Below are 55068 nucleotides of genomic sequence, written 5' to 3'. Positions count from 1 at the left end.
GTTCCCAGTTCTCGATGATCTCGACTGCCTCTTGCGCAGTGTCGACAAAGCGGAACAGGTCAAGATCCTCGTCCGAGATCGTGCCCGCATCGGCTAGCGCTTCCCAGTTGATAACCTTTTCCCAGAACTCACGCCCGAACAGCAGGAAAGGGACGCGGTCCATGCGGCCGGTCTGGATCAAAGTCAGGGATTCGAAGAGCTCATCCATGGTGCCGAAGCCGCCGGGGAAGATGGTGATGGCGCGAGCGCGCATAAGGAAGTGCATCTTACGGATGGCGAAGTAGTGGAAATTGAAGCTGAGATCAGGCGTCACGTATAGGTTCGGAGCCTGCTCGTGCGGAAGCACGATGTTCAGGCCGATCGAACACCCGCCCGCATCCTGTGCACCACGGTTACCCGCCTCCATCACGCCGGGGCCGCCACCGGTGACGATCACATTTTCGCGGCAGCCTGTCTGATTTGACTTCTCGGTCATCAGCCGCGCAAACTCACGCGCTTCATCGTAGTATTTCGACAGCCCGGCCAAGGTCTCGGTCCGCGCCGTGTGTTTCTGAGCGGGTTCCGGAATGCGCGCGCCACCGAACATGACGATGGTCGAGGTGATCTCACGCTCTGTCATGATCATCTCGGGCTTCAGCAGCTCCAGCTGCAGTCGTACGGGGCGCAGCTCATCCCGGCACAGGAAGTCATCATCAGCGAAGGCAAGGCGATAGGCCGAAGACCGCGTCTGCGGGGTATCTGGTACCTCGCTTGCGGTCGAGCGGTCGGTCTGTGCGTCGCGAAAGGGGCTGAGGCGATCTTCTCTCATATGCGGGGTTCCCTGCTTGCGTGTTTCCAAAACAGCTATAGGGTTCGCGGGCAGAGTGCCAGTCACGGAAAGACAAGAATGGATTGGAAAAGTGAAATATTGGCAGCGCGGGACCGCATTGCCGGACACGCACATGTCACGCCAGTGATGGAAAGCCAAATTCCGGGCTATCCGGTTGAAATGAAACTTGAACATATGCAGCACACCGGCAGCTTCAAAGCGCGCGGAGCGTTCAATACCCTGCTCAGCATGGATGTGCCTGCGGCAGGCGTCGTGGCGGCTTCCGGTGGCAACCACGGTGCGGCAGCGGCTTATGCCGCGCAATCACTGAGCTACCCAGCGAAGATTTTTGTGCCCGAACTTGCAGGTCCCTCCAAGATTGCGCTGATCAAGCGGATCGGGGCTGATCTGAGTGTTGTTTCGGGTGAATACGCCAATGCACTGACCATGGCGAAGGCGCATGAGGAAAGCACCGGCGCCATGCAAATCCACGCCTATGATGCGCCAGCGACGGTGGCAGGGCAAGGGACATGTTTTGCTGAATGGGACGCGCAGGGCTTGCAGGCGGACACAGTATTGGTGGCCGTGGGCGGCGGTGGGCTGATTGCCGGAGCTTTGGCATGGTTTCAGGGTGCGCGCAAAGTCGTGGCGGTCGAACCGGAAACCTCTTGCGCGCTGAATGCGGCGTTGGCTGCGGGCGAACCGGTTGATGTTTCCGTTTCGGGCATTGCAGCGAACGCACTGGGCGCACGGAGAATTGGTGAGATTTGCTTTGGGCTGGCCCAAGGTATGAGTTCGGTTCTGGTTTCTGATGATGCGATAGCGCAAGCCCAGAATACTCTGTGGCAGACGCATCGAATACTGGTTGAACCAGCAGGGGCTGCTGCGCTTGCCGCACTGATTTCGGGCGCTTACCAGCCGGAGCCGGGTGAGCGTGTCGCAGTGCTGATTTGCGGCGGGAACATCGCGCCAGATCCGCTAACGGGTTGAGAATACGGCTTGTAGATGTTGTTCATGGATTTTATCTATAATTCATGACCGCAACCATTGCCGACACAATCTATAATGCCCTGAGCCAGAAAATCATCACCGGCGATCTTCCTGCCGGTGAAAAGCTGCGTCAGGACCATATCGCGCGCGACTTTGAGACCAGCCATGTGCCGGTGCGCGAAGCACTGCTGCGGCTTGAGGCGCATGGATTGGCCAAAAGCGAACCGCGAAAGGGCATGCGCGTCACCGCGTTGGACCCTGCCGAAGTGCGTGAAGTGATCGAAATGCGTGTCGCGCTGGAAACGCTGGCGATGCAGCATTCCGTGCAAAATATGACGCCAGCTGCTCTGAAAGTGGCTGATGATGCGCGAAAGGCATGTGATCAGGCTGAAAACATGCCTCAATGGGAGGCGCGGAACAGGGTCTTTCATCGTGCCATCCTGACACCTTGCGGGTTGCCCCGTCTTTTGCATGCTGTCGATGACCTGCACATTGCCAGTGCCAGGCACTTGTTTGCACATTGGCGGCCCAAATGGGTGCAGCGCGTCGATACGGATCACGCTGCGATCATTCAGGCGCTTAAGAGTAAAGACGTTTCCGCCGCAACTTCGATACTTGTGCGCCATGTCCGTCGTGCAAGCTGATACTTTCTGCCTTTGAAACGACAATCTGTGCCTCCTCAGAAGATTTGGCTTGATTTATAATAGATAAAAATGATGATCACTTTCGAATCTATCAAATATTATCTATAAAAAGAGAAAGACGATGAAAGCCACTCTGCAATCCACCCTTCCGGCCGCCGGAGCAATAACCCCAGCGGGTCAGATCCTTCGTATCGTGATGGGTATTCTTCTTTTGACCGCCAGTGCAAAAGTCCAGGTGCCATTTTGGCCTGTGCCCATGACCCTTCAAGTCGCCGCTGTCATGGCTATCGCCGCGGCATTTGGGCTGCGTCTCGGTTCTGCAACCGTGATCGGTTACATGGTTGCCGGGGCAGTGGGTTTGCCGGTGTTTGCCGGAACGCCCGAAAAAGGCATCGGGCTGGCCTATATGATGGGCGGAACCGGAGGTTATTTGCTGGGTTTCGTGGTCGCCTCGGTCATGGTTGGATGGGCCGCGGACAATCTGCGCAAGCTGTTTCTGGTTCCGGCGATGCTGGCTGGACTTGCAGCGATCTATGCGCTGGGTCTGGGTTGGTTGGCTCAGTTCGTGCCTGCAGACAAGGTTCTGGTTTACGGTTTCAGCCCTTTCATTCTGGGTGATCTCGTGAAGATTGCATTGGCATCCGTTCTCGTGATTGGCCTGCCGACGGGTCTGATGCAGAAAATCCGTGGGCCGCAGCCAGATGCTTGATACCGGGCAAGATATCCGCAGCGATTGGACCGTGGATGAAGTGGAGGCGCTGATGCGCCTCCCACTGTTGGATCTGGTAGGTCGCGCAAATGTAGTTCACCGGACATATCACGATCCAAACGACATCCAAAAAGCCAGCCTGCTGTCGATAAAAACCGGAAGCTGTCCCGAGGATTGCGCCTATTGCCCGCAATCCGCTCATCATCGCGAGGTCGAGCTGACCAAGGAAAAGCTCATGAACCCTGCGCATGTCATCTCGCTTGCCAAACGGGCGCGCGATGCGGGGGCTGAACGGTTTTGCATGGGTGCTGCATGGCGTCAGGTGCGCGACGGCGAAGAATTCGACAATGTGCTGGACATGGTGCGGGGCGTGCGTGATCTGGGCATGGAGGCTTGCGTCACCCTGGGCATGCTCAAGCCACATCAGGCCAAACGATTGGCCGAGGCGGGACTTACCGCGTACAATCATAACCTGGATACTTCGCCGGAATTCTATGGCGAGATTATTGGAACTCGTACCTATCAGGATCGTTTGGAGACCCTCAGCTATTGCCGGGACGAAGGTATTGATCTGTGCTGCGGCGGCATTATCGGTATGGGTGAAAGCCTGCGGGATCGTGCCTCGCTGTTGCAGGTCCTTGCGAATTTTGACCCGCATCCCGAAAGCGTACCGATAAACGCGCTGATCCCGATCAAAGGCACGCCGCTGGCGCATCTAGAAAAAGTAGGCATTTTTGATCTGGTGCGCATGGTTGCGACCGCGCGGATCGCCATGCCGCAAACACGGGTGCGCTTGTCGGCAGGACGGTCGGACTTTTCAACTGCCGAGCAGGCTTTGTGCTTTCTGGCTGGCGCAAATTCGGTTTTCTACGGCGATGTGTTGCTGACTGCACCCAATGCCGGAACCCAAAATGACCGGGATATGTTTGCCGCACTCAGCGCACTTACCGAAGATTGACGCAAACCGAGGTATCCGCGTCGCATTGCGCCATGGGTCTCGCTTGCGTATAGGCCACATCAACGTGAACAGATTCTCTAGGGAGACGCCCCATGTCCAATGCGCAACTGGAAGCCGCCATCGAAGCCGCCTGGGAAGTACGTGACACAATCACCCCTGCGACCACCGGCGAGCAACGAGAAGCAATCGAAGACACGCTGAGCGCGCTGGACAGCGGTTCGCTGCGGGTGGCTGAAAAGCTCGACAGTGGTGATTGGCACGTGAACCAGTGGGCGAAAAAAGCAGTTCTGCTGGGGTTTCGCATCAAGGACATGGAAATCCAGACCGGAGGCCCGCAAGACGGCGGCTGGTGGGATAAGGTCGACAGCAAGTTCGCCGGCTGGGGAGAGAACCAGTGGCGCGCGGCAGGGTTCCGCGCCGTGCCAAACTGTGTGGTCCGCAAGTCGGCCTATGTCGCACCTGGTGTGGTGCTGATGCCCTCGTTCGTGAACCTTGGCGCTTATGTCGATGAAGGCACGATGGTTGATACCTGGGCCACCGTTGGTTCCTGCGCGCAGATCGGCAAGAACGTGCACTTGTCGGGCGGCGTCGGCATTGGAGGCGTACTGGAGCCGATGCAGGCCGGTCCGACCATTATCGAGGACAACTGCTTTATCGGTGCGCGTTCGGAAGTGGTCGAAGGCTGCATCGTCCGCGAGGGTTCGGTTCTGGGCATGGGCGTATTCATCGGTAAATCCACCAAGATCGTGGACCGCGAAACCGGTGAAGTCATGTATGGCGAGGTTCCGCCCTATTCGGTGGTTGTTGCGGGCTCGATGCCGTCCAAGAACAATGTAAGCCTGTATTGCGCGGTCATCGTGAAACGCGTCGATGAAAAGACCCGTTCGAAAACTGGGATCAATGAGCTACTGCGCGACTGATCCCCTCGTTTCAGTTTGAATAGGCCGCAGAGTGCATGCTCTGCGGCCTTTCTTATTTTGGCATGAACTCCAGCACTGTTTGCTGAAAGAAATCAATCGCCGCCTCACCTCCGGCCCCTTTGGCCAGAGGGCCGACTTGATATCGGGGCGATTGAAGGGCGCGCTGCATCTTTTCGCACACCCAGACATCCTCGGTCTGAAAATCCCCCGTCTCCAGTGGGTGCAGGGTCCAGTGAGAGGATTTGATCCGACCGGATTCCGGGTCGTATCCGGGTATGTCCGCCGCGCGATGCGTATAGGTGAACCAGCCTTTAGGCGACCAGTTTCTGACCCGCAGCAGAGTTGTGTTGGCGTCGACCGGTTCCATGGTCGATATCGAAAACCCCCAGGGGTTTGGCGTCAGGATCGTGGTCGGAAACAGCATGTAGACCCCACCATAGCCCGGCGTTTCGGCATTCCGTACCGTTTTCAGGCCGGACCCTTTGGCCGAGTTTTCAACAAACTGAGGGATACGATGTTTGACGCCTTCGCGCTCGGTCGACCACCAGACCATGTTGTGGCCAAAAACCTCCCAAAGATTCTTGTCATGGGTTGGCCCGCCCAACGTGTCTTTGTGCAGATAGGCCAGATGATAGCCGTCGATTGCATTTTCAAAGAAGACCTTCCAATTGCAGTTGATCTCATAGACCACGTCGTCGGGGTTCTCTTGTAGCTCGCTTGATGCCAGATCATGAGGCCAAGGTATTTGAGCCAGATCGCCAAGCCACGCGTCAAAGCTTTGATCCGGTTCTGGGTGAACAAAAACAAGGTTGCGGAAGACACCGACTGAGGCACCGAACAACGCGGTTGCCTTCTTGTCCAGATCCGGAAAGCACTCGCGCTGGGCTGGTACTCCGCGCAATGCGCCATCCAGATTGTAGACCCAGTTGTGATAAGGGCAGACAATGGTCTTGCCTGCGTTGCCGCAACCTTCCAACAACTCGGTTCCGCGATGGCGGCATTGGTTGTGGAAGGCGCGCAAGTCGCCATTTGCGTCCCGTATGACGATCAGAGCGTAGGCCCCGGCCTGAATCGTCCTGAAATCGCCGGGTTCGGTGAAATCCATAGTCACGCCGGCAAAACTCCAGCACTTGCTGAACAGGGTTTTCTGTTCGGCCTCATACCAACTGTCCGAGACATATGCCTCACGCGGCAGTTGTTGCTTGGGTTGATCCGGAAGTGCGTCAGGCGGCATTGTTGAGTCCGTTTATTGTCAAAAATGATAATCATCAATATTGACAATAAACCTTCGAATGTCCAGATTTCACCTTAAGATTTTTCTGAACCCGCTTGGAGGCAGGATGACTTTTATTCAAACCCTGAGGAATCAAAGGTGGATGACACTGCTAATTCTGGCGGCGCTTCTTGTCTCGACCTTCGCCGGGTATTACGGCCTTTGGGGTCTGTTGTTCATATTTTGGGGGCTCTTGGCGGTGCGCTCGGGGCAGGCCTTCTTGATCGAACCGATAAACCGCGCGACAGATCCGGCACTGTTCTGGTCGCTGACGGGTTTGTGGATCGTTTTGGGCGTTCTCTACGTTCTGGCGGATGTTTTTCCACCAGTTGCGAACGGATTCTGATGCCCCGTCCCAGTATGAAAGACGCCAGATCCGAGCAAATCCTGAACGCATTTATGCGTTGTGTCGCGCGGTACGGGCTGGATGGCTCGACCCTGGCGCGCATATCAGAAGAGGCAGGCGTCGGGCGGCCATTGCTGCGCCACTATCTGGGCAACCGGGATGAGATGGTTCGCAAGCTGCTGGATCACGTCCTGAAAGTCTTCGCGGATCAGGTTGAGGCGCTCTTCGACACTCTGCCGTGCGCTAGTCGGGTTGCAGCGATGCTGGACGCTTTGTTCGGACGCGGCACCTATTCTTCGGAAAGTGCTGCGGTTTTTGCCGCTTTGGTCGCAGCCTCAGAAAGACACGCGGATTTGCGAGAACCCTTGCTTGGGTTTGTCTATGACTTCGAGGCAAGGATCGCTGCTGAAATCATGAACGAACTGCCTGCTGCCAATATGCAAGGGGTCCAAGCCGTGGCAGCGGGTATGTCCGCAATTTATTTCAATACGGATGCTGTGATGCCATTGCGACCCCGGGCGGAATGGCGCGACACGCAGCGCGTGGCAGCGCAGATGCTGTTGGACCACCTACACGACAGCACCTGCGACTGAGTTGACCGTGCCATCGGGCCAGCGTATTGCGGGCACTATGGAAAAGCAGAAAAAACCTTCGCGCCAGCAAGTCTATACGTTGTTGGTTCAGATCGGTCGCAAAGATGGCGACGGCCTGCCCGAAGGCGCGACCGGGGCGGCGTTGATGTGTTTTGCCAGCGGCGTGGACGAGGCCGAAGCCGTGCGCGAGACAGTAGCGATCCTGAAGCAGGCCGATACTGCACCGCTGGATGTCACCGGCTATGGCACCCTGGCCGAGCGTGAGGCGCAAGGACATGATATCGATCCGGATGAGCGGGCATTGATGCAACGGGCGCTGGATGAAAACGCGGTTATCGTGGCACAGATGACGCCATTCTTCGGCGACGAGGAAACTGCTTAGTTTCTTACCCCGAACCACTTGCGATAGATTTCGTCATAGGTGCCGTCTTCGCGCAGGGACAGCAGCGCCTGATTGACGTCTTCGACCAATGGCGATCCGGTTGGAAATGCGATCCCATAGTTTTCACGCAGGAAGATGCCCCCGGTCATTGTCGCCATTCTGCGCCCTTCGTGGCTTGCATAATAGGACAGGATCGGAGCGTCGAAAACGACCGCATCCAAATCCTTATTCTCAAACGCGTTCAACATGTCCTGCAGATCGCCATAGCCGGTATAGTCGATCTCGCGCCGGTTCAGAAAACTGGCGGCGGTTGAATCGGAAATCGTCCCGACCTGTTTGCCGTAAAGGTCGTTGACCGAATTGACGCTGCCGGTGATTGCGTCCACCGTCATCACCGAGGTGATCCGGGCCGTGAAAACGGAGACGATGAATAGGGATGACACCACCAGTACTACACCCAACAGGCGGCCAAACGGGGTGCGCGGCATCCGCTCTTCAAAGCCACCGTTCACCACCAGGTTGAGGGCCCACCAGAACGACGGGAACCACGCCTCATTCAATTTGCGATCAAAGTAGGGCTGCGCGCGTTTCTCAAAACTCCACATCAGCATGCCGCCACCAAGCAGGATCGCAAAGGCCAGCCCGATGGCGATGAACAATTCCCGAGACAGCAAAGCGTGCAACAGCGATGGCTGGCGAGCGGCCTCTGACGGGACCATGATCTGTAATCCGGCCTCAAATATCGGTTGTGTGAAATCCATTCGGGTTTCGCGCAAGGCGGTGATCGATATATTAGCGATCGCCAGATCGGCAGAGCCATCCTGAACCGCGCCCAACATTTCTCCAAATGTCTCGACGCGGTTGATCGAGTATTTCCAGCCTAGCGATTCAGACAGTGCCGCCAGAAGATCCATCGAGAAACCGGTCTGGGCACCGTCCTCGACAAATGAGAACGGAGGACGGGTTACCGTTGTAACCGTAAGAGACTGGGCCTGGCTTTGCTGCGCAAGAGTCGCGAAAGTCAGGCAGATCAATGCGAAGAAGACACGCTTCATGTGGAATCACCTGTTTCGCGGCCCTCTAACTCACTTAAGGGCAGCGCGGCAAGGCAGCCGCTGGGTCAACGCTCATGTTTTGTTGGGGTGCAAAATCAAGCCGCTTGGGCATTCGGTCTCGGAATTCGACTATTCGGGGTTGGCAATCCGGGCAATTCGTTGAATCTGTGCACGAACACAGGCACCCCTAAGGACAAGAGGCCCAATATGACCGATCCAGTTGAGCTGACAGCAAATCTGATCCGTTGCCCATCGGTCACACCCGATGAAGGCGGGGCTTTGGTCTTGCTGCAGCAAGTGCTGGAGGAGGTCGGATTTTATTGCACTCGCGTAGATCGTGGTGGAATCTGCAACCTCTTCGCCCGATGGGGGCAGAAGGGTCATGCATGCAGCTTTGGCTTTAACGGGCATACGGATGTAGTTCCGGTAGGGGATGAGGCGGCCTGGACCATGCCCCCTTTCGGCGCTGAGGTCCGGGACGGGGTGATGTACGGCAGGGGCGCGACGGATATGAAATCGGGCGTGGCAGCATTTGCGGCAGCGGCTATCGATTTTGTGCGTGACACGCCCCCGGATGGGGCGGTGATCCTGACGATCACAGGTGATGAAGAAGGCGACGCACTGGATGGCACTGTTGCTTTACTGGATCACATGGCCGCAACGGATGAGCGGATGTCGGTTTGTCTGGTGGGCGAACCCACCTGTCCGAACACGATGGGCGAAATGATGAAGATCGGTCGGCGCGGCTCGATGACCGCGTGGTTCACTGTGACCGGAGTGCAGGGGCATTCGGCCTATCCGCATCGGGCAAAGAACCCGGTGCCCGCGATGGCGCGGCTGATGGATCGGCTGGCCAGCCACGAACTGGATCTGGGGACAGACCACTTTGACGCCTCGACCTTGGCGGTTGTCACGATCGACACCGGTAATCCGGCGACAAATGTGATACCGGCGCAATGTTCTGGGACAGTGAACATCCGGTTCAATGACCTGCATTCCGGGGCCAGTTTGAGCGATTGGTTGCAATCCGAGGCAGCCGCCGTTGCCGAGGCGTTCGGCGTCGATGTCGAGACCCGGATCAAGATTTCGGGTGAAAGCTTTCTGACCCCTCCGGGGGCATTGTCTGATCTGGTAGCTTGCGCTGTCGAAGCAGAAACAAATATCCGCCCCGAGCTTTCGACCACCGGCGGGACCTCGGATGCCCGCTTCATCAAAGATCATTGCCCGGTGGTCGAGTTTGGTCTGGTCGGGCACACCATGCATCAGGTCGATGAATGTGTCGAAGTGGCGCAAATTCATCAACTCAAGGCGATCTACACCCGTATTCTGACGGATTACTTCGCCTGATCCATGCAGAAAACGCTGGTCATCATGGTGAAAGAGCCACGTCCAGGGCGGGTCAAGACCCGTTTGGGGCGCAATATCGGCATGGTTGGGGCTGCTTGGTGGTTTCGGCATCAAACGCGATCTCTGATCCGGCGTCTGCGTGATCCGCGCTGGCAGATTGTACTGGCGGTCTCTCCGGATAGGGAGGGAATGAACAGTCGGGTCTGGCCTGTTGATTTACCCCGGAAGCCTCAGGGGCGCGGAGATCTGGGCGACCGCATGGGGCGGATGTTGCGCGGTGCTCCCGATGGCCCGGTGTGCCTGATCGGTGCGGATATTCCGGGCATCACACGGGGTCACATTGCGCGGGCTTTTCGCGCGTTGGGCCGGGCTGAGATGGTGTTCGGGCCCGCCCCGGATGGCGGCTATTGGCTGGTCGGTGCGCAGCGCTATGGGGCGCTGCCCTCAGGGTTATTCCGCGATGTGCGCTGGTCAACGGAACACGCGTTGGAAGACACACTGAATTCGGTTCGCGGGTGCCGAGTAGCGTTGCTGGATAATCTGCGCGATGTGGATACCGTGGCCGATCTGCACGGCTGACATGAGGCACCGCTTTTTGACCATGACGCGGTCGCATGCCCGTGCTAGGCCAAACTCATGACACGCATTCCGACCAAGCAAGAGGTCCTCGACTGGATCTCGGCGAACCCTACCCTGACCTCGAAACGTGATATCGCCAAGGCTTTTGGCATCAAAGGCGCGGATCGGATCGATCTGAAGCGTATCCTGAAAGAACTTGAGGCCGACGGCCATCTGGAAAAACGCAACCGCAGCTATCGCGATCCGGATCGTCTGCCGCCGGTCAGCGTGTTGCAGGTGAAGGCCCCGAACGTAGATGGCGACCTGTTTGCGCGCCCGTTGGAATGGCACGGAGAGGGGGTCGAGCCCATCGTTCTGCTCGTAACGCGTGCCAGCGATCCGGCGCTGGGTGAGGGTGACCGCATTCTGGCCCGCCTGACCGTGGTGCATGAGGAAGATCACAATTACGAAGCCCGCTTGATCCGCCGCATCGGCACCAACCCGCGCAAGATCGTCGGCATTTTCCGCAAAGGGGCCGAAGGCGGGCGGATCGTGCCCATCGACAAGGCTGGTCAGACAGAATGGCTGGTCGCGGACGGGGCCGTTCTGGGGGCCAAGGACGGTGAGCTGGTCGAGGCCGAGCAGGCCGGACCCAAGAACCGCATGGGCCTGCCACGCGCGCGCATTGTTGAAAGGCTCGGCGATCCGACCGCGCCCAAGGCTGTCTCGTTGATCGCCATCCACCAACACGGTATTCCCGACGATTTCCCGGACAAGGTAATCGAAGAAGCCGACAAGGCCAAACCCGTTGGACTGAAAGGGCGTGAAGACCTGCGGGATATGCCGTTGCTGACCATCGATCCTGCGGATGCACGGGACCACGACGACGCCTGCTATGCCCATGCCGATGACGATCCCAAGAACCCGGGTGGCCATGTGATCTGGGTCGCCATCGCTGACGTCGCCGCCTATGTGAAACCCGGTACGGCGCTGGATCGCGAGGCACGCAAGCGGGGCAACTCCAGTTACTTCCCGGACCGCGTAGTGCCGATGCTGCCGGATCGCCTGTCCGGCGATCTGTGTTCCCTGCACGAAGGCGTACCGCGCGCTTGTATTGCCGTGCGGATGCAGATTGATGCCGAAGGCAACAAGATCGGCCACCGGTTCGTGCGCGGCCTGATGCGCTCTGCCGCCTCGCTGAATTATAACGAGGTGCAGGAGGCGATCGACGGCAACCCGAACGACCGCACCGGGCCGCTGTTGGATACGGTGCTGAATCCGCTTTATGCCGCGTATGCTGCGCTGAAAAAGGCACGTACCATGCGGCAGCCGTTGGAACTGGACCTGCCTGAGCGCAAAATCGTACTCAGCGATGCGGGTGAGGTGACCAGCGTCGCGTTCCGTGACCGGCTGGATGCGCATAAGCTGATCGAGGAATTCATGATCCTCGCCAATGTCGCCGCTGCCGAGACCCTGATCACCAAACGCCGCCCGCTGCTGTTCCGCGTCCACGAAGAGCCCGCGCCCGAAAAGCTGGAAAGCCTGAGAGAGACGGCGCAGGCGGCGGGATTAAACCTCGCCAAAGGGCAGGTATTGCAGACCCGACATCTGAACGCGCTGCTGAACGCCGCCGCTGGTACCGAGGATGCAGAGCTGATCAACCTGACGACCCTGCGGTCGATGGCGCAGGCCTATTACAACCCCGAAAATTTCGGCCATTTTGGGCTGGCTCTGCGGAACTATGCGCATTTCACTTCTCCCATCCGGCGCTATGCTGATCTGATCGTGCATCGCGCGCTGATCTCAGCCCATGGCTGGGGCAAGGACGGTTTGACCGAGGATGAGATTGCACGGTTGGAAGAAACGGCGACCCATATCTCGGATACCGAGCGCCGCTCGATGATGGCCGAGCGCGATACGACTGATCGCTATCTGGCGGCCTATCTCAGCGAGCGGGTCGGCAATGAGTTTTCTGGCCGGATCAGCGGTATTGCCCGGTTCGGTGCCTTCGTGAAGATGGACGAGACCGGAGCGGACGGTCTGGTTCCAGTGCGTTCGCTGGGGCGAGAGTTTTTCCATTTCGACCGAGAGGCCGGGACGCTGATGGGCTCGGACACCGGGCTGATCATCGCCATTGGCCAGCGTGTCACGGTGCGGTTGACCGAGGCGACGCCGGTGACGGGCGGATTGGAATTGGAGTTGTTGTCCATCGATGATCAAGCGCTGCCGCGCGGCCGTGGCCCCGCCAAGCGCGGAACGCGGCGCAAGGCCGCCAGCACCAAGCGCAAGAAGGACAAGATCAAGCGCAAGGTCGAACGCAAACGCCGTCAGAGATGATAAGTAAGCGCGCGCGCAATCAGCCAGCCATGGCGCGTAGGATCAATCTGATCGGGCCGGTCGAACAGAATCGCGCGATTGCCGTCGATCCGATCCTCTCCAGGAAAGGCGGAAGTAAAATCCCCCATCAGTCGGCTTTGGCAGTGTACGAACAACGCAAAGCAAGCCGCCTTGTGTCCGCCCAAACGAATCGTCGAGCCTTTGGGCGCCAGATAGGCGGGCTGGCCCCACCGCAACGCTTCTTCCAGAGGCTGAGCGCGTGGCAGCGAGGCCGCAGTTTCGAAGATCAACTCGCGCAGCGCTAGTGCCCCATTGCGCGTCTCTTCCGGAAGCGCCTCATAGGCTGCAGCGACTTTTTTGTCCTCAAAGGCTGTCATGATAGCGGGATCGCCTGCTCCATTCGGTCGATATATCTGTTGAGCAGCTTATCTTGTTTAATCCGACGGGTCAGGGGGGTGTCTGATGGTGTCGCGCGCATCGCCGCCAGCATTGGACCGACGCTCATGTCCGCCGAGGTAGGTTTCTCTCCCATCAGATAAGGCGATTGCCAAAGATAGGCCGAGATCGCCTCAAAGTCGCGCTCCAGCCGGTCTTGTCGTTCGACGGGCGAAAAGCGGGATACACCTTGAAACGCGAGCCCCTTGAGAACGGATTTCCGGATCGAATTCGAAACCGGCTTGCGGATCAGTGCGGGAATGACGGTAAAGAATGTATCGCGCAGGATTGGCCAAACCTCATCATTGGCCCAACGGTCCTGCACGACATGAAAGTAAAGGTGTTCCTCGGCCATGCGGACCAGTGCGCGGGACTGGGCCTTTTGCAGGTCAGTCAGGCCAGCATCGAAATCGGCCCCCTGAGCCTCAAGCCAGTCGCGGATCAGGTCGCTGTCAGGAATCAGACGTTCAGGCGTGCGCAGAACCGGCAGCTTCTGGTGTGGCATATTGCGCGGGTCCAGCAGATCGGACCGTTGCCAGCGCAGGCCCGCGTTTTGAAGCATCAGGGCCGTTTTCACGCAGAATGGGCTGGCGCTGAACAGGCCAAAGGCAGAGGGGAAGGTGAGAAGGGTCAGCATCATCAGCTCCATAGTTGGGACGCCTGATGGATACGCCGGACTGATGACAGATTCTGACATTAGGCTTAGAGTAGACTATACTATGTCCCGCACCGCCCGTCTTTTTCAGTTGATGCAGGCCCTACGATCTGGCCCCTCGCCCAGAACGTCGGTTCAATTGGCGCAGGATTTAGGCGTTTCGCCGCGCACAGTGCACCGGGATATCGATGCATTGCGTGGTCTCGGGGCGATAATCGACGGAGAGGCCGGGTTCGGGTTCACCCTAATCGAGGATGCGACCCTACCGCCGCTGGGTTTTACCAATGATGAGCTTGAAGCGTTGGTTCTGGGCTTGCGCGAGGTGCAGCTGATTGGTGACCCGGCGCTGTCGGATGCCGCAAGCGCGGCCCTACGCAAGCTGCAGGGCCGGTTGCCGCAGCGCCAGTCGCATCGGCTGAGCCATGCTGTTCTGACCGCCACGCGATTTGACAGGCCAGCCGTGCCAACAATTGACGTTGCCATTTTACGCCAAGCCGCGTGGGATGAACGCGTGATCGAGTTCGCCTATACCGATGTCAAAGGCGCAGACACCCGTCGTCGGGTCAATCCGCTGAGCATCGTCTATATGGACCGTGCCAGCGTATTGCTGAGTTGGTGCCACCTGCGACAGGATTTCCGAGTGTTTCGGCTGGATCGTATGCAGGGCATGGATGTGACCGAGGATAGCTTCCGACCCAATCGCGTATCGCTGTTGCGTGATGCCATTGCGCGTATTCGCGCGGAACGTGAGGAACAGGATCAGGAAACCTGACGTTCTGCGTTTTGAGAAATCCCGATTGTGCGCTATCATCGGCTCTGAGCAGTAATCAGGATAAAACGGAATGCGTAAGTGTGTAGGTGGCGTTATGACCGCCGCATTATGGGCATCCATCGTGCAGGCGGATACAACAGAAAATTCGATACGGCCTCTGGCCCGACCTATGGTCGACAATGTGCAACTGGCCTCGGCGGATGTGACGGTCTCGGTACGGCCCGTGCTGCGGCCTAAGGTCGAGGTGCAACGTGTATCGGCAGACGGGAATGCCCGATTTCAGGCTTGGCTGGGGGCATTTCGCAAGCGGGCGCAAGAGCAGGGCATCTCGGTCAATACGCTGGATCGGGCGTTGGCTGGGGTGACCTATGACAGTGACATCATCAAACGCGATCGCAATCAGGCGGAGTTTTCCAAACCGATCTGGGAATATCTGGACGGAGCGGTTTCAAAAACGCGGATTTCCAACGGTCGCGTTGGACTAGACAAGCACCGCGAGACTTTGACCCGGATCGAAGCCCAGTACGGCGTCGAAAAAGAGGTCGTGACCGCGATCTGGGGTCTTGAGACTTCGTTCGGCACCTACCGAGGAAGCAAGCAAACCATTCGGTCGCTGGCGACTTTGGCCTTTGATGCTCGACGAGCAAGCTTTTTTGAGGAACAGCTGATCGCCGCGTTGCAGATACTGCAGGCAGGGGATGTCGACCCTGAGAATATGGTAGGCAGTTGGGCTGGGGCGATGGGGCATACACAGTTCATGCCGACCTCGTTTCTTGATTTCGCGGTTGATTTCGATGGAGATGGGCGTCGCGAGATCTGGTCGGATAATCCAACTGATGCCTTAGCATCAGCCGCTTCTTATTTGGCAAAACATGGATGGACCAAAGGCCAACCTTGGGGGGTCGAAGTGCAACTACCATCCGACTTTGACTACGCCAACGCGCGGCGAGATTTCACTCTGATGCCGTCGGAATGGGCGGCCCGTGGGGTTCTTGCTTACTCGGGCAAGGCAGTGCCCGATCACGGTCAAGCGGCAATTCTGTTACCGGCTGGTGGTCGGGGTGTCGCCCTGATGATCTTCAATAATTTCAAAGTGATCGAGGCCTACAACGGCGCCGATGCCTATGTGATCGGCATCGGGCATCTGTCCGACCGGCTTGCAGGAGGCTCTCCGTTTGAGGCCGATTGGCCGCGTGGCGATCGCGTATTGAGCTTTACTGAAAAGAAAGAACTACAGCGTCGGCTGACTCAGGCGGGCTTCGATACACAAGGGATCGATGGGCGCACCGGGCCAAATACGATTAACGCGGTGCGCGCGTTTCAGGTTGCTCAGGGGTTGATCCCGGATGGATACCCGTCGCTCGGCCTGCTGGAAAGGATGCGCTGATAATCAGGGCGACCCAATTGGGTCGCCCATGATCTAATGATCAGGACGCAGGCTTCATCAGACCTTTTTCGTTGATTTCAACCAACGCATCATCCAACGATTTTTGAATGCGCACGAACATCTCGTCGATTTCGGCCGGGGTAATGACCAGCGGCGGAGAGATGACCAAGCGGTCGTCCACATGACGCATGATCAGATTGTTTTTGAAGCAATGTTCGCGGCAGATATATCCGATCGTGCCGGGATCTGATGCGAACTTGGCTCGGCTTGCCTTTTCAGGCGTTAATGCGATGGACCCCATCAAGCCTGCGATCTTTGCCTCTCCGACCAGCGGATGCTCGACCAATGCGTCCCATTTCTTTTTCATATAGGGCGCGGCCACGTTGCGCACATGATCGACGACGTTTTCTTCTTCGAGGATGCGCAGATTTTCGAGCGCAACTGCTGCGGCAACCGGGTGGCCGGAATAGGTGTAGCCATGGTTGAACTCGGTGGCGCTGATGACACGGGCGACTTCGTCGCAGACGATCGATCCGCCAATAGGTGCATAGCCTGAGCTAAGGCCCTTGGCGATTGTCATGATATGCGGTTTGATCCCGACGGTTTGCGAGCCAAACCAGTTGCCGGTTCGGCCAAACCCGCAGATCACCTCATCCGCGATCAGCAGTATATCGTACTTGTCGCAGATGCGCTTAATTTCAGGCCAATATGTGTCGGGTGCGATGATCACGCCGCCTGCGCCCTGCACAGGTTCGGCGATGAAAGCAGCGACGCGATCTTCGCCCAGTTCCTGAATGGCTTCTTCCAGCTCGCGCGCGCGCGCAAGGCCGAATTCCTCGGGGCTCATATCGCCGCCTTCCACCCACCAGTTCGGCTGGTTGATATGGTGGACATTCGGGATTGGAATGCCGCCCTGCGCATGCATTCCTGCCATGCCACCCAACGACGCCGATCCAACAGAAGAACCGTGATAGGCATTCTTGCGGCTGATGATGATTTTCTTGTCCGGCTGACCTTTTTCGGCCCAATAGGTGCGCACTAGACGGATGTTGGTGTCGTTGGCCTCGGACCCGCTTCCGGCAAAGAAGACATGGTTCAGATCACCTGGCGCAAGCTCAGCCAGTTTTGCAGCCAGTGCAATGGCGGGCGTATGAGTCGTCTTGAAGAAAGTATTATAATACGGCAGCTCGCGCATTTGACGTGCGGCTGCATCGGCCAGTTCGTTGCGGCCATATCCGATATTTACGCACCACAATCCGGCCATACCATCCAGAATTTCATGACCTTCGCTATCGGTCAGATAGACGCCCTTGGCACGGGTGATGACCCTGACACCTTCGTCTGCCAGCGCCTCATTGGTTGAAAAAGGATGCAAATGGTGTGCTGCGTCCAGCGCCTGCAATTCGGCAGTGGGCATGTGATTGGTGATGGTGGACATCTCGGATTCTCCAGCAAGCGTCGTTGCCAGATAGAATATGATCAAATTTTATGCTGTCAATCGAATCGCTGGTTTCTAGGTGCTTGGCAAAGCATCGCCCATCATTCCCATACCCTGCTCAATGTCCTGCGCTGTCGCTAACGCGGCCTTTTCTGCATCACGCTCACGTAGCGCGGCAATAATGTCTTTGTGTCTGTCGGGCAGGCTTTGAGTGCCGAAGCGACCGCAAACGATGCGCAACGAAGGGCCGAATCGCAGCCATAGCCGTTCGGCTAGATCAACAAGTATCGGAGCGTCCGCATGGGAATACAAAGATTGGTGAAAGGCGTGGTTCAAACGCAGGTAACCCCCTACGTCCCCATCCGCGATCATATTGTCCAATCGTTGATCCAGCTGCTCAAGATAGTCGATCTCGGTTATAGATATGTTCTTTGTGGATCGCCTGGAAAGCTCTGTTTCTATTGAAATTCTTGCAAAAATCATCTGCTCGATGTCGTTGGCTGAAAGCAGCGGGACGCTCACGCGACGATTGCCCTGAAAAATGAGCGCGCCGTCGGAAATCAGACGGCGTATCGCCTCGCGCACCGGAGTCATGCCGACACCAAGCGAATCAGTCAGGCCCTGGATCGTGACCGGCTGCCCGGGCACGAGATCGCCAAACAGAATCTGGGATTTCAGTGTCCGATAGACCTGCTCGTGCGCTGGGCGTTTTTCTTCATCTACCGGAGGTGTATCTGCTTTATTTTTGATCAAATCCAAAAGGTTTGCCCCAATCCAAGTGTTTCTGTCTTGCCAGAATCTTCACCTATTCCGACCATAGGTGAAACCGTCGTGAAACGCAAAACTTGATCAAATCCAAAAAAAGGTCAAAATGGCCGCACAGTTGCAGGGAGAAAAATATGAAACTGAAAACGCTGGGGATGACAGCGATCGTCGCATTGGGGACTTCGGCCGCGTTTGCTGAAGAAGTGCGCGTCTATAACTGGTCCGACTACATTGACGAAGATCTGCTGAGCAAATTCGAAGAAGAAACAGGGCTAACCCTGATCTACGATGTGTTCGACAGCAACGAGGTTTTGGAAACAAAAATGCTGGCCGGTGGGTCAGGCTATGATGTGGTTGTGCCTTCAGGCACGTTCCTACAACGCCAGATCCAGGCCGGCGCATTCCAGGAACTGGATGCCGCCAAGCTGTCGAATGCAGGCAACCTATGGGATGTGATCCAGGAACGAACCGCAGGGTATGACCCCAACAACGCCTACTCGATCAACTATATGTGGGGCACGACAGGTATCGGGTTGAATGTCGGCAAGGTCAAAGAAGTGCTGGGCGACGATGTTGCGCTTAACAGCATGGATCTGGTGCTCAAGCCCGAGAACATGGAAAAGCTGGCCTCGTGTGGGGTGCATTTCCTCGACGCACCGTCTGAAATCATTCCGATGGTGCTGCAGTATATCGGCGAAGACCCTGACAGCCACGACACAGACGTAATTGGGAAAACCGAAGAGATTCTGACCAGTGTGCGCCCGTATGTTCAGAAATTCCATAGCTCGGAATACATCAATGCGCTCGCCAATGGTGATATCTGCGTTGCTGTCGGCTGGTCGGGCGACATCTTGCAGGCACGCGACCGTGCGGCAGAAGCGGATAACGGCGTGGAAATTGAATACCATCCCTTTGCGGAAGGCTCGCTGATGTGGTTTGACCAGATGGCTATTCCGGTCGACGCACCAAACCCCGAAGGCGCGCACCAGTTCCTGAACTTTATCTTGGATGCCAACAACATGGCTGCGGCGTCGAATTATGTGTACTACGCCAACGGCAACAAGGCCTCGCAGGAGTTTCTTGAAGAGGACGTGATCGGTGATCCGGCGATCTATCCGGATGATGCGACCATGCAGAACCTCTACATCACCACACCTTATCCGGCAAAGACCCAGCGGGTGGTGACACGTCTCTGGACCAAAGTGAAATCAGGCACCTGATCTGATCATAGCGCAAGGCGGGCCCACTGCCTTGCGCCATTTTTATCCTGACCGATAAACGGGGGCCGCCTTGAATTCTGAAGTCTTTGCGCCGTGGGATGACCCGCAGGCGAAACCCTTGATCCAGTTCCAGAACGTCACTAAGCGTTTTGGCGCATTCACCGCAATCGACAATCTTTCACTGGATATCTACGAGCGTGAGTTCTTTGCGTTGCTCGGCCCGTCGGGCTGCGGCAAGACCACGATGATGCGGATGCTGGCCGGATTCGAAACCCCCACCGATGGTCACATCCTTCTGGGTGGACAGGATATCGACCCGATCCCGCCCAACAAACGGGCGGTAAACATGATGTTTCAGTCGTATGCGCTGTTTCCTCATCTCAGCATCTGGGACAACATCGCCTTTGGCCTGCGCCGGGACAATATGCCCAAGCGCGATCTGGAAGAGCGGGTCGATGAGATGCTGCGCCTAACCCGGCTGGAACAGTTCGCACGCCGCAAGCCGCACCAGATCTCGGGTGGTCAACGCCAACGCGTCGCGCTGGCCCGGTCATTGGCCAAAGCACCAAAACTGCTATTGCTCGACGAACCTTTGGGCGCTTTGGATAAGAAACTCCGTCAGGATACTCAGTTCGAGTTGATGGACATTCAGGAAAAAACCGGCACGACCTTTGTCATCGTGACGCACGATCAGGAAGAGGCGATGACCGTTGCCAGCCGAGTGGCCGTGATGGATCAGGGCAAACTGATGCAAGTGGCAACCCCAGATCGCATCTATGAGACGCCAAACTCGGTTTATGTTGCTGATTTCATTGGGGATGTGAATATCATTGAGGGACGCGCTACCGCAGCAGGCGACGAAAGCTATCAGATCGAGTGGGCAGAAGGGCAGCCCCCGTTAGCGGCGTCTTCTGCGACCCAACTGTCCAATGGTCAGGGCTGTCATCTGGCGATCCGGCCTGAAAAGGTCGCGATCTCTGCCGAGCGCCCGGTCGATGCGATCAACGCCATTCAGGGCAAGGTGCATGACATCGCCTATCTGGGCAACTTGTCGACCTATCATGTCGAACTGCCAAACGGCACGATCATCAAGGCGCAAACAGCGAATACCCGCCGTATCTCGCGCCGCTCATTCACCTGGGAAGACCCGGTTTGGCTGTCCTGGACAGCGACTGCCGCAGTTCTGCTGGAAAACTGATGCGCCGCGCTGTTCTTATCGCTGTCCCGTATGTCTGGTTGCTGGCACTGTTCTTGGTGCCGTTCTTTATCGTCCTAAAGATATCGCTTTCAGACACCGCACTTGCCATTCCGCCCTACACTCCGACGCTGGACCTGTCCGCAGGTTGGGCGGGTATCAGGGATTTCTTCAGCCAGCTTGATCTGGAAAACTTTGTCTGGCTGACTGAAGATGATCTTTATTGGAAGGCCTATCTGTCCAGCGTAAAGATCGCGCTGATCTCAACGGTGTTGACGCTGATTGTCGGGTATCCGATCGCATATGCGATGGCGCGCGCACCTGAAGAGTGGCGACCTACATTCATGATGCTGGTCATCCTGCCGTTCTGGACTTCGTTTCTGATCCGGGTCTACGCATGGATGGGTATCCTCAGCAACGAAGGCTATCTGAACCAATTGTTGCTGTGGACGGGCATCATCTCGACCCCGTTGACCATTCTGAACACGAATACCGCAGTTTATATCGGTATCGTTTATACCTACCTACCTTTTATGATCCTGCCGATTTATTCGTCGCTTGAACGGATGGACGGGTCGCTGATCGAAGCCGCCGAAGACCTTGGGTGTTCGCGACTGCAGGCATTCTGGTTGATCACAATCCCCTTGTCGCGCCCCGGTATTATCGCGGGCTGCTTCCTCGTGATGATTCCGGTGATTGGGGAATTCGTAATCCCCTCGCTACTGGGCGGATCGGGGACCTTGATGATCGGTAAGGTGCTGTGGGAAGAGTTCTTCTCGAACCGCGATTGGCCCGTCGCCAGCGCGGTGGCCGTGGTTCTGTTGCTCATCCTCGTGATCCCGATTGTGCTGTTCCAGCGCAACCAGCAAAAGCAGACGGAGGCAGAACAATGAACAGGCTGAGCTGGTTCAACACTGTCTCACTGACGCTGGGATTTGCCTTTCTGTATATCCCGATGATCATCCTGATCATCTTCAGCTTCAACGAAAGCAAGCTTGTCACTGTTTGGGCCGGTTTTTCGACCAAATGGTACGGCGAGTTGATGCAGAACGAAGCCTTTCTTGATGCAGCCTGGGTCACGCTGCGCGTTGCCGTATTCTCATCAACGCTGGCCACGATTCTGGGCACCGCAGCGGCCTATGTTCTGGTACGCGGTGGGCGGTTCTTTGGGCGAACACTGTTTTCCGGGATGATCTATGCCCCGCTCGTGATGCCCGAAGTGATCACGGGTCTGTCGCTGCTGTTGTTGTTCATTGGCATCGGATTGGACCGGGGGATCTTGACCATCGTTCTGGCGCACACGACGTTTTCGATGTGTTTTGTCTCGGTCGTCGTATCCTCGCGTCTTGTGACCTTTGATCGGTCGTTGGAAGAGGCCGCACTGGATCTGGGCTGTTCTCCTGCGCAGGCGTTTCGCTTGGTCACCCTGCCGATCATCGCTCCGGCGGTGATTTCAGGATGGCTGCTGGCTTTCACCCTGTCGCTGGATGACCTAGTGATTGCTTCGTTTACATCTGGGCCTTCTGCCACCACCTTGCCGATCAAGATTTTCTCGGCTGTGCGTTTGGGCGTCAGTCCCGAGATCAATGCGCTGTCAACATTAATGATCACGGTTGTCACGGTGGGCGTTATTACCGCGTCCCTGGTGACCAAGCGGGCGATGGTTAGGCAGAAACAGGATGAGTTGGCCGCGGCAAGCGCTGAATGAGGCGTATATTTCCTGATTATGCCTACGGCCCCGCGCCACGCGCGGGGTGTTGGTGGGATGAGACGATCGCGACCCCTGCTTGGCCAAAGCTCGAAGACGATATCAGCGTTGATGTCGCCGTCATCGGGGGTGGGTTTACCGGCTTGTCCGCCGCATTGCATCTGTCCGAGGCAGGGGTTTCGGTCGCTGTGTTCGAGGCGGAAACACCGGGCTGGGGGGCGTCCGGTCGAAACGGGGGCTTTTGTTGTCTGGGCGGGTCAAAGCTCAGCAAGGCTGGTCTGACCCGTCGCTATGGTCAGGTGGCAACGCAGGCCTATTACCAAGCGGAAGAAGACGCCGTTTCACTGGTTGCTGACCTTCTGCGTGATAACCAAATCGACGCCGAAACGCATTCCAAGGGTGAAACTCAACTGGCCCATTCACGGCGCGCGATGGAACGATTGCGCCGGTCGGTCGATCCGGCCGGACAATTACATGAGATTGACGATCTGCAGGGCCTCGGGCTGGGTGGGGCGTTTTTCGGCGGCTATACAACGCCAATTGGCTTTGCCCTGAACCCCCGAAAGTATCTGTTCGGTTTGGCTGGCGCCGCCCAGGCAAAGGGCGCAACTCTGTTCCAGAACAGCCCGATCACGCAGATCAAACAGGCCGCCTCGGGATTCGTGCTGACCTCGCCTGCGGGTCACGTTCGTGCTTCGAAGGTTCTGGTGTGCACAAATGGCTACTCAAGCGAGGATCTGCCGCCCTGGTTGGCCGCGCGTTATATGCCTGCACAGTCAACGGTTATTGTGACGCGGCCTCTGACTGATGTCGAGCTGCAGGCGCAAGGCTGGACGTCGGATCAGATGGCCTATGACACGCGTAATTTATTGCACTATTTCCGATTGATGCCTGATCGACGATTTCTGTTCGGGACACGAGGGGGGCTGCTATCATCTCCTGGGGCTGAGGCGCGCATTCGGCAAAAAGCTTTCAGGGATTTCAAGGGGCTATTCCCCGCCTGGAACAGTGTCGATGTCACACATACGTGGTCCGGCTTGGTTTGCCTTGCCCGCAACCTCGTGCCCTTTGTTGGCCCGGTTGCTGAGCATCCGGGGATGTTTACAGGATTTGCTTACCACGGCAATGGCGTGGCGATGGGAACATATTGCGGTCGTGCTTTGGCGCGACTGGTGCTGGGGCAATCCGCAGACATCCCGTCCCCTATTGCGGGTACGCCGGGGCGGTTTCCTTTTGGCCGTTGGCGTCGCGCTGTCATGCCGCCAGCCTATGCGTATCTGGGTCTGGCGGACCTATAAGGCCTCAACTTCCAGCTCATACCCAATGGCATAATCAGCCGCACCATTTTCGGCCCGCCAAAGACAATAAGCTGCCATGCGCCAGGCAAACCAAGGCCTCAATGACAGATAGCGTTCGGTGATATCGGGTTGGTCGTAGGCCTTAAGAAACAGCGTCTCTTCGGCCTCGGACAAGGGCGCGCCACGATAGAGTTGCTGCATCGCAGGTGAAAGGAATATCGCCAAGTCTTCACATGGGTCACCGAAGGCCGGGCATTGCCAATCGATCAGCGTCAGCCCATTTTTCGATTGCAAGATGTTTCCCGCGACCGGATCGCCATGGATCAAGCACCGCGCGGATAACGGCGGTACTTGGGCCTGAGGTTTTTTTGCAAGCAACGATCGCCGCTCTTCCGCGTGGCAATCAGCCAGAATTTGACACGCGTGCTGTTCCAGATCTTCGCTGCCATTGCAGCCGTTAGGGAGGTCCAGATTGACCGGAATTTGGTGCAACCTTCCGAGCAGATGGGCCACGCCCGAAACATCGTCCTGCCAAGGGACGCCCGGTGCGTGGTCATAGTAGACCCAGCTATCGTCTCCAAAGGAACCCGTGGCACGTAAATTGGGCACGAAGCCAAAGCTGTTGAGCGTGCGCAGACATTCTGACTCAAGCCGGGCATCGTTGCGAAACAAGGGGTTCTGAAACCCGGTGCTGTATAACTTCAGAACGGCATCACTATTGCTGGACAAAACCTTCCAGACATGATTGGTCCGCCCACCGTACAACACCTCGAAGGTCACGTCGTGGCGGATCAAACCTTGGGTGCTGAGCTGGGCAACAAGACCCGGGGGAGGTTGGTGATGATCAGACAGGAGAGATACCGGTTTAGGGGGCGAGTCGCGATGCACCAAGCTTTGGCCCGCCTTGCCTTCTAGATCAAGCACCCGTGCGGATTTGCGTGACCATTTCGGCGGACACCTCTGCACCGCTCTCCAGTTTCAGGATGATGCCACCTTCACTGGCCTGTGCCTCTACCACCCGACCGAAGGCAGATGCGGGCGTGCTGGTTAGTAACTCACCTCTTTTGAAGCTCTCCAATGTGGCTGAGTAACTGCCAGCGGGAAAGGGATCACCGGCACTGCTGACCCCGGCCCACTCGAATTCGGCCTTATCGGTGGGCACAGGGATGCGATCGACAATGGTGCCCTGGTCGTTGCGGATGACCAACTCGGCCCGGTCGGCAGTGGGTTCGGCCTGAGCAAAAATCGGAACAGGCTGATCTACAAAGCGAAACGGTGCATCGGTTTTGACATTCATCCCAACCCACCCGGTGAGCTGATTAAGGTCGACTGCCCCCATTGTCAGCGCGAGACCAGACAGAAGCTCATTGGCTTTGACTTGTTGTTCGACCATCGAGAACTGCGCCAGCTGAGAGGCATATTCGGAGGAATCCAGAGGTTCAAGCGGATCCTGATTGCGCGCCTGCACGGTCAGCATGCGCAGAAAGGTCTCGAAATCTGACGTCAGTGCCGAGCGTTCCGAATTGTTGTTTGCGCCGGGATTTGCACCCGTTGCGGTCACTGAATTGGTCGCTGAAATCATCAATTAAAGCCTCATATCAAGGCCCCGTTCAGGGCCAGCCGGAAGTATGGGTGCCTTATGGTCCGCGTCGCGAACCATTTCGACCGTTTCTGAGGAAGGGTCAGGCTCTGATGGGTCACCATGCTGGGACGAGTCCCCGGACATGCTAAGATCAAGCGACAGATCCCCATAACCCAGCTTTTCGAACTCAGCCGACAGGATCGCAATGTGTCGCCGCATCAGGTCCAGTGTTTCGGGCCGTTCGGCCGCGATCGATAGATGAAACCCGTCTTCTCGACCGTTGAGCGTGATTGATACGCGCCCAAGCTCTTCGGGGTTCAGAGCTATTTCAACGCCACCGGTATTTGGTCGGGTCGAAATCGAAGCGGCCAGTTGCCCCGCAATCGTGCGTGCCGTTTCCGCGCGGGCTGCGGCGATGGGCATCGCTTGCGTCGTGTCGCGTATCGTGTGGCCCACCGCTGTGTCTTTGACTGCAAAAAGGTCATCAACTTCCGCGCTGATCGCCGTTTCAGCAATAGCATCGCCCGGAGCCCGGTCGAGATTCCAAGCTGTTGTCTGCGGTTTCAAGGCGGCAGAAATGACAGTTTGCCGGGTTATTCGAGCCTCTACAGGCTCAACTGCGCGTGCGACGAGTGGCACCTCTGGTTCGGGACTTGGCGGTTCCAGTTTCGAAAACGTATCCCCCATAAAGCTAGCATTTAGCGCGTGTGAGGCCGGCCTATGGTGTAGATATCCATTTCCGCTAACATCAAGGATCGGAACTTGGGTTGGCGCTCGAAGCACGTTTGCGTCAGGCCTTGGGGCAGCCGCTTCGGGTGAGCCTGCATTTTGTCTTAGCGTTGAATTTTCAGAGGCCAACTGCGAAATTTGCGGTACCGGGCTGGGCGGAGCGGCAACATGGTTCGTCTCACCGACGGCAAAATCCGCTTGGTGTTTCGGCGCATTTGCGACCTCTTGCGCAGCCACCTGCAGTTGGGCGGGCTCTAGTTCGTCGGTTTTGATTGTCTCAGTTGAATCTGCCGTAGAAACAGATGGAATTTCTGATTGTTCGGATGGCAGGTTTGAATCAGCCACAAACGGATCTACATCCTTCAATTCGATTTGTTCGACATCCTCATTGAGCACTTCCTCAAAGGCAAACCCACCTTTGGTATCACGCTCTTTACCCTGAGATGCCCCCGGTTTGTCACCCGTGGCAGATGCAGGCGACATGATCGTCAGCGGGTTGGTCATTTTTCGCTCCGGGGTTTCTTTGATCTGGCCGGCACTGTGCCCACAGGAAGTTACGTTTATTTTAACCGCTTTCCCCTTTGATCGAGAAAGTTCATAGCAATTTTCGGAGAATCCGATGACGATTACATCTACCAGTGCGACCATGCACTCCGCCCAGATTCCACAGAAGCTGAAAGCCGCCTCTGTTGAGCTGGAGGCCGCTTTTCTGGCTGAAATGCTCAAGTCAGCAGGACTCGGCCAAGCACGAAGTTCCTTTGGCGGTGGTGCAGGCGAAGATCAGTTTGCTTCGTTTCTGGTGCAACAGCAGGCACAGCAAATGGCAAAGGCGGGTGGAATCGGCCTTTCGGAAATTTTGTTCAATGCAATGATGGAGAAGTCCGATGAATAAAGATCCGATTCATGCACTGGAAGACCTTTTGGATCTGGAGCGCACAGCGCTGGTCCAGGGGGATTTGACCGATCTGGATCGATTGGTGCCTGAAAAAGAGAACTTGATCGGTGCAATAAATGATCTGCAGGTGTTGGAAAGCGATGATCTGATCCGGATCCAGAAGAAGGTCGTGCGCAACCAAGCCCTTTTGAACAGTGCGGCCGAGGGTATTCGGGCTGTGGCGGACCGAATGGCGGAACTGAAACAGGTCCGGCAGGAGTTCAGCACTTATGACGCCTCGGGGCAGCGTAGTGGGTTTGCCTTGCGATCGCGGGCAAAGCTGGAAAAACGGGCATAGCATCAGGTTTGATTCAAATCCGAGATTTCGGATTTGCCCGTCTTAGCACTCCGTTAGGAGATCGGGGGCAAATGTGGCGATGCACCTGAAACAACGGGTGGCGCGAAGGCCACAAGGCACGACGCACAGGTCAGAACGACAGAATGCCTGCCGGTTTGGTGGGTCCAACATGGGCGTCAAACGCGCCCGAACGCTAAGAGGATGACAAATATGTCCAGCATTCTGACGAACAATGGCGCAATGGTTGCGCTGCAAACTCTCAAATCGGTCAACAAGAACCTCGCACAGACGCAAAACGCGATCTCGACCGGCAAGGATGTGGCTACAGCCAAGGATAACTCGGCTGTCTGGGCCATCTCGAAGGTGATGGAATCAGACGTCAACGGCTTCAATGCGATCAAGGACAGCCTGGCCTTGGGTGAATCCACTGTCGCAGTTGCACGAAACGCCTCAGAAACTGTGACGGATCTGCTGAACCAGATGAAAGGCAAGATCGTTGCGGCGCAGGAAGACAACGTTGATCGTGCTAAGATCAACACCGATGTGGCCGCGCTTAGGGATCAGATCGAATCGGTTGTCGGCGCTGCCCAGTTCAACGGCCTCAATCTGGTGAACGGTGGGGCTGGCGCAAGCATTCTGTCCTCTTTGGATCGAGACAATGCAGGCAATGTGACAGCGTCTTCCATTAGCGTATCGGCGCAAAACCTGTCGACAGGTGGTTACACTGCTGCCGACGTGTTCACTGGAACTGACGGGGTCACCGCGGATACGGCCGACGCATTCGGATTTTCGTTGGATGGAAACGGCGGAAGCGATGATGATGGAAGCATCGTGATCGCTGATCCGGGCACATTGTCCGCTGGCGATACTTTCACGGTCCGACTGGGCGACGATGTCGCGTCTTATACAGTCCGGGCTGAGGATATCGCCGCAGGCAACGCGCCCGAAGAGATCATCGCTGCGGGGCTAAAAGCTGCCATCGAAGCTTCGGATGCCAATGTTTCGGTCGTCTATGATCCGGGTACGAATGCTGCGCAACTCGATATCACCAACGAAGGGTCAGATTCGCTGCAGATCAGCGGTCAATATGCCAATGCGAACTCTGGCGGTCTAGGCGCTCTGGCCTCGATTGATGTGTCGACTTCTGCCGGCGCATCCGCAGCGCTTGGCGCGATCGAAGGCCTCATCGATACTGCGATTGATGCCTCGGCGGCTTTTGGTTCGGCGCAGGGTCGGATCGAGACCCAGAAAGAGTTCATCTCGAACCTGTCTGACTCGTTCAAATCCGGTATCGGCTCGTTGGTTGACGCTGACATGGAAGAAACCTCGGCGCGACTACAAGCGTTGCAGGTCCAGCAACAGCTGGCAACCCAATCGCTATCGATCGCGAACCAGGCGCCACAGTCCATCCTGTCGCTGTTCCGTTAACTTTGGAACTGATCCGGGGCACGCACGCCGTGCCCCGGACTTGATCGCCCGTTGAAGGACAATTGGAAGGATTTCAAGTGACACCGCAAACGCTTGCTCACCGCGCTTATGCGCAATCTGCTGCACCGACGCGAACACCTCGGGATACAGAGTATGAGGCGATTTCCAGGATTACACATCGGTTGAAGGCTGCTTCCACGCGGAAAACGGCTGATTTCCGAGGGTTCGTTCAAGCCTTGCACGAAAATCGCCGCCTGTGGACTGTGCTGGCAACCGATGTGGCGGATGCGGATAACGGGCTGCCGAGCAATCTGCGGGCGCGGATTTTCTATTTGGCTGAGTTTACCGAACAACACAGCAGCCAGGTGCTGGCGAACAAGGCGACCGTTGAGCCGCTGCTTGAGATCAACATGGCCGTGTTGCGCGGGCTACGTCAAATGAGGGGCAACTGATGGGGGGTCTGGTCCTGAAACTTGCCCCAAAGGAACGGGTTCTGATCAATGGTGTTGTAATCGAAAACGGGGATCGACGCAGTCGGTTTTCGATCATGACACCTCAGGCAAATGTCCTGCGCCTGCGCGATGCCATTCACCCGGAAGAGGTCAACACGCCGGTACGCCGTGTCTGCTATGCCGCGCAGTTGGTTCTGTCAGGCGATACCGAACCTGAGCAGGCGCGCCAGCAACTTCTGCGGCGCGTGGAAGAACTGAGCCAGGTTTTCACGGATGCCGACAGTCGCCGGGTCCTGGCCAACGCAACTGAAGCGTTGGTGGCAGAGCAATATTATAAGTGTTTGAAGGCTTTGCGTTCACTGTTGCCGCGCGAAGAACGTCTGATGGCATATCAGCAGTGACCTTTCAGCCGGTCATACCATCAAGTGGGCTAGTTGGCTGGCGCTTTTTGCAGCGTACTTATGATGCGCAGCTTCAAAGCTATTCCACCTCGGGGATCAACGAACGGGACTCAAGGTATTTTCTCGACAATATTGGCAAGGTCCAGACGGCCGAGGATCTGGTTTCGGACCGACGGTTGTTGCAGGTGGCTTTGGGTGCGTTTGGCTTGGAAGGTGATCTCGACAATCGGTATTTTGTCCAAAAAATCTTGTCCGATGGAACGCAGGCTGACGATGCGCTTGCGAACAGGCTGGCCGACGGCAGGTACCGTGATTTTGCCAATGCCTTTGGACTTGGTCCCGGCGATGTGCGCAAGACCGGATTGGTGGACGCCATGGAAAAGATCGCCGACGACAACTTGATTGCGCGTTTTGAAATCTCGGTTGGTGAAGCAGATGAATCGATGCGTATCGCGTTGTACACCCAGCATGCATTGCGCGATCTGGCTGGCCAGGGTGGCAGTGAGGACAGAAGGTGGTTTGATCTGATGGGGCTGCCTCCCTTGCGCCGCATGATGGAAACGGCATTGGGGCTGCCTTCAGCATTTGCGCAACTGGATATCGACAAGCAGCTTGAGGTTTTCAAAGATCGATTGCAGCGTATTACGGGTTCATCCGATCTGGCGCAGTTCACTGAAAGTGAGGCAATCGAAAAGCTGACCGACACGTATTCGGCCCGCAATCAGATCAATCAAATCCAACAGTCGATCTCACCTGCGCAGACGGCTCTGATCCTGCTGGGCGGTGGTTTTTGAACCATTGATGTCAACCAGACACGGTGTGTACGGTATCTCGCGCAAGGCCATAGGTTGACCGATCCGAGATAGCGAGATAGTGGGTGGCACAATTTGAGGTTCAACTCTTGCGAAGTAAACTGTCAAATCAGGCATCGGCTGAGGTTTGCAGGGCAAATGATTTGATCGGTTGCGAGACGTTGTGCAGCTTGATCGCCCCTAAAGGGATCGCCTGTTTGCAAACAGGTTCGATATCTTGCGAGACAACAATTCTATGTCCGACGGTTTTGCCATATTCGCCCAATCTGGCAGCGACATTGGCGGCCTGACCGATCACGGTAAAGTCCAACCGTTCGCGTGAGCCCACATTGCCATAGGTGACGCGGCCATAGGCGACACCAATCGAGCAGTCGAAATCATGATCACTTCCGTCACTGCGCAATTCACCCAGTTTTTCTACGATCTCAGTTGCCGAAAGCTGCGCGCTGGATCGGGCTTTGGCGGCATCGTCACCCGCCGGGAAGACGGCAAGAACAGCGTCGCCGATGAATTTCAGAACTTCTCCGTCATGGTCGTGCACGATCCCTGAAACTGTCTCAAAAAACGCATTCAGTAGCTCGATATAGTCATCACGCCCCAGTTTTTCTTCCAATGCGGTTGAATTTCGAAGATCGCAAAACATGATCGCCGCATCTATGTCATCGCCATCACCGCGGCGAATCTCGCCCCCCAGAACGCGCGCACCGCTGCGCTTGCCTACATAGGTTTCCAGCAGAACCTGCGCGTTTTCGCGCTGCATGAAGACCTCGTAGAACCGCGCGATGACAGTAGAGCATTCAAAAACCAGACCCAGATTCTCAGTCGTGAACCCATCGGGATGATCGCAAGTCAGGGTCAGGACATTCGTCCGCCCATCCGAGAAAGGCAGTGGCATGGCAACGTAATCGGTGGCCCCTTTTGCGCGCAGGTCTTCGATGATCGGAAAGCTGTTATGCGGATTGTCGTTGTTCAGGCGCTGGCGGACACCACCCAACCCGTTTGAAACGTGACGCAGAGGGCTATTGGTAAAAGCAGGGTGATCATGAATTTCATAGGTCGGAGTGTGAGTCGAAATCTCAGCCGAGTCTTTCTCCCAGATATAGTGTTTGCCTGCGATCAGCGGATGCAGCGACCAGACCAGAATGCTTAGGCGTTGAATAGCGATGCCATGTTCCAGCATTTTCTCGGCCAGCGTTTTTGTAAAGGCATCAGGAGTGCTAATTTCGGACGCACCGCGCATCAGCCAATCGATCAGGGGGCCGCTGATATTGCCATCGTCGGGTTGACGCAGTTGGTTGTCGCCGAGGTCGATCCGCGTCGCGGTATCCGGCATGAATCCAATATGGCCCTGAATGGCCGCGCTTTCAGGGAAGGCGTCTTCATAAGCCCAAATCGAGTTCGTAAGGCGCTCTTCCGGTAGGCTAATGTCGTGATAGGTTGCGGTACCCTTGAAGGGGCAGAACGTCTGCAATTCGGTCTCAGGGCTGAGTTCGACGCACAGGTCTTCGCGCGGAACATAGATCGCGGGAGGTAGCCGCGTTTCGTACATCACTTTGGCGTTGTGGCTTTCGGCCAGGAGTATATCACCACGGTAGATCGCGATCCGTCCCTGCAGCGGCTCAACGGATATCCCATAGCCTTTGACATTCGGTGTGGCATGGACGTTCATCTGCAACCTCCCTTGGCCAAGCCCGTATATCATGGGTCTTGAGGGCGAGAATTCCAAGATGCGCACGTAGATTTTACCGCAATGGCATCCTCAGACCATTTGAATAACGTCTTTCTCAATCGACAGCATATAGCCCTTCTTGGCGATGTTCTTCACCAGCAGCTCACTGACCATCTGATTTCCCAAGGCGTCGCGCAGGCGTTTGATCCGGGTTGCCCCAGCGGCCTCATCGCAATCTGCAGCGTTTCTGCCCGAGATCATCGCTTCGATCTGGGCACCCGACAGGACCTCGTCATCAAGCCGGGATTCAGCCAGAACTGAAAGCGTTTCCATCGCGGCGGGGGTCAACTTAAAATCCATGTTGTTGAGATAAACGGTATTCTCTTCACGGCTGATCAGCAGGGATGTTACCTGGATCCCCGTCCGTTCAATCTGGGCCATGCGGCGGTTCAGCAGAACCAGCATGACCAGAAAAACAAGCGCGGTGATCAGCATGGCGCTGGCAAAGACCAACAGCACGAAGATGACCATTCGATAGCTGGATAGCGTATCGGCAAAGGCGGTGCCCGATTGCGCCAGAATCTCGAGCAGACGGATTTCCGATTGCGAGGTCAGGTCAGCCTCGACAAACAGCCGTTCAACCCGCGCGTTGAAGGCATTTGCGTCCGGTAGCGTCCAGAACAGGAAAACCGCTGCAGTCACCAGGATCGCGACGATTGCCGCAATCCCCAGACCAACCAGCCGAACCCCCGAACGACGCGCCTCAGTAACGGAGATAGTATTTTCCGGCATTGGCCTTCCTTTGATCCAATCCACCCGCCTCGAAAACGGTCATCACGTTCAGCAGGGTCCAGCCGTTTGATTTCAGCCGCTTGGCGACTTCTTTCCGGGCCGAGCCTTTATCGCAGTTTGAGACCTGCATGACGCCATAGTGCAGGCGTAAGGGATTGTCCTGCTTGGCCTTGTAGTCGGCATAGCAATCTGCCGCGATGGCTTGCGACCCAACCGATATCAGGGCCGTCAGAGCCAGAGAAGAGAGGATCTGTTTCATGGGCTGCATCCTGCGCATGGGTTGGGTGGATATTCAATAACCTCAGGGGGTTTGTGGTGCTGATATTGAATAACAGTATGCCGTTATTGCTTGTCTGAACGGGGTGGTCGCAGTGTCAGGTTATCAAATTCGCGGTCGGTAACCGGCCTGCCCATTATCCGAAAGGACACGCATCATGCACCGGAAATTTATCGCTCTGATCATAGCAACCGCCGTCGCCATTACGGGGATCTCAGCGTCGCAGGCACGGGCGGCAGATACCCGAGATATTCTCGGCGGATTGGCTGCGATCGCGCTCATAGGTGCTGCGGTCAACCACTATCATCAGGAGAAAAAGCGCGACGAAGAGGCAGAGCGCCGCAAGCGTCACAAGCAGGCTGAAGCCAAGGCGAAGAAGGCCAAGAAAAAACATGCTGTACGCCCGTTGCCAAAGCGGGTGGCGCGGTATGACCTACCGCAGCGTTGCCTGCGCACGTTCAATGCCTATTCGAACAAGCGTCCGCTGCTTGGGCCAAATTGCCTGAAGAAGTACTATAAACATGCCGATAGCCTGCCACACCAATGCAAGGTTGGTTTCTGGAATGGTAAAAAGGTAAAACGGGCATACGAACCCGCCTGCCTGCGCCAGAAAGGATACCGCGTCGTTTACCAGTAACAGGTTTCGAGCAGGAGTGGCGCCATAGAAGCGCCGCGCGGGAGAGGGTGGCGCAAGCTGCCCTCTCTTTTTTCTTGCGAAGCGCTACGAAACGCGATTTGCCAAGGGTATGACGACACCTGATTATGAACTCGAACGGGCTTTGCTAGCACGCGGATATACCCGAATTGCCGGGGTGGATGAGGTTGGGCGCGGTCCGCTGGCCGGCCCGGTTGTGGCCGCAGCGGTTATTTTGAACCCGGATGACATTCCTGCTGGGTTGAACGATTCAAAAAAACTGACGGCCAAGCGTCGCGGCGGTTTGGATGAGATATTGCGCGACCGGGCAGAGGTCGCGGTGGCCGAAGCCACGGTTGCAGAGATCGATGAGCATAACATCCTGCGCGCCTCGCATCTGGCGATGGTACGCGCGGTAGCTGCGCTGGACCCGGCTCCGGATTTCTTGCTGATTGATGGCAACATGATCCCGCGCGGTATGAAATTGCCCTCGCAGGCGGTGGTGAAGGGCGACGCACGGTCGGTGTCGATTTCGGCAGCATCGATCATTGCAAAAATCTGGCGTGATCAGCTGATGGTGGATTTGGCGCAACAGCATCCCGGCTATGGGTGGGAGGCGAATGCCGGATATCCGACAAAACAGCACCGCGAGGCGTTGCAAAATCTTGGCGTGACCCCACACCATAGACGTTCGTTCAAACCGGTCCACAATATCTTGTATCAAGAGTAAATCGTAAGTCGCTGATTCAAAAAAGAAATTGACGGCGAATCATCTTTGACTCATCCTTGTCTCAACCAAATGAGCGCAAAAGCGCCGTGGAACTGAGGCAGTGATATGACCACAATCAAGACAAAGGGCGCAGCCGCGCTCCCTTTAAACACGATTCTATCCGGTGACTGCATCGAGGCGATGAACAGTCTGCCCGAGGCGTCGATTGACCTGATTTTTGCGGACCCCCCGTATAATTTACAGTTGAAAGGTCAATTGCACAGGCCCGATAATTCTCAGGTCGATGCGGTCGATGATCACTGGGATCAGTTCAGCAGCTTTGGGGCTTATGACCAGTTCACGCGGGAATGGTTGAAGGCTGCGCATCGTCTGCTGAAGCCCAATGGTGCGATCTGGGTGATTGGGTCTTATCACAACATTTTCCGCGTGGGTTCCGCCCTGCAGGATGCGGGTTATTGGATTCTGAACGACGTTGTGTGGCGTAAATCCAACCCGATGCCAAACTTCCGTGGCAAGCGGTTTACCAATGCGCATGAAACAATGATCTGGGCGTCCAAGCGCGAAGGGGCCAAATACACGTTTAACTACGAAGCACTGAAAGCGCTGAACGAAGGTGTGCAGATGCGCAGCGATTGGGTACTGCCGATCTGCACCGGGCATGAACGACTCAAGGACGAAAACGGCGATAAGGCGCACCCGACACAGAAACCGGAATCACTGCTGCATCGTGTCCTGATTGGCTCGACCAATCCCGGTGACGTGGTGCTGGATCCGTTCTTTGGCACGGGCACCACAGGTGCTGTAGCGAAAATGCTGGGGCGTGAGTTCATTGGGATTGAGCGCGAAGAAAGTTATCGCAAGGTGGCTGAAAAGCGTATCTCAAAGGTCCGTAAGTTTGACCGCGAAGCGTTGGAAGTCAGCGCCAGCAAGCGCGCTGAGCCGCGCGTGCCCTTTGGCCAATTGGTCGAACGCGGCATGCTGCGCCCGGGTGAGGAACTGTATTCGATGAACCAACGCCATAAAGCCAAGGTCCGCGCCGACGGGACTCTGGTAGGGCAGAACGTCAAAGGTTCAATCCATCAGGTTGGCGCGCATCTGGAAAATGCACCGTCTTGTAACGGCTGGACCTATTGGTGCTTCAAACGCGATGGCAAAACCGTGCCCATCGACGTGTTGCGTCAGCAGATCAGGGCCGAATTGCATAACTGAATACCGCCGGTGCCTGTGGCCTGACACAAGGCACTACGCCTTGCCCCGCCGTTACCGGCGGGGTCTTTTGTTTTTGCCTGTGAGATGATTGCATAGGGCAGCCCCTGACAGCCCATTTGGGAGATAAAGGCAATGACCGAGACCACCGCCAGTCAATCCCGCCTTAGCCGGTTCTTTGTTACGCAACCGGACAACTTCGATCTGGACAACAAATATACCGAGGCAGCACTGGAACGACACAAGCGAGAGGGGCTTGAACTGGCTGTTCGTGCACGCTGGATCGCGATGGCGTTGACCGGGCTGTTGCTGATCTATCTGAATCCCCAGTGGGAGGTCCTATGGTACCATTTCATCCTGCTTCTGATCTGCGCCAATGGTTGGCTGATCCAACGCGCGGGTCGTGTGGGGCAATCCCGGACCGAGTTGCTTTTGATCTTCGTCGATCTGCTGATCATGACGCTGGGGATGATTGTGCCCAACCCGTTCAGCGACGATGTGCGACCACTGGCGATGCAGTATCGGTTCGACAATTTTCAGTATTTCTTCATTATCCTGGCAGCAGGGACGCTTGCCTATTCCTGGCGCACTGTCATTGCGATCGGTTCGTGGACGGCGATGATGTGGACGGCTGGATGGGTGATCGCTTGGTGGGTCGCCACCCCGATCCCTGGGATTAGCGAGCGTGTGGCCGAGGCTTTGTCAGGCTACCCGGATGTGGCCGAGTTCATGGATCCCAACAGTTTCATGCCAACCCTACGCATCCAGCAGGTGATCGTTTTTGTCATGGTCGCAGTGACGCTTGGGGTGTCGATGCGCCGCCTCAATCGCTTGCTGATGTCCAATGCTGGGCTTGAACGTGAACGCGCGAATCTGTCTCGATACTTTTCGCCGAATGTGGTGGATGAGCTGAGCCAGAACGACGAACCTCTGAAGCAGGTCCGCAAAGAGGATATCGCGGTTCTATTTATCGACATCGTTGGCTTCACCAAGTTTTCGGCTGGCCGTGATCCATATGAGGTTATTGAAGTTTTGCGTGGTTTCCACGCCCGAATGGAGACCGAGGTGTTTCGCCATCACGGAACACTCGACAAATACTTGGGCGATGGGCTGATGGCCACGTTTGGAACCCCCGTACCCGGAGAGCTGGATGCAAGCAATGCACTGGCGTGCGCGCGGTCCATGGTCGAGATGATCGACCGTTGGAATTTGGAGCGCAAGCGCGCGGGTGAGCCAGAGATTCAGATCGGGGTCGGGGTTCATTATGGCTCGGTCGTACTGGGGGATATCGGTGCAAACCGGCTGGAATTTGCAGTGATCGGCGATGCGGTGAATGTTGCCGCGAAGCTAGAGGCCCTGACGCGCGATTTTCAAGCGCGCATCATTGTCAGTGATGCATTGCGGTCTCAGGCCCTAAGCGAGACGCCAAATGCGCAAGACATGATGACCGGGTTTGCACAGTACTCGGACCAGCCTGTTCGCGGTGTTACAGCCCCGATGGATGTCTGGGTGCTGTAGCAACCAGGGCTCCCGCCTGTCAGCACCGCATCTAAGATGCGATCCTTCCCGTTGGGCCGGGCAGCGCGCTGCAGTCAGGTGCGAGGGGCAGGGTTGTGCGCTTTGTTGTAAGGCTTCCAGTTGGTGATTTCGGGATAGTATTGACGCCGCCAAGCGCGGACCCTCGGATTCATGATACGCCGCCACAAGGGCGGAATCATCGCGGCAAGGGTCATGACCGGATATCCATGAGGCAGTTGCGGCGCTGCGTCCTGCGTATGGTGTTGCAGCAATGGGAAGCGGCGGTTGGGCTTGTAGTGGTGATCCGAGTGGCGTTGCAGGTTGATCAACAGCCAGTTTGAAGCCTTTTGTGACGCGTTCCAGGAATGGCGCGGGTGCACATGCTCATATTTGCCATCGCCCAGATATTTGCGCGTCAGCCCGTAGTGCTCGACATAGTTAACAAGTTCAAGCTGCCAGATCGCGGTGCCGGCCTGTACCAATAACAGGCCTAGCCCTGCCCATCCGCCGATCAGAAATGCTAGCAGCAGCATGGCTCCTTGCAGGCTCCAATAGCGCCAGAACGGGTTTGCCGGGTCGGTCCACGGGCGGTCTTTGCGGGCCAGTTTTTCCCGCTCGGCGCGAAAGGCTGAGATGAGGCTTTGGCGCAGAACGCGCGGATAGAACCGGTGGAAACCTTCGTTGTAGCGAGCGGTTACCGGATCACGCGGAGTTCCGACGTAGCGGTGGTGAACCAGCAGGTGCTCGGACCGGAAATGGGAATAAAGGACCATCGACAACAGTAAATCGCCCAGCCAGCGTTCCAGTTTGCCTTTCTGATGCATCAGCTCGTGGCTGTAGTTGATCCCGATCGTTCCGGAAAGGACGCCCATGCCGAAGAACACGCCGATTTTTTCGACCGAGCTCATATTTACGGCTCGGGTAGTGTACCAGATCAGCCCATAGAGCGTTAGGAATTGCACCGGCGCCCAGGCTTTGGTCAGCCAGATATACCATTGCAGCCCCGCATCTGGCGTATCCGGGTCGGCGTTTTCAAGGTTTAGGCCGGTCAGCCGGTCTAGCACCGCAAAGACCCACCATGTCGAAAGCGGTACCAGCAGGACCCACCATCCGCCTGCCGTAGTGGTCATCCAGATCAGTGGGATCAGGAGGTATGAGACCCAAAAGGGAAGGGCGGATTGCCATCGGGACAGGGTGTCAGATGCGATCATGTTGAGGCTCCGAAACGTTGGCGGCACCGTAGACCGCGCACTGGGCTTTGCCCAGCGGTCTATTGGCCGCGCCAGAGGTCAAAAGCCTTGCGCATAACCGTGGGCAGGTCGCTGGGCCTGAATTGGTGTTTGTCCATGACAGTCAGACCGTTCGGATCGCAACCGTCTGGCAATTCGGTTGTCCAAATACGCAGGATCAGGTGAAAGTGGGTGAAGGTGTGTCTCACTTCACCGGGGATTTCGTGCCATCGCGCCGGGAACGGAGGGCTTTCCAGCGGTGTTTCGGACCAGTCCGAGCCAGGCCAGCCCAACATTCCGCCCAGCAAACCCTTATCGGGGCGGCGTTCCAACAGCAGGGCACCATCTCCGCGTTGGGCGATGTAGATGTGGCCCAGCCGGGTGGGTTTGGGCTTCTTGGGCGTTTTTTGCGGCAGTTCCACCTGCGTCCTCGCCTTCCGCGCCAGACAGGCCGCATGCAGGGGGCAAATACCGCAAGTCGGAGATTTTGGAGTACAGATCGTTGCACCCAAATCCATGACAGCCTGCGCGTAATCTCCAGGCCGGTGCTGCGGGGTCAATGCCGCGGCTTTTTTCTTTAACAGCGGTTTTGAGGCGGGCAGGGGTTCGTGAATATCATAGAGTCTTGCCATGACCCGTTCGACATTGCCGTCCAGGACAGTTTCGGGCCGATCAAATGCGATGGCTGCGATGGCCGCCGCCGTGTAGGGGCCAACGCCCGGCAGTTCCAGTAGTGCATCGTAATTGTCGGGAAACTGCCCGTTATGCGCGGACGCAACCACCCGCGCGCATTTCAGAAGGTTGCGGGCGCGGGCGTAGTAGCCCAGGCCAGCCCATTCCCCCATGACCTGATCATCTTGCGCATTGGCAAGGGCTTCGACGGTTGGCCAGCGCGTGGTGAAACGAACAAAATAGTCGCGAACAGCGGCAACGGTCGTTTGTTGCAGCATCACTTCGGATAGCCAGACGCGGTAGGGGTCTGGTGCTACGCCTGCGGCACGCGCTGCCGGGCCGATACGCCACGGCATTTCACGTGCGTAGCGGTCGTACCAATCCAGCAGCGTATTGCTCAGGTCAGATTCGGTGCAGTCACGCAAGTTTTATGTAACTCTCTGTCGGGTTTCACTGGCGTCCGGGTATCAGCCTATTACAATAGCGGCGCAGGAGTTGGAAACCAGATGCAACGCAGACGTTCCTCGACCCGCGGGTTCAAGCGCACCGCCACTTTGCTGAACGACCGGATCAGGCAGGCCGGGGAAAGCCGGGGATTTGCCGTCTCGCGCCTTTTGACCCATTGGGCCGAGATTGTGGGCCAGGACATCGCGTCGATCGCCCGGCCGGTGAATGTGGGATACGCCAAGGGTGGCTTTGGCGCGACACTGACGGTGCTGACCACCGGGCCGCAGGCGCCAATGCTGGAGATGCAGAAAGAACAGCTGCGCGACAAAGTGAATGCGGTCTATGGTTACAACGCGATCAATCGGGTGCGTATCACCCAGACCGCGCCTACCGGATTTGCTGAGGGGCAGGCGAGTTTCGATCACAAACCGAAACAGACGAAACCGGTTGTTTCACCAGAAATCGCAGCTGAGGCCGACAATGTGTCGCGCGCGGTTGATGATGAAGATTTGCGCGCGGCCCTTGAACGTTTGGGCCGCAACGTTTTATCCAGACAGAAACGCTAAGAAAGGGCTGATGAATGAGCCGGATTGCAACCGTAATATGTGCGGCTGTCGCCGTGGCCGCTGGCGGCTATTGGCTGACAACGTCGAGTAACACGATCCCTTCGAACCCGCTTGTTGGTGCTGCTGAGGCGCAAGAGGCGGATTTGGACACCTCGACCATCGTCGAGATGGTGCAGGGGGCCGAAGACGCGCCAGTCGAGATCATCGAATATGCATCGTACACCTGCCCGCATTGCGCGAATTTCCATCAGGGCGCGTACAAGCAGCTCAAAAAGGACTTCATCGATACCGGCAAGGTAAAGTTCACTTACCGTGAGGTGTATTTCGACCGCTATGGCCTGTGGGCCTCGATGGTCGCGCGCTGTGCAGGACCTGAAAAGTTCTTTGGCATCACCGACCTGCTGTATGAAGGCCAGTCGGAATGGACTCGGGCCGGAGGTCCTGCCGAGATCGTTGATGAACTGCGCAAGATCGGGCGTCTCGCTGGCATAGACAATGATCAGCTTGAGGCTTGCCTGCAGGACGGTACCCGCGCGCAGACACTGGTGGCCTGGTATCAGGAAAATGCCGAACGCGATGGAATTCAGGCGACGCCTACTTTCGTCGTGAATGGGAAGAAGGTTGAAAATCAGCCTTATGACGACTTCAAGACGCTGATCGAAGCCGAGCTTGGCAGCTAAATCCTGAATGGTCAGCCTGTTTTGGGCTGGCCATCTGCCTAAGGTGAAGGCGCGGCCTTCGCCAACAACTCTTTGACTTTGTCATCCTGATTGATTTGCAACCGAACCGGTAGGGTCAGAACTTTGCTGCGGAATGTGGCGGGCAGGCGCACGGCGTCTTTCTCGGTTGTCACCAGTTGCGCGCCCAGTGCTTTGGCCTCGTTCTCAAGCCGCGTCATCAGCGCTGAAGTCAGTGGTTGGTGATCATCCAGTGCCTCGGCCCGCAGCAGTTTAGCGCCTTGCTGTCGCAGAGTTCCAAAGAACTTGTCCGGATAGCCTATGCCCGCAAAGGCCAGAACGGGTGTATTGTTCCAGTCCATTCCGGTTTGGAGCGGACACACCTCGCCGGTGGCGTGTGGGACCGTCAGGGCAGGTTCCCATCTTTCTGAAAATGTTGACTGCGCTGCGGCGTCCCCAAGCGACAACACGAGATCGGCACGTTTCAATCCAACGGCCACAGGCTCTCGCAGTGGACCAGCAGGAAGGCAAAGGCCATTGCCAAATCCGCGCTGCGCATCCACCACGATGATGGAAAAATCCTTGGCAACTGCGGGGTTCTGAAAACCGTCGTCCAGCACGATCGCGGTTGCCCCTGCCGCTGCGGCTGCCTGCGCGCCCGCTGCACGATCTTTGGCGACCCAGACCTCGGCAAACGCGGCGAGCAACAGGGGTTCGTCCCCGACCTGAGCCGCTGTGTGTTTGCGCGGGTCGACCTGCACCGGGCCTTCCAGCGAGCCACCATGGCCTTTGGTCACGACATGAGGTTGATGCCAGGTATCCCTCAAATATTCCAAAACCCAGATCACCGTCGGTGTCTTCCCTGTGCCACCGGCATTCAGGTTGCCAACGCAGATAACCGGTACGCCCGGCGAGATGCCTTGCCCGCTCGCCACGCGACGGGCGGTTGCAGCGGCATAGAGGCGACCAAGTGGCGCCAACAGCCTGGCGCGCAGATCCAACCGATCAGGGGCTGAGTTCCAGAAGTCAGGTGCCCGCATCGTCACGCCCTCGCCGGTCCAGTGTATCCTGTACCATATCGATCAGTTGGTCCGCCTGTGGAGCCCCTTCGGTGACAATCCGCCATCCGGCCAATGCCATGTCTGCTGTGCGGTCAGGTGCCAACAATTCGACAACGCCATCGCCCAACTCTGTTGCGGTTCGTATCTTCAACGCGGCTTTTGCCTGCCCCAATCTGTCATAGAGACTGCGATGCTTGCTGACATGAGGCCCATGGATTACCGCAGATCCCAAGGCGACTGCGGTCAGAGGGTCGTGCCCCCGCGCCCCGCGTTCCAGTGAACTTCCCATGAAGGTAACTGCGGATACACGATGCCAAAGGCCCAGATCCTCGGGCTCGGCTGTTAGAATCACTTGTGTGGTGTCTTCGATTGGATGGCCTTCATCCCAGTTGGCGCATCGAAGGTCCATCGCTTCGAGGCGTTTAAACAGGGGCGATGCCTCGGACATATCCGCCACATGCAGGACCAAAGCCAGACGTGGCAGCATCCGCAAGGCCTGACGATGGGCCGTCAGAACCGAGATGAACTCCTTGTCCTGAACCCATGCGGCCAGCCAAACTGGGCGCCCGGCCATTGTGTGAGTGGTCTCGATCAATTCATCTTCGGGCCAGGGCTCTGGGTTGGGGCTGATATGAAGTGGTGGCGCGACCGAGATTTTTGCCGAGTTCACTCCCAGGCGTCGGATTTGGCGTGCGCTGTCATCATTGGGCGCAAGTATCGCTGTAAAGCAATCCAGCGTGTATCGCGTGATATCAGGTAGCCAACGTCCACCCCTTGCGGTTTTCACGTCGACCACAGCCTCAAGCAAAATTAGCGGAATGCCCCGCTCCTGTGCGCGTGTAATGACATTGGGCATCAGCCCACCGCCAAACCACAGCCCCATGTCAGGGCGCCAGTGATCCAAGAACGTGCGCGCCGCGCCGGTATGCTCGGCGGGCAGCATTGTGATCGGGGTATCGCAATCTTCCCAGTCCTTCAGATCAACATCGGGTGGGGCGGTCAGCAACAGCGAAAGTTCTGGTCGCACAGACAGCAGCCGACGGCAAATATTGTCGACGGCCCGCAACCGATCGGGTGTACTGACATGGACCCACAGAAGTTCACCTTCCGGGCGCGCAATCTCGGGGTGACCCGTGCTTTGCGGGACGCCCCAGGACAGGACTCGATAGGCCGCAAGGCTCAGAGATCGCGGCTTGCTCATGCCGGAATTCCGGCCCCATTCGGGTCAAGCCGGGCCTGAAGGCCCGAATGCACCGCTGAACCTGCCGCCACCACGCCGTTCAGGCGCGGGTGGGTATTGTTGAAGCGCAGAGGTTGCCCCAAACGATCGGTACAGAGCCCGCCTGCCTCGCGCAGGATCAGATCTCCGGCGGCGATATCCCATTCCCAACTGGGTCGCAACGTTAGCATCCCGTCAAACCGTCCCTGCGCAACCAGCGCCATCCGGTAAGCCAGGGACGGGCGGTATACACGGCGAAAGTCAGGGGCAGCACCGGATTGCCAGTGGCGCGGATCTAGATTGGGTTTTGCCGCCAAAATCTCGGCTTCGGGCAGGTGTGCTTGACCTGAAACTTGGATGGCAGTGCCATTCAACGTTGCACCTTGCCCTTTTGCAGCCGCATAAAGCAGATCACGTAAGGGCAGGTAGATGACGGCTGCCGTGACTTCACCGTTCTCGGTTACGGCCAGCGAATGGGCCCATGTGCGCGACCCCTCGGCAAAACTGCGGGTGCCGTCGATAGGATCAATGACAAAGACTCGATCACGGGCCAGACGGTCGGGGGAATCCTCGGTCTCTTCACTCAGCCAGCCATAATCCGGTCGGGCCGCCTGCAGATCACGTTCAAGCATCGCGTTGACGGCCAGATCGGCCTCGGTCACCGGGCCTGCGCCTTCGGGTTTATCCCAGCGCTGGGCATCAGGACCCGAATAGCGCGTGGCGATCTTTCCGGCCTCAAGCGCAGCGTCGATCAGCAGGGGCAGGTCAGTTGCCGGCAAGTGTCATCCCTTCGATCAACAGCGAGGGTACAACGCGCGATAGGTAAGGCCGCGCATCGTTTGCCGGAATGATTCGCATCAGCATGTCGCGAAGATTGCCAGCGATGGTACACTCGTTGACGGGATGGGTGATCTCGCCGTTCTCAACCCAAAATCCCGAAGCGCCGCGTGAATAGTCGCCGGTATTCGGATTGATGGTCGATCCGATCATCGAAGTGACCAAAAGCCCGGTACCCATGTCGCGCAACAACTCGGCGCGGGTCTTCTCGCCTTGCGTCAGGCTCAGGTTCCAGTTGCTAGGCGACGGCGGCCCGGATACGCCGCGCGCTGCGTTGCCGGTCGAGGTCATTCCCAATTTGCGGGCGCTGGACAGGTCTAACGTCCAACCGGTCAGAACGCCATCTTCAACGATCGCCCTGCGCCGTGTTGCCAGCCCTTCGGCATCGAACGGGCGCGAGCCCGAAATGCGCGGGCGATGCGGGTCTTCAATCAAAGACAAATGTGCCGGTAGAACCTGTTGCCCAAGGCTTTCCTTCAGCCATGAGGCCCCGCGGGCTATCGCCGCGCCATTGCTGGCGGCCAGCAGATGGCCGATCAGGGATGATGAAATCCGTTCGTCGAACACCACCGGAAAACTGCCGGTCTGGGGCTTGCGTGCTCCCACGATCTGAACCGCACGTTCACCAGCCGTGCGACCAATCTCGGCGGGGCTGCGCAGGTCAGACTGAAAAGTCCGGCTGTCACCGTCATAGTCACGCTCCATTCCCGTCCCTTCGCCGGAAATGGCGACGCATGAGGTTGAACGGCTGCTGCGCATGTAGCCACCCGAAAAGCCGTTTGTCGCGGCAAGATGGACCCGGTGGGTACCATAGGCGGTCGCAGCGTCGGACACCTGTGAGACACCCGTAACGTCCATCGCTGCTGCCTCGGCCGCCAGCGCATCCTGCATCAGAGCTTCAGCGCTGGGTTCAGGGGCTGGGTCAAACAGCTCCAGCGTGTCGATATTACAGTCGGCGACCAATTGGTCAGGCGCGGCCAAGCCGGTGAACGGATCTTCCGGCGCTTCCCGTGCCATGGCCACGGCGCGCTCGGCCATCGCGGCAAGCGTATCGGGGCGACTATCCGAACTGGATACGATTGCCTGCTGTTTGCCAAGGAAGACCCGCAGCCCTAGATCGGTCGCTTCCGAGCGTTCGGCATGTTCCAATGCACCACTACGTACTTCCACAGAAACGGATGAGCCATCAATTACTATGGCATCCGCTGCCTCGGCACCTGCCTTGCGGGCTGCATTCAGCAGCTCTTCACTGATTGTTTGAGGTGTTCGCGTCATGAGGCCTCCGGTCTTGTTGTTCTGGACCTAGCCTCGGATAGCCTGTCCCGCAAGGCCTGCAGCCCACTGGCTTTATGTGCCTCGGGCGGGAAAGGCCAGCGCCGCGGCCTTTCCCGATTTGTTTGTCACTTGATACGCTGACCGTTGGCCAGAATCTGTCCATCCTCGGTAAACTCGATTTTCGAGTTCAACGTGTCCGGTTCTTCGCCCGGAACAGCCATCAGACCCATCATCATACGCGCGCCCAGCGCGTCGTTTTCCGACACAAAGCCCATGCCGATCAGCTTGTCCAGCAGAGCGTTGGCCCCAACAAGTTTCAAGTTGGCAACACCCGACGGGGCAGGCAGGCCATCAAACTCTTCCGTGTTGGAGTTGTCGAACGCAAAGTCGCCATCACCGCTCAATTGGGCTCCGACCAATGATACGAGAAGCTTGTTGATCTTCAGCGAATGCAGTTCGCCCGGAACGATATCAGATGTCTCAAGCTCTTCGACGGCTTCCGGGTCCATGAAATCGACCAGAACTTTGGCGGTGCCGGTTGCATCCAACGCGATGGTCGCCGGATCGCGCGGCAGCGCACTAGCAGGGTCGAACATGCTCCACAACACGTCGGACATGGTGAAATCCGTCAGGTTCATGCCAAATCCAAATGGCTGGATTTCTTCCGAGGCCTGCACCGGAAGCTCGAATTTCAGCCCTGCATTTGCCATCGCGATTTCGATTGGAAAAGGCAGATCCGACGTGGTGACGGCTAGTTTGGTGCTGTTCTGCGCAAGATCGTAGACAAGGCGCTGTGCATCGATGCTGCCGGTAAAGCTGCCTCCTTCGGAACTGCTGCTGAGCGAGAATGGCTCACCCTCGGCAGTGCCTGCCATTTCGGTGCTGCCCGAGGCGTATGTGAATGTACCTGAAGCGGCAAATCCGGCCTTGTAGATGTCTTCAATGTTGGCGACATCCATACCGGGTGGGATGATTGTATCGCCATCAAATTTCAAACCATCTAATTTACCGCTGATCCGGCCCGTGTCTTCATTTTCGGGCTCGTTGAAGGCCACATCATAGGACAGGCTGCTGGCCGTGAACTGCTGCGCGATATCGCGCATCTCGCCGATCTGCATCTGCGATGTGCCTGCGATTTCGTTCATCTGAACGTTCAAGGCAAACAAGTCGCTAGATACGGTTTCGCCATCAAACTCCATCGAGTCCATCGACAGAGTCAGGCTGTTCGCCGTATAGTCATATGTCATGTTTTCGGGGGTACCCGAAACGACCATTTCCAAGGCGTCGTGAGCGTACATCAGATCAGCCGAAAATGTCTCGCCCTCGGCTTCACCCGAAATTGTCATCGGGAAGCTGGCAGGGAAGCCGATATTGACTGTACCGTCGCCATTTTCGGTCAACGTCATCTCGGGGATGACCATGTCGAAGGTACCTTCGGTGTCCGGAATGGCCATGGCCATCGTCATGTTCGCGATGGTGGTGACGTTGCCGGAAACGCTCTGATCGCCAGTGACGTCATAGCCCATGCCGCCCAGATAAGCCTGCCAATCGGCCCAGACATCATTGGCGGTAACATCTGCAAACGCGCCGTTGGTTGCAACAGCATAGGCCAAAGCTGCACCGCAGCTACGGCGAAGGAAAACAGTCATAATAGAACCCTTCTTGATCAATTTGCCGGCATGGTCGTGCCTGTAGCGGCCAGCGTCAAGGGGGAAGGGGTGGACCAATTCCCCATTTGCAGGGTACGAGTTAAGACAATTTCAAATGCAGGGATTTAAACGATGCATATGCAAGGGAAAACGGTACTGATCACAGGGGCAAGCCGAGGCATCGGAGCGGAAGCCGGGCGCGTTTTTGCCGCAGCTGGGGCCAATGTGGCCTTGGTCGCACGCAGCCGCGATCAGATTGACGCTCTGGCTGCGGCATTGGGTGAAAATGCCATGGCGCTGGCCTGCGACGTCAGCGATTTTTCCCAGGTCGAACAGACAGTTGCCGATTGCATCGACCGGTTCGGCAAGCTGGATGTGCTAATCGGGAACGCGGGCGTCATTGATCCGATCTTTCATCTTTCGAATGCCGACACCCGGGCCTGGAGCCAAGCAATCGACATCAACTTGAAGGGAGTCTTTTACGGAATGCGTGCCGTCCTGCCCATCATGCGGGCAGCAGGCGGCGGGACCGTTCTGACAGTCTCGTCCGGTGCCGCGTCGAACCCGGTCGAAGCCTGGAGCCACTATTGCGCATCAAAAGCCGGGGCCAAGATGCTGACCGAATGCCTGCATCTGGAAGAGGCGCATCACGGTATTCGCGCAATGGGCCTGTCCCCGGGAACTGTGGCCACAGATATGCAGCGGGTGATCAAGGCCAGCGGAATCAATCCAGTAAGTCAGCTGGATTGGGACGATCACATCCCCGCAGACTGGCCCGCGCGGGCGTTGATGTGGATGTGCTCGGCGGATGCGGATGAGTTCTTGGGGACCGAAATATCGCTTCGCAACGAAGTCATCCGAAAAAGGGTCGGGCTGACGTGATCGAACTGACACAGGATAATGGGCTGTGGACCGTCACGTTGAACAATCCGGATAAGGCCAATGCGCTGACCTCAGCGATGCTTAGCGAATTGGTACGCATCGCAGAGGCGGCAACCGAGGCACGTGCATTGATCCTGACGGGGGCGGGCCGGGTCTTCAGTGCGGGCGCCGATCTTGAAGAAGCGCGGGCGGGCCTTGCGACATCCGATCTTTGGGAGAGGTTGTCGGGTGCCATTGCCGCCTTGCCCTGCCTGACGGTGGCCGCGCTCAACGGCACTTTGGCCGGTGGAGCCAACGGTATGGTGCTGGCCTGTGACCTGCGTATCGCAGTGCCTTCGGCCAAGTTCTTTTACCCGGTCATGAAGCTGGGATTCTTGCCGCAGCCCTCGGATCCCAAGCGGATGGCAGAGTTGATCGGTCCGGCCAGAACCCGGCTTATACTGATGGCTGGACAGAAGATTTCTGCAGAAGAAGCCTATAGCTTTGGGCTGGTTGATCGGGTGGTTGAGCCCGAACATTTGATACCAACTGCACAAGAACTTGTAGCCGACAGCCTGTCCGCAGATCCGTCGGTTGCTGCGGGCATAGCCGGATTGTGCCCATGAGGTTGGCCGCGCTCCGATTGCGGGTGGAGGACCCGGATGCGTTGGCGGCGTTTTATCGTGATGCGCTTGGCATGTCTGTCAGGGTTGAAGGCGCCAATCGTCGTCTTGGATATTCCGGTCAGGATGCCGATCTGTTGCTGATGCCTGGCGGCGGGGGCTACCGCCATGATCCGGGGCAGCGGTATTGGAAGATCGGGATCACGTTGCCGGATGTTGATCTTGCCGCAGAACACCTGCGCCAGAAGGGTACCCCGGTCAGCGCGCCGCGGCAGTTTCTGGATATCGGCTATATGTGCCATCTGAATGACCCCGAAGGGTTTGCCATTGAACTGCTGCAGCAGGATTTCGAGGGCAACCGGCCCGAAAATGCCGCCAGCGCGGACGCCCCATTTGCCAAGGCCTGTATTGGTCAGATCACTTTGCGAACCGGTGATATCGCTGCCGAAGATGCGTTTTGCCGATCCATGGGACTGTCTTTGCTGTCTCTGCAGGATGTCGAACCTCACGGGTTCGATCTTCATTTCTATGCGTTCACCGCAGAGGAGCCTCCCAACCCCGATCTCTGGGCGGTTGAGAATCGCGAATGGCTGTGGAAGCGTACTTATACCACGTTGGAATACCAACACATCCCAAATGCCCGGTTTGCACCGGTGCCGGACTATCTCGGGATCGAAATTGAAGGGCTGGCTGACCCGCAAAAGGATGCATTCGGCGATCCCTGGCTTCCTGCCTGATCATCGCCCGCGTCGTTTGCCCGGCACTTTTGAGCGAAACCCCGGCGGGCGTTTGCGCACCCAATTCAGGAACTTCTCAAGCCTCGGATGTTTGCGCAGTGCATCGACAGTGTGGAAGTCACGCGCCAGTTCGGCCTCGGTCAGTGTCGCGTGGATCTCTTTGTGGCATATCTGATGCAATAAAACGGTGGGCCCGCCCTTGCCTCCCTTAAGCTTTGGGATCAGATGGTGCAGGCTTCCACCACCTTCGGGGATCGGACGGTTGCAGAGCGGGCAGATCGGATCGGAATTTGCCATGACCTAACTTCGCGCTGATGCGTGTACAGGGCAAGAGGGACACAATGGCGCAATCCATGGTTATCGGGGCAGGACCAGCGGGGCTAATGGCCGCCGAACAGCTTGCCGCCGCCGGGCACGAGGTTGTAGTGGCCGAAGCCAAGCCGTCTGTCGCGCGTAAATTCCTGATGGCGGGGAAGTCCGGCCTGAACCTGACCAAGGATGAGCCTTTTGACATGCTTATGGGCGCATACGGGGATGCAAAGGATTGGTTGCATCCGATGATACAAGCGTTTGACGCACAGGCGGTGAAGGCTTGGGCCGGTGATCTTGGGCAAGAGATGTTCACGGGCTCTACCGGGCGCGTGTTTCCGAAAGTCATGAAGGCCTCACCCTTGCTGCGGGCTTGGCTGGCCAGATTGGATCAGGCCGGTGTTCAGATCAGGACACGCTGGCGCTGGCAGGGATGGCAAGGTGGGGCTTTGGCTTTTGACACGCCAGATGGCATGCAGTTTTGCTCGCCCGGCGCGACGGTTTTGGCATTGGGGGGTGCCAGCTGGGCGCGGTTGGGTTCGGATGGGGCTTGGGCCCAATGGCTTGCAGACAGCGGAGTTGATCTAACACCGTTTGCACCGGCTAACGCCGCTCTGTCAGTCGATTGGAGCCCCTATATGCAGCCACATTTTGGCGCGGCGCTCAAGTCGGTGCGGTGGATGGCGGGCGATCTGGATAGCCGTGGTGAGGCCACTATTTCCGCAAAAGGCCTGGAAGGTGGCGGTATGTATGCCCTGACCCCTGCGCTGCGGATGGGGGCGCCGCTGTTTGTTGATCTGGTCCCGGATGTGACGGCTGAAGGGATGCAGGCGCGATTGGACGCGAAGAAATCAAAGGCAACGCTTTCGCATTGGTTGAAGAATGGTCTGCGTCTGTCTCCGCAAAAGATCGCTTTGTTCCACGAAATGACTAAGGGCCGCGCATTGAAGCAAACGCAATGGATCGGTGCGCTGAAAAACCTGCCCATCAGGTATGCTGGGCTACGCCCGATGGATGAGGCGATCTCAACCGCTGGCGGGGTAGCATCGGGTGCCGTGGACAGCGGTTTGATGCTGACTGCATGTCCGGGCGTTTTTTGCGCGGGCGAGATGCTGGATTGGGAAGCCCCGACCGGTGGTTATCTTCTGACCGCCTGTCTGGCGACGGGACGTTGGGCCGGTCAGTCGGCGGCAACGTGGTTGGCGCGCTAGGCCTTAACCCGATCGGGCCAGCATCGCCAGTCGGATCATTGCACGCTCTACCAGTGCCATCGCAGGTGCGGTTTGACCTGCCGAGCGCAAGGATAGGTCCGTATCTGTAAGGACGGTTAAAGCGGTCTGCAGCTTGGGCGCCCCCCATCCCTGAGCTTGCCTCAGGATCCGGTCACGTCGTTTGCCATAGACCGGAGGGCGCAGCTTGCCGATTCCCTGCGCCGCGCCTTCAGGGTCGGATGCGCAGGCATAGAGCGTTCGGAAATGCCGCGTCGCCCCAATACACAAGGTGACCCCGTTGGTGCCCTGCGCCTGCAGGCGTCGGATAAGGGGGCCGATTTCCTGTGCCCGGCCTTCGGCAACGACGTTCAATACATCATCCAGCGCCGCCTCGGTCGACCGCGGCGCACAGGCTTCAATGTCTTCAATCGTCAGTTCACCGGCGTCACCGCGTTTGTAAAGCGACAGTTTCTCAACTGATTGAGTGAAATCACCAGGGCTGAGCGCCATTGCAAGTTCGCTAAGCGCCGACATCGAATCGCGCGGAATATTCTTCAATCCGGCTTGCGCCAGAATGCGCTCCACCTCGGCGCGCGAGGGCGGGTCATCGTAGATGCCAACAGCGTATGCGGCAGGGTTCGCTTCGAATGCTTTGCGGATTTTCGAGCTGGGTTTGAGCTGCCCGGCCGTCACGATGATCTGTGCATCGCCATGATCCCAGTCTTCAAGGGCTGTGAGAATCGCAGGCGCTGCGACATCGGTGGCGTCTTCAACAAACACCGCGCGGGGACCGGGGAAAAATCCGACAGCCTTGACCGCGTCCAGCAACAGGGCCGGATCGCTGCGTAGATCGCTTCCGGGAATGCGGGTCAGGCGCATTTCCTCTTCGGCGCCAGGTCCCAGCAAAGCCGCCAGCACCTGTTGACGCTTCAACGCAACGCGCATCGCGTCCGCCCCGTAGATCAGCAATCCGGCTTTGTCCGCGTCCGGCTTGGCAAAATAGCCTTCAGCCTCGCGCGGGCTCAACTTCATGTGGACAGGCCCGGTGTGGCGTAAAGGCGATTTACGATCTGATCGGCCAGAATCACCATCAAGCGCTCGGTCGCGTCGCGTTCATCTGCCAGTGTAGACACGGTCGAGCCTGCAGCAGAATAACCGACAAATTCGGTAACGTTGCCCGAGGCGATGATTTGCCCGGTCGCATTGGATTTCAGCGCGTAAGTCGCATTCCCGTCGATCGTATAGCGATTGGTTTCATTCGCTGTGGTAATCGAGGCCCTGCGGGTGACCGTCGAAACCCCCACATCCAGCTTGTATTCGTTGCCCGAGGTCGCGCTTCGACCTAATTTACGTTCCAGGTTTTGGACCAGCAGAAAGCTTTCGACCGTATTTGGTGCGGACACCTCGACCTTGCCATCCAAGGCCGAGCCTGATCCTCCGGGCGCATAAACCGGCTCGAACCCGCAAGCGGCGAGCGCCAGCGGCATCAATAACAGGGTTCTACGATCAAACGACGACATTAACGATCCGGCCCGGAACAACGATCACTTTCTTCGGTGCAGCGCCATCCAGCGCCTTTTGCACAGCTTCGGTGCTGAGGGCGATTTTTTCAACCTCTGCTTTATCCAGATCTTTGGCTACGCTGATCTCGGCCCGACGCTTGCCGTTGATCTGAATCGGCAGGGTTATGGTGTCATCGATCAGCATCGTCTCATCCGCGATGGGCCAAGGCGCGGTTGCAACCAGGCCTTCGCCGCCCAGCATCTGCCAAAGTTCTTCGGACAAGTGTGGCGTCATCGGCGACATCAGCTGCGCTAGTGTCTTGGCTGCCTCGCGCTTGACTGCAGAGCCCGCTTTGGATTTGGCAAGCGCGTTGGTGAATGCATAAAGCTTTGCGATAGATGCGTTAAAGCCAAAGGATTCGACCCCGCCCGATACGTCATGAATGGCTTTGTGCATCTCACGTAGCAGCGTTTCGTCATCTGCAGTGGCCGCCAGATCCGATTCTGCGATTTCTGCGGCGATGCGGTGCACGCGGCTGAGATGTTTGAACGCGGCTTCGGCGCCCGACGCGGTCCATTCCACGTCGCGCTCAGGTGGGGAGTCGGACAGAACAAACCAGCGCGCAGTATCCGCACCAAAGGCCGAGATGATGCTGACCGGATCGACGACGTTCTTTTTCGACTTGGACATTTTGGCTGAGGGGATGATTTCAACCACGGTGCCGTCGGTCAGTTTGCCGTCGGTCACGTCCTCGGGCAGGTGATAGACCGGGCGACCGTTGGCGTCGCGTGTCTGATAAATTTCATGAGTCACCATGCCTTGAGTGAACAGCGCGTTGAACGGCTCAATCGCTTTCTTTGGCAAATGACCAGTGATGTTCATCGCTCTCGCAAAGAAGCGCGAGTAGAGCAGGTGCAGAATCGCGTGCTCAATGCCGCCGATATATTGGTCGACATTCATCCAATACTCGGCTTCGGCAAGATCGGTGGGTTTGTCTGCGCGCGGGGCGGTGAAACGGGCGAAGTACCACGACGAATCGACAAACGTGTCCATCGTGTCAGTTTCCCGCTTGGCTGGAGCGCCGCAGGAAGGGCAAGGGGTGTCGCGCCAGCTGGGATGGCGGTCCAGCGGGTTGCCGGGGATCGAAAAATCTATGGGTTTGCCGTTGCCGTCATCATAAGGCAGCTCGATCGGTAGATTATCTTTCTTCTCGGGGACCGTGCCGCATTGATCACAATGCACAACAGGAATCGGGCAGCCCCAATAGCGCTGGCGGCTGAGCCCCCAATCGCGCAGGCGGTATTTGGTAACACCTTCACCCCAACCGGCCTTTTCGGCGAAATCAACGGTGGCATTGATGGCCTCTTCACCCGTTGCCTCGGTGAGACCCGCAAAATGATTCACCCAGCGGACTTTCTCGGTTTTCGGTGGAACAAACGCGATCTTGTCGACCGGAGTGTCATCATCCAGTGCAAAGAATGTGTCGACCACAGGCAGGCCGTATTTGCGACAGAAATCGAGGTCACGTTGATCATGAGCTGGGCAGGCAAAAATGGCGCCGGTGCCATAGTCCATCAGGATAAAGTTGGCGATCCAGACCGGCAGCTCCCAGCTGGGGTCGAGTGGATGTTTTACACGTATGCCGGTGTCATAACCCAGCTTTTCGGCGGTTTCGATCGCCTCTTCGGTGGTGCCGCCCTTGCGGCATTCGGCAACGAATTCAGCGACTTTCGGGTTTTCTGCCTCAAGCTGCTTGGCAATCGGATGATCGGGCGAGATGCCAACAAACGACGCGCCCATCAGCGTATCGGGCCGTGTCGTGTAGACGGTGATCGGCTCACCTCCATCGGTGCGTTCGAACCCGAATTGCAGGCCACGGGACTTGCCGATCCAGTTCTCTTGCATCAGGCGTACCTTGGCGGGCCAGTTATCCAGCGTATCCAGCGCGTCGAGCAGTTCCTCGGAATAATCGGAAATCTTGAAAAACCACTGAGTCAACTCGCGACGCTCAACCAAGGCGCCTGAACGCCAGCCACGGCCGTTTTCTACCTGTTCATTGGCCAAAACAGTCATATCGACTGGGTCCCAGTTCACCACGGCGTTCTTGCGATAGACCAGACCGGCCTCGAGCATATCCAGGAACAAAGCCTGCTGCTGGCCGTAGTATTCCGGATCACAGGTGGCGAATTCACGAGACCAGTCGATCGACAGGCCCAGCGGCTTCATCTGTCCGCGCATGTCGGCTATATTGCCGTAGGTCCAATCTTTGGGGTGGCCACCACTGGCCATTGCGGCGTTTTCCGCAGGCATCCCGAACGCGTCCCAGCCCATCGGGTGCAGCACGTTATGACCGGTTGCGAGCTTGTGGCGGGCGATCACATCTCCCATCGTGTAGTTGCGTACATGCCCCATGTGGATACGGCCAGACGGGTAGGGGAACATCTCAAGCACATAGTATTTCGGCTTGTCCGCCTTGTGATTGGCGATGAAGATTCCGGCCTTGTCCCAGGCCTCCTGCCATTTTGCTTCGATTTCGTTGGCCGAGTAGCGCGACATCATGCGGTCCTTCGTGAATGAAAACGCCGGGTAGGAACCCGGCGTGGTAATAGTGTGATTTTTGTCGGGTTTCTAGAACTTGTTGTCCGCAATGCGTAGCTGACGCGCGCGAGACAGGATCGCATCTTCGACGGCGCGCGACGTTGCAGCGCTGACCGGAGAACCGCCACTGGTCTGAAGAGCTACGGACAAAGAACGCGCTTCCAAAGCGGGATCACTGATGTGAACTGTCGCGCGATAGGAACGCCCGCCGCCGGGCGGTGTGCCATAACCCGTTACGATCACTCCGGTAAACGGATCGACCTCTTGGATCGGCAAGAAATTCAGTACATCCAGCGATGCGGCCCACAGATAGCGATTTACCTGAGTGACCTGCTCTGA

The 55068-nt window shown here is 57.3% G+C and carries 59 protein-coding genes (2 of these 59 running past the window's edge); 34 read left to right on the top strand and 25 right to left on the bottom strand.

Annotated features, from left to right (window positions below; translation table 11 throughout):
* Positions 1-808: the 5' portion of an LOG family protein gene (locus tag AC2TEM_RS18715; protein WP_170399048.1), read on the bottom strand. It extends 35 nt beyond the left edge of the window; the window shows 808 of its 843 coding nt (coding positions 1-808); the start codon lies at positions 806-808; its stop codon lies beyond the left edge, outside the window.
* Between the two features lie 78 nt (positions 809-886).
* On the opposite strand from AC2TEM_RS18715, the gene AC2TEM_RS18710 reads away from it, so the two are divergent.
* The 5 genes from AC2TEM_RS18710 to dapD all read left to right on the top strand — a co-directional run bounded on the left by AC2TEM_RS18710 (position 887) and on the right by dapD (position 5029).
* Positions 887-1798, top strand: coding sequence for a threonine/serine dehydratase (locus AC2TEM_RS18710; RefSeq protein WP_170425932.1), 912 nt, complete (start codon positions 887-889; stop codon positions 1796-1798).
* A gap of 44 nt (positions 1799-1842) precedes the next feature.
* Positions 1843-2442 carry a GntR family transcriptional regulator gene (locus AC2TEM_RS18705; RefSeq protein WP_480856355.1) on the top strand — a complete coding sequence of 200 codons (600 nt, stop codon included), beginning with the start codon at positions 1843-1845 and terminating at the stop codon, positions 2440-2442.
* A gap of 121 nt (positions 2443-2563) precedes the next feature.
* Positions 2564-3151 carry a biotin transporter BioY gene (locus AC2TEM_RS18700; protein WP_170425928.1) on the top strand — a complete coding sequence of 196 codons (588 nt, stop codon included), beginning with the start codon at positions 2564-2566 and terminating at the stop codon, positions 3149-3151.
* A complete protein-coding gene (gene bioB / locus AC2TEM_RS18695; RefSeq protein WP_170425926.1) occupies positions 3144-4109 on the top strand; it encodes a biotin synthase BioB in 966 nt (321 codons plus the stop codon). The genes AC2TEM_RS18700 and bioB overlap by 8 nt, the downstream gene beginning before the upstream one ends.
* Positions 4110-4201: 92 nt before the next feature.
* A complete protein-coding gene (gene dapD / locus AC2TEM_RS18690; protein WP_170399035.1) occupies positions 4202-5029 on the top strand; it encodes a 2,3,4,5-tetrahydropyridine-2,6-dicarboxylate N-succinyltransferase in 828 nt (275 codons plus the stop codon).
* A gap of 52 nt (positions 5030-5081) precedes the next feature.
* Here dapD and AC2TEM_RS18685 read toward each other — a convergent pair whose 3' ends face one another.
* Positions 5082-6263 carry an aromatic ring-hydroxylating oxygenase subunit alpha gene (locus AC2TEM_RS18685; RefSeq protein WP_170399033.1) on the bottom strand — a complete coding sequence of 394 codons (1182 nt, stop codon included), beginning with the start codon at positions 6261-6263 and terminating at the stop codon, positions 5082-5084.
* Between the two features lie 142 nt (positions 6264-6405).
* Between AC2TEM_RS18685 and AC2TEM_RS18680 the strand changes: the two genes are divergently transcribed.
* From AC2TEM_RS18680 to AC2TEM_RS18670, 3 genes are read left to right on the top strand one after another with little or no spacing between them, the layout of a single operon-like run.
* Entirely contained in the window at positions 6406-6648 is a 243-nt protein-coding gene (locus AC2TEM_RS18680; RefSeq protein ID WP_480856354.1) for a hypothetical protein, read from the top strand.
* On the top strand, positions 6648-7241 hold the full coding sequence (locus AC2TEM_RS18675; RefSeq protein ID WP_480567966.1) for a TetR/AcrR family transcriptional regulator: 594 nt from the start codon (positions 6648-6650) through the stop codon (positions 7239-7241). The genes AC2TEM_RS18680 and AC2TEM_RS18675 overlap by 1 nt, the downstream gene beginning before the upstream one ends.
* A gap of 37 nt (positions 7242-7278) precedes the next feature.
* Positions 7279-7623, top strand: a complete 345-nt coding sequence (locus AC2TEM_RS18670; RefSeq protein ID WP_170399025.1) for a hypothetical protein — start codon at positions 7279-7281, stop codon at positions 7621-7623.
* Here AC2TEM_RS18670 and AC2TEM_RS18665 read toward each other — a convergent pair.
* Complete coding sequence (locus AC2TEM_RS18665) at positions 7620-8678, bottom strand: transporter substrate-binding domain-containing protein (RefSeq protein WP_170514903.1); 1059 nt, start codon at positions 8676-8678, stop codon at positions 7620-7622. The two genes, AC2TEM_RS18670 and AC2TEM_RS18665, sit on opposite strands and share 4 nt — an antisense overlap.
* Positions 8679-8885: 207 nt before the next feature.
* Between AC2TEM_RS18665 and dapE the strand changes: the two genes are divergently transcribed.
* The 3 genes from dapE to rnr are packed head-to-tail and all read left to right on the top strand — an operon-like array spanning position 8886 to position 12920.
* Positions 8886-10025 carry a succinyl-diaminopimelate desuccinylase gene (dapE, locus tag AC2TEM_RS18660; RefSeq protein ID WP_480562281.1) on the top strand — a complete coding sequence of 380 codons (1140 nt, stop codon included), beginning with the start codon at positions 8886-8888 and terminating at the stop codon, positions 10023-10025.
* 3 nt (positions 10026-10028) lie between these two features.
* Positions 10029-10604: a TIGR04282 family arsenosugar biosynthesis glycosyltransferase gene (locus AC2TEM_RS18655; RefSeq protein WP_480856353.1), complete on the top strand. Its 576-nt coding sequence runs from the start codon at positions 10029-10031 to the stop codon at positions 10602-10604.
* Positions 10605-10661: 57 nt separating this feature from the next.
* Positions 10662-12920 carry a ribonuclease R gene (gene rnr, locus AC2TEM_RS18650; protein ID WP_170425916.1) on the top strand — a complete coding sequence of 753 codons (2259 nt, stop codon included), beginning with the start codon at positions 10662-10664 and terminating at the stop codon, positions 12918-12920.
* Here the strand turns inward: rnr and AC2TEM_RS18645 are convergent.
* Positions 12911-13297, bottom strand: coding sequence for a DUF1801 domain-containing protein (locus AC2TEM_RS18645; protein WP_170406797.1), 387 nt, complete (start codon positions 13295-13297; stop codon positions 12911-12913). The genes rnr and AC2TEM_RS18645 overlap by 10 nt on opposite strands.
* Positions 13294-13992 (bottom strand): glutathione S-transferase family protein, encoded by a 699-nt coding sequence (locus tag AC2TEM_RS18640; protein ID WP_480856352.1) that lies wholly within the window; start codon positions 13990-13992, stop codon positions 13294-13296. Before AC2TEM_RS18640 ends, AC2TEM_RS18645 begins: the two co-directional genes overlap by 4 nt.
* A gap of 82 nt (positions 13993-14074) precedes the next feature.
* Between AC2TEM_RS18640 and AC2TEM_RS18635 the strand changes: the two genes are divergently transcribed.
* A complete protein-coding gene (locus AC2TEM_RS18635; RefSeq protein ID WP_170818395.1) occupies positions 14075-14782 on the top strand; it encodes a helix-turn-helix transcriptional regulator in 708 nt (235 codons plus the stop codon).
* A gap of 70 nt (positions 14783-14852) precedes the next feature.
* On the top strand, positions 14853-16169 hold the full coding sequence (locus AC2TEM_RS18630) for a lytic murein transglycosylase (protein WP_480856351.1): 1317 nt from the start codon (positions 14853-14855) through the stop codon (positions 16167-16169).
* A gap of 40 nt (positions 16170-16209) precedes the next feature.
* Here the strand turns inward: AC2TEM_RS18630 and AC2TEM_RS18625 are convergent, their stop codons facing one another.
* Complete coding sequence (locus tag AC2TEM_RS18625; RefSeq protein ID WP_480856350.1) at positions 16210-17607, bottom strand: aspartate aminotransferase family protein; 1398 nt, start codon at positions 17605-17607, stop codon at positions 16210-16212.
* A 75-nt stretch (positions 17608-17682) separates the two neighbouring features.
* Positions 17683-18366, bottom strand: coding sequence for a GntR family transcriptional regulator (locus tag AC2TEM_RS18620; protein WP_170406782.1), 684 nt, complete (start codon positions 18364-18366; stop codon positions 17683-17685).
* Between the two features lie 140 nt (positions 18367-18506).
* On the opposite strand from AC2TEM_RS18620, the gene AC2TEM_RS18615 reads away from it, so the two are divergent.
* The 5 genes from AC2TEM_RS18615 (at position 18507) to AC2TEM_RS18595 (ending at position 23793) form a co-directional block, all read left to right on the top strand.
* Complete coding sequence (locus AC2TEM_RS18615) at positions 18507-19592, top strand: polyamine ABC transporter substrate-binding protein (RefSeq protein ID WP_170398992.1); 1086 nt, start codon at positions 18507-18509, stop codon at positions 19590-19592.
* A gap of 70 nt (positions 19593-19662) precedes the next feature.
* Positions 19663-20790 carry an ABC transporter ATP-binding protein gene (locus AC2TEM_RS18610; protein ID WP_170398990.1) on the top strand — a complete coding sequence of 376 codons (1128 nt, stop codon included), beginning with the start codon at positions 19663-19665 and terminating at the stop codon, positions 20788-20790.
* Positions 20790-21680, top strand: a complete 891-nt coding sequence (locus tag AC2TEM_RS18605) for an ABC transporter permease subunit (RefSeq protein ID WP_170508943.1) — start codon at positions 20790-20792, stop codon at positions 21678-21680. The genes AC2TEM_RS18610 and AC2TEM_RS18605 overlap by 1 nt, the downstream gene beginning before the upstream one ends.
* Positions 21677-22495 carry an ABC transporter permease gene (locus tag AC2TEM_RS18600; RefSeq protein WP_170425904.1) on the top strand — a complete coding sequence of 273 codons (819 nt, stop codon included), beginning with the start codon at positions 21677-21679 and terminating at the stop codon, positions 22493-22495. The genes AC2TEM_RS18605 and AC2TEM_RS18600 overlap by 4 nt, the downstream gene beginning before the upstream one ends.
* Positions 22492-23793, top strand: a complete 1302-nt coding sequence (locus tag AC2TEM_RS18595; protein ID WP_170425902.1) for an NAD(P)/FAD-dependent oxidoreductase — start codon at positions 22492-22494, stop codon at positions 23791-23793. Before AC2TEM_RS18600 ends, AC2TEM_RS18595 begins: the two co-directional genes overlap by 4 nt.
* Here AC2TEM_RS18595 and AC2TEM_RS18590 read toward each other — a convergent pair.
* From AC2TEM_RS18590 to AC2TEM_RS18580, 3 genes are read right to left on the bottom strand one after another with little or no spacing between them, the layout of a single operon-like run.
* Positions 23788-24717: a phosphotransferase family protein gene (locus AC2TEM_RS18590; RefSeq protein ID WP_480856348.1), complete on the bottom strand. Its 930-nt coding sequence runs from the start codon at positions 24715-24717 to the stop codon at positions 23788-23790. The two genes, AC2TEM_RS18595 and AC2TEM_RS18590, sit on opposite strands and share 6 nt — an antisense overlap.
* Entirely contained in the window at positions 24710-25375 is a 666-nt protein-coding gene (locus AC2TEM_RS18585; RefSeq protein WP_170425900.1) for a flagellar hook capping FlgD N-terminal domain-containing protein, read from the bottom strand. The genes AC2TEM_RS18590 and AC2TEM_RS18585 overlap by 8 nt, the downstream gene beginning before the upstream one ends.
* 3 nt (positions 25376-25378) lie before the next feature.
* The gene (locus AC2TEM_RS18580; RefSeq protein WP_170425898.1) at positions 25379-26608 is read right to left on the bottom strand and encodes a flagellar hook-length control protein FliK; all 1230 of its coding nucleotides are present in this window, start codon (positions 26606-26608) and stop codon (positions 25379-25381) included.
* A gap of 115 nt (positions 26609-26723) precedes the next feature.
* On the opposite strand from AC2TEM_RS18580, the gene AC2TEM_RS18575 reads away from it, so the two are divergent.
* The 6 genes from AC2TEM_RS18575 (at position 26724) to AC2TEM_RS18550 (ending at position 30411) form a co-directional block, all read left to right on the top strand.
* Positions 26724-26996 carry a rod-binding protein gene (locus AC2TEM_RS18575; RefSeq protein ID WP_170425896.1) on the top strand — a complete coding sequence of 91 codons (273 nt, stop codon included), beginning with the start codon at positions 26724-26726 and terminating at the stop codon, positions 26994-26996.
* Positions 26989-27336, top strand: a complete 348-nt coding sequence (locus AC2TEM_RS18570) for a flagellar biosynthesis protein FlgN (RefSeq protein ID WP_170425894.1) — start codon at positions 26989-26991, stop codon at positions 27334-27336. The genes AC2TEM_RS18575 and AC2TEM_RS18570 overlap by 8 nt, the downstream gene beginning before the upstream one ends.
* Positions 27337-27546: 210 nt before the next feature.
* Positions 27547-28764 carry a flagellin N-terminal helical domain-containing protein gene (locus tag AC2TEM_RS18565; RefSeq protein ID WP_170406757.1) on the top strand — a complete coding sequence of 406 codons (1218 nt, stop codon included), beginning with the start codon at positions 27547-27549 and terminating at the stop codon, positions 28762-28764.
* Between the two features lie 77 nt (positions 28765-28841).
* A complete protein-coding gene (flaF, locus tag AC2TEM_RS18560; RefSeq protein ID WP_170425892.1) occupies positions 28842-29216 on the top strand; it encodes a flagellar biosynthesis regulator FlaF in 375 nt (124 codons plus the stop codon).
* Positions 29216-29617: a flagellar biosynthesis repressor FlbT gene (gene flbT / locus AC2TEM_RS18555; protein WP_170398959.1), complete on the top strand. Its 402-nt coding sequence runs from the start codon at positions 29216-29218 to the stop codon at positions 29615-29617. Before flaF ends, flbT begins: the two co-directional genes overlap by 1 nt.
* Positions 29614-30411 (top strand): DUF1217 domain-containing protein, encoded by a 798-nt coding sequence (locus AC2TEM_RS18550; RefSeq protein WP_170609204.1) that lies wholly within the window; start codon positions 29614-29616, stop codon positions 30409-30411. Before flbT ends, AC2TEM_RS18550 begins: the two co-directional genes overlap by 4 nt.
* Before the next feature lie 127 nt (positions 30412-30538).
* On the opposite strand, the gene AC2TEM_RS18545 is transcribed toward AC2TEM_RS18550, so the two are convergent.
* From AC2TEM_RS18545 to AC2TEM_RS18535, 3 genes are all read right to left on the bottom strand, one after another.
* Positions 30539-32098: a DUF427 domain-containing protein gene (locus AC2TEM_RS18545; RefSeq protein WP_170609203.1), complete on the bottom strand. Its 1560-nt coding sequence runs from the start codon at positions 32096-32098 to the stop codon at positions 30539-30541.
* A 90-nt stretch (positions 32099-32188) separates the two neighbouring features.
* Complete coding sequence (locus AC2TEM_RS18540) at positions 32189-32890, bottom strand: winged helix-turn-helix domain-containing protein (protein WP_170398951.1); 702 nt, start codon at positions 32888-32890, stop codon at positions 32189-32191.
* Complete coding sequence (locus AC2TEM_RS18535; protein WP_170425885.1) at positions 32862-33149, bottom strand: hypothetical protein; 288 nt, start codon at positions 33147-33149, stop codon at positions 32862-32864. The genes AC2TEM_RS18540 and AC2TEM_RS18535 overlap by 29 nt, the downstream gene beginning before the upstream one ends.
* Positions 33150-33324: 175 nt before the next feature.
* Between AC2TEM_RS18535 and AC2TEM_RS18530 the strand changes: the two genes are divergently transcribed.
* The 4 genes from AC2TEM_RS18530 to AC2TEM_RS18515 all read left to right on the top strand — a co-directional run bounded on the left by AC2TEM_RS18530 (position 33325) and on the right by AC2TEM_RS18515 (position 37255).
* Positions 33325-33804, top strand: coding sequence for a hypothetical protein (locus AC2TEM_RS18530; protein ID WP_170425883.1), 480 nt, complete (start codon positions 33325-33327; stop codon positions 33802-33804).
* A gap of 109 nt (positions 33805-33913) precedes the next feature.
* Entirely contained in the window at positions 33914-34531 is a 618-nt protein-coding gene (locus AC2TEM_RS18525; protein WP_170406743.1) for a ribonuclease HII, read from the top strand.
* A 105-nt stretch (positions 34532-34636) separates the two neighbouring features.
* Positions 34637-35740 (top strand): site-specific DNA-methyltransferase, encoded by a 1104-nt coding sequence (locus AC2TEM_RS18520; protein ID WP_170406740.1) that lies wholly within the window; start codon positions 34637-34639, stop codon positions 35738-35740.
* A gap of 132 nt (positions 35741-35872) precedes the next feature.
* Positions 35873-37255 (top strand): adenylate/guanylate cyclase domain-containing protein, encoded by a 1383-nt coding sequence (locus AC2TEM_RS18515; protein WP_170425881.1) that lies wholly within the window; start codon positions 35873-35875, stop codon positions 37253-37255.
* A 74-nt stretch (positions 37256-37329) separates the two neighbouring features.
* On the opposite strand, the gene AC2TEM_RS18510 is transcribed toward AC2TEM_RS18515, so the two are convergent.
* On the bottom strand, positions 37330-38466 hold the full coding sequence (locus AC2TEM_RS18510) for an alkane 1-monooxygenase (protein ID WP_170425878.1): 1137 nt from the start codon (positions 38464-38466) through the stop codon (positions 37330-37332).
* Positions 38467-38525: 59 nt separating this feature from the next.
* The gene (gene mutY / locus AC2TEM_RS18505) at positions 38526-39581 is read right to left on the bottom strand and encodes an A/G-specific adenine glycosylase (RefSeq protein WP_480790443.1); all 1056 of its coding nucleotides are present in this window, start codon (positions 39579-39581) and stop codon (positions 38526-38528) included.
* 81 nt (positions 39582-39662) lie between these two features.
* On the opposite strand from mutY, the gene AC2TEM_RS18500 reads away from it, so the two are divergent.
* Both AC2TEM_RS18500 and AC2TEM_RS18495 read left to right on the top strand, forming a co-directional pair.
* Positions 39663-40169 (top strand): DUF721 domain-containing protein, encoded by a 507-nt coding sequence (locus tag AC2TEM_RS18500; protein WP_170398930.1) that lies wholly within the window; start codon positions 39663-39665, stop codon positions 40167-40169.
* Positions 40170-40183: 14 nt separating this feature from the next.
* Complete coding sequence (locus AC2TEM_RS18495) at positions 40184-40849, top strand: DsbA family protein (RefSeq protein WP_170398926.1); 666 nt, start codon at positions 40184-40186, stop codon at positions 40847-40849.
* Positions 40850-40887: 38 nt separating this feature from the next.
* Here the strand turns inward: AC2TEM_RS18495 and lpxK are convergent, their stop codons facing one another.
* The 5 genes from lpxK to AC2TEM_RS18470 all read right to left on the bottom strand — a co-directional run bounded on the left by lpxK (position 40888) and on the right by AC2TEM_RS18470 (position 46887).
* Complete coding sequence (gene lpxK, locus AC2TEM_RS18490) at positions 40888-41886, bottom strand: tetraacyldisaccharide 4'-kinase (RefSeq protein WP_170398923.1); 999 nt, start codon at positions 41884-41886, stop codon at positions 40888-40890.
* Positions 41873-43108 (bottom strand): glycosyltransferase N-terminal domain-containing protein, encoded by a 1236-nt coding sequence (locus AC2TEM_RS18485; protein WP_170425876.1) that lies wholly within the window; start codon positions 43106-43108, stop codon positions 41873-41875. The genes lpxK and AC2TEM_RS18485 overlap by 14 nt, the downstream gene beginning before the upstream one ends.
* The gene (locus AC2TEM_RS18480; RefSeq protein WP_170425874.1) at positions 43105-43905 is read right to left on the bottom strand and encodes a 3'(2'),5'-bisphosphate nucleotidase CysQ; all 801 of its coding nucleotides are present in this window, start codon (positions 43903-43905) and stop codon (positions 43105-43107) included. Before AC2TEM_RS18480 ends, AC2TEM_RS18485 begins: the two co-directional genes overlap by 4 nt.
* Positions 43892-45238, bottom strand: coding sequence for a TldD/PmbA family protein (locus tag AC2TEM_RS18475; RefSeq protein WP_170425872.1), 1347 nt, complete (start codon positions 45236-45238; stop codon positions 43892-43894). Before AC2TEM_RS18475 ends, AC2TEM_RS18480 begins: the two co-directional genes overlap by 14 nt.
* Before the next feature lie 125 nt (positions 45239-45363).
* Entirely contained in the window at positions 45364-46887 is a 1524-nt protein-coding gene (locus AC2TEM_RS18470; RefSeq protein WP_170425870.1) for a DUF2125 domain-containing protein, read from the bottom strand.
* Between the two features lie 132 nt (positions 46888-47019).
* On the opposite strand from AC2TEM_RS18470, the gene AC2TEM_RS18465 reads away from it, so the two are divergent.
* From AC2TEM_RS18465 to AC2TEM_RS18455, 3 genes are read left to right on the top strand one after another with little or no spacing between them, the layout of a single operon-like run.
* Positions 47020-47769 (top strand): SDR family oxidoreductase, encoded by a 750-nt coding sequence (locus AC2TEM_RS18465; protein ID WP_170425868.1) that lies wholly within the window; start codon positions 47020-47022, stop codon positions 47767-47769.
* Entirely contained in the window at positions 47766-48374 is a 609-nt protein-coding gene (locus AC2TEM_RS18460; protein ID WP_170425866.1) for an enoyl-CoA hydratase/isomerase family protein, read from the top strand. Before AC2TEM_RS18465 ends, AC2TEM_RS18460 begins: the two co-directional genes overlap by 4 nt.
* A complete protein-coding gene (locus AC2TEM_RS18455) occupies positions 48371-49108 on the top strand; it encodes a VOC family protein (RefSeq protein WP_170425864.1) in 738 nt (245 codons plus the stop codon). Before AC2TEM_RS18460 ends, AC2TEM_RS18455 begins: the two co-directional genes overlap by 4 nt.
* Here AC2TEM_RS18455 and AC2TEM_RS18450 read toward each other — a convergent pair whose 3' ends face one another.
* Entirely contained in the window at positions 49109-49405 is a 297-nt protein-coding gene (locus AC2TEM_RS18450) for an HNH endonuclease (RefSeq protein ID WP_170406707.1), read from the bottom strand.
* A gap of 44 nt (positions 49406-49449) precedes the next feature.
* Here AC2TEM_RS18450 and AC2TEM_RS18445 point away from each other — a divergent pair, with 44 nt between their 5' ends.
* Positions 49450-50628, top strand: coding sequence for a TIGR03862 family flavoprotein (locus AC2TEM_RS18445; protein WP_170609202.1), 1179 nt, complete (start codon positions 49450-49452; stop codon positions 50626-50628).
* Between the two features lie 3 nt (positions 50629-50631).
* Here AC2TEM_RS18445 and holA read toward each other — a convergent pair whose 3' ends face one another.
* The 4 genes from holA to AC2TEM_RS18425 all read right to left on the bottom strand — a co-directional run.
* Positions 50632-51660, bottom strand: coding sequence for a DNA polymerase III subunit delta (gene holA / locus AC2TEM_RS18440; protein WP_170425860.1), 1029 nt, complete (start codon positions 51658-51660; stop codon positions 50632-50634).
* Positions 51657-52148 (bottom strand): LPS assembly lipoprotein LptE, encoded by a 492-nt coding sequence (lptE, locus tag AC2TEM_RS18435; protein ID WP_170398890.1) that lies wholly within the window; start codon positions 52146-52148, stop codon positions 51657-51659. The genes holA and lptE overlap by 4 nt, the downstream gene beginning before the upstream one ends.
* Complete coding sequence (leuS, locus tag AC2TEM_RS18430) at positions 52135-54687, bottom strand: leucine--tRNA ligase (protein ID WP_170425858.1); 2553 nt, start codon at positions 54685-54687, stop codon at positions 52135-52137. Before leuS ends, lptE begins: the two co-directional genes overlap by 14 nt.
* 72 nt (positions 54688-54759) lie before the next feature.
* Positions 54760-55068 carry the 3' portion of a DUF3576 domain-containing protein gene (locus AC2TEM_RS18425; protein ID WP_170398884.1) on the bottom strand. It continues 174 nt past the right edge of the window, so the window shows 309 of its 483 coding nt (coding positions 175-483); the start codon falls outside the window, past its right edge; its stop codon occupies positions 54760-54762.

This window comes from Ruegeria sp. HKCCD3925, assembly GCF_057221175.1.
This window is presented reverse-complemented; position numbering and strand designations above follow the sequence as displayed.

Excerpts from the sequence above, each read along its gene's own strand:
- AC2TEM_RS18495 (WP_170398926.1), top strand. The coding sequence starts at position 40,184 with ATGAGCCGGATTGCAACCGTAATATGTGCGGCTGTCGCCGTGGCCGCT.
- AC2TEM_RS18470 (WP_170425870.1), bottom strand. The coding sequence starts at position 46,887 with ATGACTGTTTTCCTTCGCCGTAGCTGCGGTGCAGCTTTGGCCTATGCT.
- AC2TEM_RS18520 (WP_170406740.1), top strand. The coding sequence starts at position 34,637 with ATGACCACAATCAAGACAAAGGGCGCAGCCGCGCTCCCTTTAAACACG.
- AC2TEM_RS18625 (WP_480856350.1), bottom strand. The coding sequence starts at position 17,607 with ATGTCCACCATCACCAATCACATGCCCACTGCCGAATTGCAGGCGCTG.
- AC2TEM_RS18615 (WP_170398992.1), top strand. The coding sequence starts at position 18,507 with ATGAAACTGAAAACGCTGGGGATGACAGCGATCGTCGCATTGGGGACT.
- AC2TEM_RS18475 (WP_170425872.1), bottom strand. The coding sequence starts at position 45,238 with ATGACGCGAACACCTCAAACAATCAGTGAAGAGCTGCTGAATGCAGCC.
- dapE (WP_480562281.1), top strand. The coding sequence starts at position 8,886 with ATGACCGATCCAGTTGAGCTGACAGCAAATCTGATCCGTTGCCCATCG.
- AC2TEM_RS18585 (WP_170425900.1), bottom strand. The coding sequence starts at position 25,375 with ATGATTTCAGCGACCAATTCAGTGACCGCAACGGGTGCAAATCCCGGC.
- AC2TEM_RS18575 (WP_170425896.1), top strand. The coding sequence starts at position 26,724 with ATGACGATTACATCTACCAGTGCGACCATGCACTCCGCCCAGATTCCA.
- AC2TEM_RS18685 (WP_170399033.1), bottom strand. The coding sequence starts at position 6,263 with ATGCCGCCTGACGCACTTCCGGATCAACCCAAGCAACAACTGCCGCGT.
- AC2TEM_RS18545 (WP_170609203.1), bottom strand. The coding sequence starts at position 32,098 with ATGAACGTCCATGCCACACCGAATGTCAAAGGCTATGGGATATCCGTT.
- dapD (WP_170399035.1), top strand. The coding sequence starts at position 4,202 with ATGTCCAATGCGCAACTGGAAGCCGCCATCGAAGCCGCCTGGGAAGTA.
- AC2TEM_RS18510 (WP_170425878.1), bottom strand. The coding sequence starts at position 38,466 with ATGATCGCATCTGACACCCTGTCCCGATGGCAATCCGCCCTTCCCTTT.
- AC2TEM_RS18540 (WP_170398951.1), bottom strand. The coding sequence starts at position 32,890 with ATGCCGGAAAATACTATCTCCGTTACTGAGGCGCGTCGTTCGGGGGTT.
- leuS (WP_170425858.1), bottom strand. The coding sequence starts at position 54,687 with ATGTCGCGCTACTCGGCCAACGAAATCGAAGCAAAATGGCAGGAGGCC.
- AC2TEM_RS18700 (WP_170425928.1), top strand. The coding sequence starts at position 2,564 with ATGAAAGCCACTCTGCAATCCACCCTTCCGGCCGCCGGAGCAATAACC.
- lptE (WP_170398890.1), bottom strand. The coding sequence starts at position 52,148 with ATGTCGTCGTTTGATCGTAGAACCCTGTTATTGATGCCGCTGGCGCTC.
- AC2TEM_RS18515 (WP_170425881.1), top strand. The coding sequence starts at position 35,873 with ATGACCGAGACCACCGCCAGTCAATCCCGCCTTAGCCGGTTCTTTGTT.
- AC2TEM_RS18525 (WP_170406743.1), top strand. The coding sequence starts at position 33,914 with ATGACGACACCTGATTATGAACTCGAACGGGCTTTGCTAGCACGCGGA.
- flbT (WP_170398959.1), top strand. The coding sequence starts at position 29,216 with ATGGGGGGTCTGGTCCTGAAACTTGCCCCAAAGGAACGGGTTCTGATC.
- AC2TEM_RS18705 (WP_480856355.1), top strand. The coding sequence starts at position 1,843 with ATGACCGCAACCATTGCCGACACAATCTATAATGCCCTGAGCCAGAAA.
- AC2TEM_RS18655 (WP_480856353.1), top strand. The coding sequence starts at position 10,029 with ATGCAGAAAACGCTGGTCATCATGGTGAAAGAGCCACGTCCAGGGCGG.
- AC2TEM_RS18535 (WP_170425885.1), bottom strand. The coding sequence starts at position 33,149 with ATGAAACAGATCCTCTCTTCTCTGGCTCTGACGGCCCTGATATCGGTT.
- lpxK (WP_170398923.1), bottom strand. The coding sequence starts at position 41,886 with ATGCGGGCACCTGACTTCTGGAACTCAGCCCCTGATCGGTTGGATCTG.
- AC2TEM_RS18665 (WP_170514903.1), bottom strand. The coding sequence starts at position 8,678 with ATGAAGCGTGTCTTCTTCGCATTGATCTGCCTGACTTTCGCGACTCTT.
- AC2TEM_RS18530 (WP_170425883.1), top strand. The coding sequence starts at position 33,325 with ATGCACCGGAAATTTATCGCTCTGATCATAGCAACCGCCGTCGCCATT.
- bioB (WP_170425926.1), top strand. The coding sequence starts at position 3,144 with ATGCTTGATACCGGGCAAGATATCCGCAGCGATTGGACCGTGGATGAA.
- AC2TEM_RS18680 (WP_480856354.1), top strand. The coding sequence starts at position 6,406 with ATGACACTGCTAATTCTGGCGGCGCTTCTTGTCTCGACCTTCGCCGGG.
- AC2TEM_RS18485 (WP_170425876.1), bottom strand. The coding sequence starts at position 43,108 with ATGAGCAAGCCGCGATCTCTGAGCCTTGCGGCCTATCGAGTCCTGTCC.
- AC2TEM_RS18710 (WP_170425932.1), top strand. The coding sequence starts at position 887 with ATGGATTGGAAAAGTGAAATATTGGCAGCGCGGGACCGCATTGCCGGA.
- AC2TEM_RS18605 (WP_170508943.1), top strand. The coding sequence starts at position 20,790 with ATGCGCCGCGCTGTTCTTATCGCTGTCCCGTATGTCTGGTTGCTGGCA.
- AC2TEM_RS18465 (WP_170425868.1), top strand. The coding sequence starts at position 47,020 with ATGCATATGCAAGGGAAAACGGTACTGATCACAGGGGCAAGCCGAGGC.
- AC2TEM_RS18570 (WP_170425894.1), top strand. The coding sequence starts at position 26,989 with ATGAATAAAGATCCGATTCATGCACTGGAAGACCTTTTGGATCTGGAG.
- AC2TEM_RS18675 (WP_480567966.1), top strand. The coding sequence starts at position 6,648 with ATGCCCCGTCCCAGTATGAAAGACGCCAGATCCGAGCAAATCCTGAAC.
- AC2TEM_RS18630 (WP_480856351.1), top strand. The coding sequence starts at position 14,853 with ATGCGTAAGTGTGTAGGTGGCGTTATGACCGCCGCATTATGGGCATCC.
- AC2TEM_RS18450 (WP_170406707.1), bottom strand. The coding sequence starts at position 49,405 with ATGGCAAATTCCGATCCGATCTGCCCGCTCTGCAACCGTCCGATCCCC.
- AC2TEM_RS18445 (WP_170609202.1), top strand. The coding sequence starts at position 49,450 with ATGGCGCAATCCATGGTTATCGGGGCAGGACCAGCGGGGCTAATGGCC.
- AC2TEM_RS18645 (WP_170406797.1), bottom strand. The coding sequence starts at position 13,297 with ATGACAGCCTTTGAGGACAAAAAAGTCGCTGCAGCCTATGAGGCGCTT.
- AC2TEM_RS18600 (WP_170425904.1), top strand. The coding sequence starts at position 21,677 with ATGAACAGGCTGAGCTGGTTCAACACTGTCTCACTGACGCTGGGATTT.
- AC2TEM_RS18580 (WP_170425898.1), bottom strand. The coding sequence starts at position 26,608 with ATGACCAACCCGCTGACGATCATGTCGCCTGCATCTGCCACGGGTGAC.
- AC2TEM_RS18500 (WP_170398930.1), top strand. The coding sequence starts at position 39,663 with ATGCAACGCAGACGTTCCTCGACCCGCGGGTTCAAGCGCACCGCCACT.
- rnr (WP_170425916.1), top strand. The coding sequence starts at position 10,662 with ATGACACGCATTCCGACCAAGCAAGAGGTCCTCGACTGGATCTCGGCG.
- AC2TEM_RS18595 (WP_170425902.1), top strand. The coding sequence starts at position 22,492 with ATGAGGCGTATATTTCCTGATTATGCCTACGGCCCCGCGCCACGCGCG.
- AC2TEM_RS18640 (WP_480856352.1), bottom strand. The coding sequence starts at position 13,992 with ATGCTGACCCTTCTCACCTTCCCCTCTGCCTTTGGCCTGTTCAGCGCC.
- AC2TEM_RS18455 (WP_170425864.1), top strand. The coding sequence starts at position 48,371 with ATGAGGTTGGCCGCGCTCCGATTGCGGGTGGAGGACCCGGATGCGTTG.
- holA (WP_170425860.1), bottom strand. The coding sequence starts at position 51,660 with ATGAAGTTGAGCCCGCGCGAGGCTGAAGGCTATTTTGCCAAGCCGGAC.
- AC2TEM_RS18635 (WP_170818395.1), top strand. The coding sequence starts at position 14,075 with ATGTCCCGCACCGCCCGTCTTTTTCAGTTGATGCAGGCCCTACGATCT.
- AC2TEM_RS18565 (WP_170406757.1), top strand. The coding sequence starts at position 27,547 with ATGTCCAGCATTCTGACGAACAATGGCGCAATGGTTGCGCTGCAAACT.
- AC2TEM_RS18670 (WP_170399025.1), top strand. The coding sequence starts at position 7,279 with ATGGAAAAGCAGAAAAAACCTTCGCGCCAGCAAGTCTATACGTTGTTG.